Raw genomic sequence first — 57,671 nt, 5'->3', positions numbered from 1 at the left:
TCTTTATTTGGCAATAATTCCAAATATATTGAGCCTGCCGTATTAAATACCCAGCTTGCGCCTGTGCTTTTCCCTGGTTGGACATGTCGTTTTTATGTCGACGATTCTGTATCAGCTGAAGCTATTCAACGATTTAGAAATAACGGTGCAGAAGTGATTAAGGTTGGCACTCCATTGGACAACTGGCCGGGTACGATGTGGCGCTTTCTTGCCATCAATGATCCCGAGGTTGAATACGTTATTTTCCGTGATGCAGATTCTATTATTTGTTATCGTGATGCAGCGGCCGTATCCGAATGGATAAAAAGTGGCACACTATTCCACACTATTCGCGACTCGGGCTCGCATACTGCCCTAATTCTTGCGGGTATGTGGGGCGCTAAAGCGGGCGCAGTCCCAGATATGCAGGAAAGGATTCAAAATTTTGTCGACGAGGGCTATCCTTCCAGACATTTTGCCGACCAAGATTTTCTAGAAAAAGAATTGTGGGCCTATATCCGTCAGAATCTGTTTGCACATGACAGATTATTTGATTTCTGTAATGCACACGAAATTCCCGGCGAGTTCTACTCTAATTATCAAATCGCTTTCAGCGAAGGGGTTACCAGCTTTAACGCAACGACTGATTATGAAGACGGCAGTCTGGCAAGATGGACGCTGTACTCCAGTGCTTCGCCTTTGGTCAATCCGGACTACTCGCTCAATGTTGTTCCTGAATTTAAGGTCTGCAGTTATGTGACTGAAGTGAAAAACGGAGCGGTTTCAGCGTTCTTGCCGAAGAGATATGGCAATGCGATTAAAGCAAAACTAGCCAGAATCAACATCGAACAAATCTAATTTAATTTGATTCCTATATCTCTCATTTCATGAACCCATTATTTATGAGCAAACACATTCTCCTCGGTATTACCGGCGGTATTGCGGCGTATAAATCGTGTGAACTGGTCAGATTGCTGAAAAAGCAAGGACATTCTGTATCAGTGGTAATGACAGATTCTGCGACGGAATTTGTCTCCCCACTGACTTTCCAAGCTTTAACCGGCAATCCTGTTTTATCGGATACCTATTCAGGCGCTTCCAATAATGGCATGGCACACATCAACCTGACGCGTGAAGCCGACGCATTTCTTATTGCGCCCGCAACTGCCAATACGATTGCCAAAATTGCCAACGGATTGGCTGATAATCTACTGACCAACTTGGTAGCAGCCAGGAAATGCCCTTTGGCTGTTGCGCCTGCAATGAATGTTGAAATGTGGAGCAACCCTGCCAACCTGCGCAATATTGAGCAGCTGGTTTCAGACGGCATTACCGTGCTTTACCCAAACAGCGGCGAACAGGCTTGCGGCGAAACAGGTACAGGCAGAATGGTCGAAGCGGTCGATCTGGCAGATTTGTTAGAGGATTTATGGACACCCAAGCTATTGAGCGGCAAAAAAGTTCTGATTACAGCCGGCGCAACATTTGAAGCCATCGATCCTGTCCGCGGCATTACCAATATTTCCAGCGGACAAATGGGCATGGCTTTAGCGCGTGCGTGCCGTGCTGCCGGAGCGAAAGTCACGCTGATTTACGGTCAAATTCAGACGGCCCTGCCAGCAGGCTTGGCTCATTCCGAACAGGCTGTCAGTGCAGAAGCCATGTATCAGACAGTTCATTGCCATATCCATGCGCAAGATGTCTTTATTTCCGTCGCAGCCGTTGCAGACTATAAAGTCAAAAACAGCAGCAACGAGAAACTGAAGAAAAACGGCAATCAGCCCCCGGTTCTCGAACTGACGGAAAATCCGGATATTCTCGCATCCGTTGCCGCCTTGCCTTCTCCACCATTCTGCGTCGGCTTTGCTGCAGAAAGCCATCAGGTTTTGGAATTTGCACGAGCAAAACGTTTGCGCAAAAACGTACCGATGCTGGTGGCCAACCAAGTTTCCGTTTCCATGGGTAAGCCAACCAATCAAATCACCATTATTGATGACCTTGCCGAAACCTCATTTCCGGAAACATCCAAACGCCAAGCAGCGGATGAAATCGTCAAACGCCTGGCTGAATTATTGGCTTAATCAAACAAAACAAAAGGCCGTCTGAAAATTTTTCAGACGGCCTTTGTTCAAACACATTAAATCACAATCCCAATTCGCGCAAAAAACGAATATCGTCTGCCCAACCGGATTTCACTTTCACCCAAATCTTCAAAAAGACTTTGGTATCAAATAATTTTTCCATATCAAGGCGGGCTTCAGTAGAAATTTTCTTCAATTTCTCCCCACCCTTACCAATCAAAATCGCCTTTTGGCTGTCTTTATCGACCAACACCGCGATATAAATGCGGAACAGTCCGCTTTCCTCTTCCTCAAACTGCTCCACTTCAACATTCATCGCATACGGCAACTCTTCGCCCAAATAGCGGAACAATTTTTCGCGCACAATTTCCATCGCCAGGAATCGGCTGGATTTATCCGTCACCATATCTTCCGGATACATCGGGATACTTTCCGGCAGATACGGCTTGAGCAGTTCCAGCAGATTGGCAATACGCAGGCCATGTTTCGCGCTAACTGCCTCGCTGGCGGTAAACTCAAACTCTTGCCGCACTTCATTGATAAAAGCCTCAAGCGCAAATTTATCTTTGGCTTTATCTTTATCGATTTTATTGACCACCAATACCACAGGCGTATGCTTAGGCAACTGCTTCAACACCACGCGGTCGGCATCGGTAAAGCGCATGGCCTCCACCACAAAAACCACCACGTCCACGCCGCTCAACGCTTCGGTTACGTTTTGATTAAGACGGTCATTCAAGGCATTGCGATGATTGGTTTGAAAACCCGGCGTATCGACAAACACAAATTGCGCCGTGTCGTCGGTGTAAATACCGGTTACACGATTGCGCGTGGTTTGTGCTTTTTTACTGGTGATACTGATTTTCTGACCGATTAAATGGTTCATCAACGTGGATTTGCCGACATTCGGGCGACCCACGATGGCCACAAAGCCGCAACGATAATCCGTCGGGTGTTGCGACTCGTTTTGCAAAAAGGTTTCGATATCCATTTATATATGACTTTCTTGATTGTTTCAGACGGCCTTTGCATTTTCTCAAAGGCCGTCTGAAATATTATTTTTTAGCTTTTTTCAAAGGAAACTTCTGTTCCAACCATTCTAAGGCTTCACATGCCGCTTTTTGCTCGGCTACTTTTCGACTGTTGCCGCGTGCATTGCAGATGAAACCGAGTTCGCCCAAATCGCAGGAAATCACAAACATCGCATCAGCCGTCTGCTCCGCCTGCTCTTCGATTCGGTATTTCGGCAGGGCAAAGCGACGTGCCTGCAAGGCTTCCTGCAAAGCGGTTTTACTGTCTTTCTTGCCGATATTCAAATCCGCACGTTTCACGCGTTCCGCAAACAAATGGCGAACCACTTTTTCCGCCGCAGAAAAATCCGCGTCAAAACTGACCGCCGCAAACATCGCCTCCATCGCATCCGCCAAAATCGAAGGCCGTCTGAAACCGCCGCTCTTCAACTCGCCGGCACCCAAATACAAACCGTCGCCGACATTCATTTCCAACGCGATTTCAGCCAAGACACCTTCATTCACCAAAGCCGCGCGCATCCGCGACAACTCGCCTTCCGACAATTTCGGAAACGCGTCAAACAACATCCGCGCCACGGAATAGTTCAAAATCGAATCGCCGACAAATTCAAAACGTTCATTGTGTTTGGCATTGTAGCTGCGGTGGGTCAAAGCCTGCTGGAGCAGCTCCATATTGCGGAACTCATAGCCCAGACGCTTTTGAATCGCTCGATGCGCCTTCTGTTTGAGCAAATCAGATTTCATTCCATACTTTCAAAAAACAGCCGGAAAGCACGCCTCATCCGCAGTGAAACAAAATAAAAAGGCTACACCGGCAACTTTTTTATTTTGGCTCATTGTTTCTTGCGTCCCTCAAGCCGATAAACAATCAAAAACCGTCATGTTCAAACCTGACGGCACTTATCGACATTGTACCATCAAACCGCCCCTGCACACATCCGTGCGGAAAAGCGGCGAATCGTGTAAAATCATGCCAAATCATCTCTTTGTCAACTCCATGAACAAATTTGCCCAAGCATTGGCCGCAGCGCTCGACCGCTGCATCGTCACCAACACCGTCGCCGAACAAGGCGAGCCCGTCGGCTTCCTCTACCGCGAAGCCCCCGTATTTGAAAACGACAGCGGCTGGCGTATTTTCAGCGGCGACGAAACCGACGAATACACCGACAACCCCGACAATTTCAGCATTGTCAGCCTCTCCGCCATTACTGCAGACAATCCCGACATCGCGCCCATGCTGACTCAGGCAGAAGGCAGTGCGTGGGAATTGAACGAAGACGGCGAGTTCCAAGCCGTTGCCGATTGGCAGCCGCAAGAATAATCCATCCCCATTTCGTTTCAGACGGTCTTCCCTATAACAAGGCCGTCTGAAACCAAGCCGAATCCCTATTTCACAAATATTGAAGGAATCATCATGAATATTATCGAACCACGCCTCGATGGTACCAACCTGCGCATCGGCATCGTTCAAGCCCGCTTCACCAACGAAATTGGCAGCGAAATGGTCAAAGTATGCTGCCGCACCTTAAAAGAATTGGGCGTATCCGAAGACAACATCACGCTTGCCACCGTCCCTGGCGCGCTTGAAGTGCCTATCGCGCTGATGAACCTCGCTTCATCCGAACAATTCGATGCCCTGATTGCCATCGGCGTTGTCATTCGTGGCGAAACCTACCACTTTGAATTGGTATCCAATGAGTCCGGCGCAGGTGTCAGCCGCGTTGCCCTTGACTACAACATCCCTATCGCCAACGCCATCCTGACGACTGAAAACGACGAACAAGCCGTTGCGCGTATCGAAGAAAAAGCCTCCGATGCAGCCAAAGTTGCCGTAGAATGTGCCAACTTGGTCAACCATCTTTTGTCAGAACAATACGAAGACGACGAAGAATAAGCTTCTCCCCGTATTGAATACCGCATATTTTCAGACGGCCTCTCAATCATGACATTGAGGCCGTCTGAATCATTCAATATTCAGCCGACAACCATCGGCACTCTCTTCACAAGGAATACCCATGAAAAGCCCACGCCGCCGCGCACGCGAGCTTGCCGTACAAGCCATTTATCAAGCAGGCATCAACAAAACTGCCGCTCCCGAAATCGCCAAAAACATCCACGAACTGTCCCAAACATCCAATATGGATGAAGAGCTGTTCAACAAACTGTTTTTCGGCGCACAAACCCATGCCGAAGAATACATGGAAAAAATCAGCCCCCTGCTCGACCGCGACGAAAAAGACCTCAGTCCTATCGAACGCGCCGTTTTGCTGGTTGCCTGCCATGAGCTAAGCACCATGCCTGAGACCCCCTACCCCGTCATCATCAATGAAGCCATCGAAGTCACCAAAACTTTCGGCGGCACCGATGGCCATAAATTCGTCAACGGCATCCTCGACCAACTGGCTTCCCGTATCCGCCCTAACGAACCGCGCCGCAAAGGCTAAGATTGACTTCACATCAGGTCAAAATTACTGATCTTTGCCCTGTTTAAGCTAATGTGCTTATACAGCCAAACCATCAAAAAGGCCGTCTGAATTTCAGACGGCCTTTGTTTATTTCTCATCTAGGGGCGTTTCATAACCGGGGCAGTTTTGTTTATCGCTGTTTGCCCAAATGATACCGCTGTCGTTGTAATAAACAGTACAAGTTTCATAGGCATTGGTTTCTTTGTTGGGTACAGCCTTCAAAATATAACCTGAATCGGAAGGATCCGCACCTTCGGAAAAACTAATATCGAAATATTGATTCTGCTGCAAATTTTCAGGAGGAAACCCTACAAAAGTACTTCTTTGAGTATAGTAGCGTTCAAGTTGTTGGGCATTATGCAGCATCTGTGTGCGGACGGATGCGAGACGCGTTTGGCGGATGTAGTTTTGATAAGACGGATATGCGATGGTAGCAAGAATGGCTGCAATCACAACGACTATCAGCAGCTCGATAAGCGTGAAGCCTTGTTGGTGTTTCATTGTATTTATGTCGTGAATAATTAGAATAAGACATGAATATTATAGTCGTTTTCTTGCGGCTTAAATGTTCAGATACGGAGGGAGTTTGGGAATTTATGTAAATGAGGTGCAAGTTCTGAAAAATACTTACTGCCCTTTATTTTTTATTTCAATAAGTTAAACTTCAATTTAAGCCGACTGTCTCTTGGTCGGCCTTGGACTTTACAGTAAAATCCAGTTGTTTTTTTGTCTCCAACATACATTTATTGCTTGTCTGCAACGTTATTTTATTGAATTGGTTCCTTTTATATGTCTAAAGTTTTCAAGTGGGCGGCCGGTACGGCTGTTGTAGTAGCAGCGGCTTTCGGCGGCTGGTCTTTGATGAAGCCTGAGCCTCAGTCTTCTTTTATTACGGAAGTGGTCAAACGCGGCGATATCCGTCAAACCGTGTCGGCAACCGGCGAAATCTCACCTTCCAATTTAGTATCCGTAGGCGCGGAAGCTTCAGGTCAGATTAAAAAACTGTATGTGAAACTGGGCCAACAAGTGAAAAAAGGCGATCTGATTGCGGAAATCGACTCAACCAATCAGATCAATACCTTAAATACCGAAAAATCCAAACTGGAAACCTATCAGGCAAAATTGGTTTCTGCCGAAATCGCGCTTTCCAGTGCGGAGAAAAAATATAAACGCGAACTTGCCTTATGGAAAGAACAGGCCACTTCCAAAGAAAATTTGGAATCTGCACAAGACTCTTTAGCCGCAGCCAAAGCGAATGTCGCCGAACTGAAGGCCTCCATCAAACAATCAAAAATCTCGATTAATACGGCTGAATCCGAACTGGGCCACACGCGGATTACCGCTACCATGGACGGCACCGTGGTCGCCATTCCTGTTGAAGAAGGCCAATCCGTCAATGCGGCTCAATCTACGCCGACCATTATCCAACTGGCCAACTTGGAAACCATGTTAAACAAAATGCAGATTGCCGAAGGCGACATCACGAAAGTCAAAGCCGGTCAGGATATTTCGTTCACCATTTTGTCCGAGCCGGACACCCCGATTAAAGCGAAATTAGACAGTGTCGACCCCGGCTTGACCACCATGTCTTTGGGCAGCTACACCAGCAGCACGGACACGACTTCCAATGCGATTTACTACTATGCCCGCGCCCTGGTGCCGAATCCCGAAGGCAAACTTTCCATCGGTATGACCACTCAAAACACGATCGAAATCAACGGCGTGAAGAATGTTTTACTGGTACCGACGCTGACCGTGAAAAAACATAACGGCAAATCCTATGTCAGCATTTTGGGCGCAGACAATAAAGCGGTAGAACGCGAAGTGACCGTCGGCTTGAAAGACAACATGAATACTGAAATCAAAAGCGGCTTGAAAGAAGGCGAAAAAGTGATCGTTTCTGAAATGAGCGCAGATGAAAAGAATAAGAGCAGTGAACGCGCGATGATGGGCGGCGGCCCTCCTCGCTGATTGATTAAGGCCGTCTGAAAGGTTTGGCTGTGTTTCAGACGGCCTTAGTTCCTGTATTTCTATTTTTCGCCCGGAAAGATTATGAGTTTAATCGAATGTAAGAATATCAACCGTTTTTTCGGTAGCGGTGAAAACCGTGTGCACGTATTGAAAGATGTCAGCCTTTCTATTGAAAAAGGCGACTTTGTGGCGATTATCGGCCAGTCCGGTTCAGGCAAATCGACGCTGATGAATATCTTGGGCTGTCTGGATACCGCCACTTCCGGCTCTTATCAAATCGACGGCATCGAAACATCGCAAATGCAGCCAGATGAGCTGGCGGCTTTGCGCCGTGAGCGTTTCGGCTTTATTTTCCAGCGTTACAACCTGTTAAGCTCGCTGACCGCCCGAGATAACGTCGCCCTGCCTGCCGTATATATGGGCATGGACAGCAAAGAGCGCGCGGAACGTGCGGAAAAACTGTTGGGCGATTTGGGTTTGCAAAATAAAGAAGGCAACAAACCCAGCGAACTTTCCGGCGGTCAGCAACAACGCGTTTCGATTGCGCGCGCGTTGATGAACGGCGGCGAAATCATCTTTGCCGACGAGCCGACCGGCGCATTGGATACCGCCAGCGGTAAAAACGTGATGGAAATCATCCACAAGCTGCACGAAGACGGGCATACCGTGATTATGGTCACCCACGATCCGGGCATTGCGGCAAACGCAAACCGCGTCATCGAAATCCGCGACGGTCAGATTATTTCCGACACGTCTAAAAATCCGGATATTCCGCCAAGCAAAGTGGAGAGGATTAAAGAAAAAGCTTCTTGGTCGTTTTATTACGATCAATTTATGGAAGCATTCAAAATGTCGGTACAGGCGATTATGGCGCACAAAATGCGTTCGCTGCTGACCATGCTGGGTATTATCATCGGTATCGCTTCGGTGGTATCGGTAGTAGCCTTAGGTAATGGCTCGCAACAAAAAATCTTGGAAGACATCAACTCGATGGGCACAAACACCATCAGTATCTTCCCCGGCCGTGGTTTTGGCGACCGTAGAAGCGGACGGATCAAGACACTGACGATTAATGACGCAAAAGCCATCAGCCAACAAAGCTACGTCGCCTCTGCCACCCCTCAAACCAACTCCAGCGGCACATTGACCTACCGCAACACCGACCTGACTGCCTCGCTTTACGGCGTAGGCGAACAATATTTCGACGTGCGCGGTTTAAAATTGGAAGAAGGCCGTCTGTTTGATGATGACGATGTAAAAACCGATGCCCAAGTCGTCGTCATCGACCAAAACACCAAAACCAAACTCTTCGGCGAAGGTGTCAATCCTTTAGGCAAAACCATCCTTTTCAAAAAACGCCCGTTAACCGTCATCGGCATTATGAAAAAGGATGACAACTCGTTTGGTAATTCCGACTCACTGATGCTTTGGTCGCCTTATACAACGGTCATGCATCAAATTACCGGTGAGAGCCATACTAACTCCATCGTTGTCAAAATCAAAGACGATGCCAACACGCAAGTTGCCGAAAAAAGCCTGACCGAGCTGCTGAAAGCACGCCACGGTACAGAAGACTTCTTTATGAACAACAGCGACAGCATCAAAGAAATGGTTGAAAGCACGACCGGTACCATGACGCTGCTGATTTCTTCCATTGCGGTCATCTCTTTGGTGGTCGGCGGCATCGGCGTGATGAACATCATGCTGGTTTCCGTTACCGAGCGCACCAAAGAAATTGGCGTCCGCATGGCAATCGGCGCACGCCGCAACAATATTTTGCAGCAGTTTCTGATTGAAGCCGTTTTAATCTGTATCATCGGCGGCCTGTCAGGTGTATTGTTGTCCGCAAGCATCAGCCTGGTGTTCAACTACTTTGTCACCAACTTCCCGATGAGCATTTCCATGACTTCCGTCATCGGCGCAGTGGTCTGCTCCACCGCCATCGGTGTCGCATTCGGCTTTATGCCTGCCAACAAGGCTTCCAAGCTCAACCCGATTGATGCGCTGGCTCAGGATTGATTATGTTTCAGACGACCTATTATCTTAAGGCCGTCTGAAATGCTGTTACCCGAAAGATTTTTTATGAAGACGAAACCTTTTTCCCAAGCAGCCTTATCATTGGCTATTGCCCTTGCCCTAAGTGCGTGCGCCGCGTCTAAAGCCAACCCGAACCTTACGCTGGAAGCAACCGGCCAAGTCATGAGCGCGGCGGAAACTGCCGAACGCTACAATGTAAACGGCAACTGGTGGGAAATCTACCAAAGCCCGCAACTCAATGCTCTGATGGAGCAGGCGTTGGCCAACAATGTCGATTTGAAACAGGCGGCCATCAGCGTCAACAAGGCTTTGTACCAAGCCAATATTTTGGGCGCGGATTTGGTGCCTTCGTTCAGCGGATCGTTGGGCGCGAACGCTTCTAAAAACCTGAAAACCGGCAGCCACGGCAATACCTTCAGCAGCCAGCTTGGCTTGAGCTACGAATTGGATTTATGGCGTAAACTCAGTGCCACTGCCGATGCTCAGGTATGGGAATATCAAGCCACGCATGAAGACATGGCCAACACACGCCTGACTTTGATTAATAATGTCGCCGATGCGTATTTCAATATCGCCTACCTGAACGAAGCCATCGAGTTGGCAAAAAAATCGCTGAAGCAATATCAGGAAATCAACCGCATTGCGAATGCCAAATTCCGCTACGGCCGTGCCGACTCCAGTCAGCCGACCCAAGCCAAACAGTCATTGCTGAGCGCGGAAAACAACCTGTTGTCTTTGCAAAACAATTTGGATACGCAAAAACAGGTTTTGCGTAATTTGTTGAATTTAAGGCCGTCTGAAAACATGGCCGCCGATCCGGCACAATTCCGCCTGTTGCCGGTCAAAGGCGTGAACTTGGATGTACCGATTACCGTTTTGGCCAACCGCCCCGACCTGCGCGCCGCCGAATACCGCCTGCAAGCGTCGCAACAATTGGTCAACGCGCAAAAACGCAGTTGGTATCCGTCGATTACTTTGGGCGCAAGTTTGAGTACGTCTTCCGATAAAGCGAAAAGCACGTTCAATATCCCCATGTTAGGCGGATCGGCCACCATCAATCTGCCTTTCCTTAATTGGCAGACCATGAAATGGAAAGACAAAACCGTACAAGCGGAGATGGACAGTGCCAAGCTGAATTTTGAAAAAGCCCTGACCACCGCGCTCAACGAGGTCAACACCAACTACCTTGCCTACAAAAACGCGCAGGCCAGCCTTGCCAATCAAGAACAACGTTATCAGTTGGACAAGAAAAACAGCCATTACTATCAAGTACGCTACCAACACGGTAAAAACGAACTGAAAGACTGGCTGGAGGCTTTGAATTCGGAATATAGCTCGGCTCAAAACCTGCTGAACCAACGCTATGAAGCCTTAAAATACGAAAATATGGTGTATAAAGCCATGGCAGGACGTTATACGCCGAAATAGCATTTTCAGACGGCCTTTGGTTAATTTCCGTCAACGGCCGTCTGAAAAACATTCAAGCAACTGAATTTTCATATATAATCGCGCGTTTATTTGATTTTATCCGGACAACATTATGGCCTTCGCCTCTCTCTTTACGCTTTTGGACGACATTACCGCCGTTTTGGACGACGTAGCGATGATGACCAAAGTCGCCGCAAAAAAAACCGCCGGCGTGGTCGGTGACGATTTGGCGCTCAACGCCAATCAGGTAACCGGCGTATCCGCCGAGCGCGAATTGCCGATTATTTGGGCGGTGGCAAAAGGCTCTCTGGTCAATAAGCTGATTCTGGTGCCGCTTGCACTGTTGCTTTCCGCTTTCCTGCCAGCGCTGATTACGCCCTTGCTGATGATAGGCGGTGTGTATTTGTGTTTTGAAGGCGTGGAAAAACTGTTGCACAAATTTCTACACCGCAATGAACACGAAGACGGACACGATACCGAACCTGAAGTCACAGACGAAAAAACAAAAGTGAAAGGCGCGGTCCGTACAGATTTCATCCTCTCAGCTGAAATCATCATTATTGCGCTGGGCGTTGTTGAAAAATATGACCTGATGACGCGTTCTTTGGTTATGGCCGCCATCGGTGTCGGCATGACGGCATTGGTCTATGGTTTGGTCGGCATTATCGTCAAACTTGACGACCTCGGCATGATGTTGATGCGCCAAAAAAGCGTTGCTGTGCAAGGTATCGGACGCGGTTTAATTTCATTTATGCCTTGGTTTATGCGCGGCTTGAGCATTGTCGGCACGCTGGCGATGTTCTTGGTCGGCGGCGGACTGATCGCCCACAACCTTGGCTTTTTGCACGATTTCCTCCATGCGCAGCATTGGGACAGCGGCATGATGGAACATATCGCCAATCTGGTGGTCGGAGTAGCCGCCGGCGCATTGGCTTGCGCAATCGTCCTGCCTGCAATGAAATTGTTTCAAAAAGACTGATTTTGTTTCCCTACCGTCTGAAAACTTTTCAGACGGCCTCAATACCATTTAAAGCATGAATATTTTCCGTAAACTCGAACAATATTGGCAACATCCGCTGCTTTACTGGCCGCTGGTCATCTTGATTGCCGCCGCGACACCGTTCACTTTCGCCCCGTATTATCATTTTTGGCTGATGCCGCTGTTGTTTGGCGCACTGATACGCCTGATTGAGTTACGTCCGCGCTTTGCCGTCATGACAGCCTATCTGTTCGGATTAATCGGTTATACGGCGCAGTTTTATTGGATACACACTGCCTTGCATGATGTTTCGGGTTTGCCGGATTCATACGCCATCCCCCTCACCTTCCTGCTGCCGGCTTTTCTCGCGCTTTATCCGGCCATCTGTTTTTGGGTGTGGAGAAAATGCAACCTGTCACGCTGGGCTAAAACCGGCCTGCTGTTGCCGATTTTGTGGACGCTGGCAGAATTTGCCCGCGAACGTTTCCTGACCGGATTCGGTTGGGGCGCAATCGGCTATTCCCAAATCATCAAAGACAGTCCGTTGGCAGGTTTCGCACCTTTGGGCGGCATTCATATGGTCACCCTGGCAACCGCTTTCCTCAGCACATGGCTGGTGTTGCTGATTGACAACCATGGCCGTCTGAAACACCGCCTGCTGCCCTTATTCCTTATCGTTGCGCTCTGCTCCGTCGGCTACATTTCCCAACAAACCGAATACACCCGCCCCGACGGCAGCACCAGTACCGTCGCCCTGATTCAAGGAAATATCGAGCAAAATCTGAAATGGAAGGAAGAGCAAATCATTCCGACCATTCAGAAATACTACGAACAAATCAGCAAAACCAGTGCCGACATCGTCATCCTGCCTGAAACCGCCCTGCCGCTGATGCGCCAAGACCTGCCCGAAGGCATCTTGGAACAATTCGCCGAACAGGCGCAAAGCAACGGCAGCGCGTTGGCCATCGGCATCAGCCAATATACGCCCGACGGCAACGGCTACGAAAATGCAGTCATCAATTTGAGCGACTATCACAACAGCACTTCCGATGTCATCCCCTACTACGCCAAGAACCACCTCGTTCCATTTGGTGAATACAAACCCTTGCCCGCCATTACCGAGCGTCTCTATAAAATGATGGATATGCCTTTGGCTGACTTTCAAAAAGGCGGCGACAACCAAGCGCCGTTGGTAATGAAAGATCAAAAAGTCGCCTTCAATATCTGCTATGAAGACGGTTTCGGCGACGAACTCATCGCAACGGCGAAACGCTCCACCCTGCTCGCCAACATCAGCAATATGGCGTGGTACGGCAAATCCAATGCCATGTATCAGCAGCTTCAACAGTCCCAAGCGCGTGCAATGGAACTGGGCCGCTACATGGTTCGCTCCACCAATACCGGCGCGACCGCCATTATTTCCCCTAAAGGTACGATTGTTGCCGAAGCCCAACCGGATACAGAAACCGTCCTCGAAGGCCACGTCAAAGGCTACATCGGTGAAACGCCTTATATGAAAGCAGGCGGCTCAACATGGCTTATCAGCATTTTGGCCGTTATCGGCGTATTCCTTATCCTGATTGGCCGGAAGAAATCAGAATGAAAAAATTTTAATATCTTGTTATACAAGGTCTTTTTTATCACTAAAACTATTTACATACAGAAATGTTTGTAATATACTTAATCAAAACCAAGTAAATCACTCAAATTTTCTAAGACAATCAACCCTTGCGATTTAAACAGTAAAAACTATTGAATCTATCGTTAATTTACAGAAAAAATCCAACCCATAACAAAACAAACCACAGGCAGTGTTATACTGCTTGTCACACAAATAAACAAAAGCCGTTTTCAGACGGCCTAATTAAGGAGAGCATCCTTTATGAATAAAGCTTTTGCATTACCCGTTATCCACAGCGGCAACGGTAGCCTCGAGCAATACATTCATACTGTCAACAGCATTCCCATGCTGACCACCGAAGAAGAAACACAACTGGCCGAACGTCAACAAAAAGGCGACCTCAATGCCGCCAAACAACTTATTCTGTCCCATCTTCGCGTCGTCGTATCCATTGCACGCGGCTACGACGGCTACGGCCTCAACCAAGCCGACCTGATTCAAGAAGGTAATATCGGCCTGATGAAAGCCGTCAAACGCTACGAACCGAGCCGCGGCGCGCGCCTGTTTTCGTTTGCCGTGCATTGGATTAAAGCCGAAATCCATGAATTCATTTTGCGCAACTGGCGTTTGGTCCGCGTTGCCACAACCAAACCGCAACGCAAACTGTTCTTCAATCTGCGCAGCATGCGTAAAAACCTGAATGCCTTGTCTCCAAAAGAAGCGCAAGAAATCGCCGACGATTTGGGCGTCAAATTGTCCGAAGTCTTGGAAATGGAACAACGCATGACCGGTCACGATATCGGCATCATGGCAGAAAACAACGATGACGAAGACAACTTCGCCCCTATCGACTGGTTGGCCGATCACGATGCAGAGCCTAGCCGCCAGTTGTCCAAACAAGCCCACTACGCCCTGCAAACCGAAGGTCTGCAAAACGCCTTGGCACAACTGGACGACCGCAGCCGCCGTATCGTTGAAAGCCGCTGGTTGCAAGACGATGGCGGTTTGACCCTGCACGAATTGGCTGCCGAATACGGCGTATCTGCCGAACGCATCCGCCAAATCGAAGCCAAAGCTATGCAAAAACTGCGCGGTTTCTTGGAAGAAGAAGCGGAAGCCGTTTAAGCCTTTCTTGATAAAAAGGCCGTCTGAATCTTTTCAGACGGCCTTTTCGATGGCAAACCTCATTGTATCTTCTCCCCCAACACATTCATTTTAAAGCCCACTTAAGCTATAATACCCACCACACACACTACCCAGTCATACCATAACCATGCAACTTACCGTCGTCGGACTCAATCACCAAACTGCGCCCTTGAGCATACGCGAAAAACTGGCATTTGCAGCTGCAAATCTGCCGGATGCCGTGTCCAACCTCGCGCGCAGTGAGGCGGCGGAAGAAGCAGTTATTCTTTCTACCTGCAACCGCACCGAGCTTTACTGCGTCGGCGAAACCGAAAAAATCATCGACTGGTTGGCACAATATCACGACCTGCCTGCCGAAGAAATCCGCCCTTACCTCTATACCTTAGATAATAATGAAACCGTCCGCCACGCCTTCCGCGTCGCCTGCGGTTTAGATTCCATGGTCTTGGGCGAACCGCAAATTCTCGGTCAAATCAAAGATGCCGTCCGTGTTGCGCAAGAACAGGAAAGCATCAACACCCACTTAAACGCCCTGTTTCAAAAAACCTTTGCCGTTGCCAAAGAAGTGCGTACCGACACTGCCGTCGGTGAAAACTCCGTCTCCATGGCTTCTGCATCGGTCAAAATGGCAGAGCAAATCTTCCCTTCCATTTCCGATCTGAACGTCCTCTTTATCGGCGCAGGCGAAATGATTGAGCTGGTGGCCACTTATTTTGCCGCTAAAAATCCCAAGCTCATTACTGTTGCCAACCGCACACACCAGCGTGCGCAGGAATTGTGCGACAAACTCGGTGTCAACGCCGAAGCCTGCCTGCTGAACGAATTGCCCGATATTCTGCACGATTACGACGTGGTTGTTTCTTCCACCGCCAGCCAACTCCCCCTCGTCGGCAAAGGCATGGTCGAGCGCGCATTGAAAAAACGCCACAACATGCCTGTTTTCCTGCTGGATTTGGCCGTTCCGCGCGATATCGAAGCCGAAGTCGGCGAATTGGAAGACGCATATCTCTATACCGTAGACGACATGATGGATATTGTCCAAAGCGGTAAAGACGCGCGCAAAAAGGCAGCGGCGGCAGCTGAAAGCATGGTGGAAGAGAAGGTCAGCGAATTTATCCGCCTGCAGAAAAACCGCCAAAGCGTTCCGCTTATCCGCGCTTTGCGCGACGAAGGCGAACGAGCGCGCCGCCAAGTATTGGAAAATGCCATGAAGCAACTGGCAAAAGGCGTATCGGCCGAGGATGTCCTCGAACGCCTCTCCATTCAGTTGACCAACAAACTGCTCCACTCTCCGACACGCACGCTCAATAAAGCCGGCTCGGACAACAGCGAATTAATCGATGCCGTGGCGCAGATCTACCATTTGGATCAACACGACTGACCACAATTTAAAGGCCGTCTGAAAGAAGCGAACCGACCGACAGGTCATATTCCAAAGCTTTCAGACGGCCTTAAAACAATAAAATCCCAATCATCATTTTTTCATTTAAAATGAAATGCTTGAAAAAAAACCGTTAAAGTGTAAAAATCCTATCTTATACATTTAAACAGCATTCAAACAATAAAACTGCCTGCCGATTCAAACGCATGCCGACAATACGATAGGCACCGGCAAAAGGAACTTTCGTGAATATTAAAACAAACACATATCTGACCCTTGCTGTTCTCTCAGCTTCCCTTCTTTCAGGTTGCGACAAAGTCAGCACCTTTTTCGACAAAGACGAAAACAAAGAACTCGTCCAACGCATAGAAACCAATACCGATGACGGAAAAGTCGGTATGTTGTTGCCCGACTTCGCCCAATTGGTACAAAACGAAGGACAGGCAGTCGTCAATATTCAAGCGACACCGGCAAAACGCACTGCGACACCGGATGACGACCACAGCATGGACCTGAGCCAATTCCCCGACAATGATCCGTTTTACGAGTTCTTCAAGCGCCTTGTTCCCAATATGCCCGACATGCCGCAAGAAGATACTGAAAGCGACGCTTTGAATTTCGGTTCCGGCTTTATTATCAGCAAAGACGGTTATATCCTGACCAATACCCACGTGGTTGCCGGCATGGGCAATATCAAAGTCCTGCTCAACGACAAACGCGAATACACGGCCAAACTGGTCGGCTCAGACGCTCAATCCGACGTTGCCCTCTTAAAAATCGAGCCGCAAGAAGATTTGCCGGTTGTCAAAATCGGTAATCCGAAAGATTTGAAACCGGGTGAATGGGTAGCAGCCATCGGCGCTCCTTTCGGCTTTGACAACAGCGTAACTTCAGGCATCGTCTCCGCCAAAGGCCGCAGCCTGCCGAATGAAAACTATACGCCGTTCATCCAAACCGACGTTGCCATCAACCCAGGCAACTCAGGCGGCCCGCTATTCAACCTCCGCGGCCAAGTAGTCGGCATCAATTCGCAAATTTACAGCCGCAGCGGCGGTTTTATGGGTATTTCGTTTGCTATTCCGATTGATGTTGCCATGAATGTGGCCGATCAATTAAAAGCCAACGGCAAAGTCCAACGCGGTCAATTAGGCGTGGTTATTCAAGAAGTTTCTTACGATTTGGCCAAATCTTTCGGTTTGGACAAAGCAAGCGGCGCGCTGATTGCCAAAATCATGCCGAACAGCGCAGCGCAACAAGCCGGGTTGCAAGTCGGCGATATTGTCCGCAGCGTAAACGGAGAAGAAGTCCGCGCCTCCAGCGATTTGCCGGTCATGGTCGGCTCGATTATGCCGGGTAAAGAAGTGACTTTGAGCATCTGGCGCGGCGGCAAACAAACCGATGTCAAAGTCAAACTTGGCAGCGCAGCCGAACAAACGGAAACATCTGCAAAAGAAGCCGAACACCCGCAACACGATGGCGGCCATGACGGATTTACCGTTGAAAACGCAGGCCTAACTTTGCAGGTTGAAAACGCAGACGGCAAACAACGCTTAATCGTTCTGCGCGTTAGCGGTGCGGCCGAACGTGCCGGCCTCAAACGCGGCGACGAAATTATTGCCGTCAGCCAAATCAGCGTCAATGACGAATCCACTTTCCGTAGCGCATTGGAAAGCTCAGGCAAAAACGTACCGCTTTTGGTACAACGCGACGGCAATACTTTGTTCCTCGCGCTAAATCTGCAGTAGTCCGATTTTTCAGACGGCATGATGATGTGTTAAATGATAAAATACCCATCTGTCAGAGACGGTGGGTATTTTGTTATCCGTCTTCCAATTTAGGCCGTCTGAAAATATTTCACCGCTTATATACAATATAATTATGCAACTTATTAATTATTCGAATTCTATTTTATCTATCGTCCCGGCAGCCATTGCGCTCGCCTTAGCCATTGCCACGCGCCGTGTATTACTGTCCTTAGGTGTCGGCATTATCGTCGGCTCATTCCTGCTGGTAGGCGGCAATCCACTCGATGCCTTGGTTCACTTAAAAGACATGGCAGTCAGCCTGACTTGGGCGGACGGCGATTGGTCTTTGGGCAAACCCAAAATCCTGCTCTTTTTGGTGCTTTTGGGGATTTTCACTTCCCTGCTGACGCATTCCGGCAGTAACCAAGCATTTGCCGATTGGGCAAAACAGCACATCAAAGGCCGTCGCGGCGCGAAGCTGCTGACTGCCTGTCTGGTATTCGTTACCTTTATTGACGACTATTTCCACAGTCTTGCCGTCGGTGCGATTGCCCGCCCTGTAACCGACAAATTCAAAGTTTCCCGCGCCAAACTGGCTTATATCCTTGACTCCACTGCCGCGCCGATGTGCGTTTTGATGCCGGTATCCAGCTGGGGCGCATCGATTATCGCTACTTTGGCAGGCCTTTTGGTGACCTACAACATCACAGACTACACACCGATGGGCGCATTTGTGGCCATGAGCCTGATGAATTACTACGCCGTCTTCGCATTGATTATGGTGTTTGTCGTTGCCTGGTTCTCCTTCGACATCGGCTCCATGGCCCGTTTGGAACGCGCCGCTTTGAATGAAATTCATGATGAAACCGTTGAAACAGGCCATCCCAACGGCCGTGTATTCGCGCTAATTGTGCCGGTTTTGGTACTGATCGTCACCACTGTTTCCGCCATGATTTACACTGGCGCACAAGCTTCTGAAACTTTCTCTTTGCTCAGCGCGTTTGAAAATACCGATGTGAACACTTCCCTCGTGTTCGGCGGCACCTGCGGCGTATTGGCCGTCATCCTCTGCACCATCGGCACCATCAAAACCAGCGACTACCCTAAAGCCATTTGGCAGGGCATCATCTCTATGCGTGGTGCCATTACCATCTTGATTTTGGCATGGATCATCAGCACCGTTGTCAGCGAGATGCACACCGGCGAATACCTCTCCACTTTGGTGGCAGGCAATATCCATGCAGGCTTCCTGCCCGTGATTTTGTTTATGCTCGCAGGCGTGATGGCCTTCGCTACCGGCACAAGCTGGGGCACATTCGGCATCATGTTGCCGATTGCCGCCGCCATGGCCGTCAAAGTCGAACCTTCGCTGATTATCCCTTGCATGTCTGCCGTAATGGCCGGTGCCGTATTTGGCGACCACTGCTCGCCGATTTCCGACACCACCATCCTCTCTTCTACCGGCGCACACTGTAACCACATCGACCACGTTACCTCGCAATTCCCTTACGCGCTGACCGTAGCCGCGTCTGCCGCCACAGGCTACCTCGCACTGGGCATGACCGGCTCTGCGCCTTTAGGTTTTGTGGTAACCGGCATCGTGATGGTTGTGTTGATTTTCATCTTAAAAGACAAGAAAAAAGCAACTGCCTAATTCAAAACCAATATTCAGACGGCCTGAGATATTCCTACACGCTCAGGCCGTCTGAACATAACGATTATCCAATATATACATTATTCAGGACAAAACAATGAATACGCCTCATCTTCCACGCGGCCCAGTCATGGCTGACGTCGCCGCCTATCATCTGACCAAAGAAGAAAAACAACGCCTGCTCGACCCTGCCGTCGGTGGCGTTATTTTGTTCCGCCGCAACTTTGAAAATGTCTCCCAGCTCAAAGCCTTGGTTCAAGAAATCAAAGCCGTCCGCACACCTGAACTCATCATCGCCGTCGACCACGAAGGCGGACGGGTTCAACGTTTTATTGACGGCTTCACCCGCCTGCCGGCCATGAACGTATTGGGCGAAATTTGGGATAACGAAGGCCAAGAAGCCGCCTGCGCCCAAGCAGAACAAGTCGGCTGGGTTTTGGCTACCGAACTCTCCGCCTGCGGTATCGACCTATCCTTTACACCTGTATTGGATTTGGACTGGGGGCAATGCGCCGTCATCGGCAACCGCAGTTTTCACCGCGACGCCAACATCGTTACCCAGCTTGCCCTTGCCCTGCAAAAAGGCCTGAACAAAGGCGGCATGAAATCTTGCGGCAAACACTTCCCCGGCCACGGCTTTGTCGAAGGCGACAGCCATCACGTCCTGCCTTGCGACGAACGCAGCCGCGAAGCGCTCGAAGCCGCCGACCTTATCCCCTTCCGCGCATTGAGCCAAGCAGGTATGGCCGCAGTCATGCCTGCTCACGTCGTGTACCCGCAAATCGACAGCCAACCTGCCGGCTTCTCCGAAAAATGGCTGAAACAAATCCTGCGCCAAGAAATCGGATTTAACGGCGTTATCTTTTCAGACGACCTGACCATGGAAGGCGCGTGCGGTGTCGGCGGTATTAAAGAACGCGCCCGCCTTTCTTTTGAAGCAGGCTGCGATATTGTACTGGTGTGCAACCGCCCTGACTTGGTAGATGAATTGCGAGACGGTTTCCACGCACCGGCAAACGCCGACTTGGCAGCACGTTGGCAATACATGGCCAACACATTGACCGTACAAGAAGCTGCCGACATCGTGGCAACCGAAGCATTTCAAGCCGCCAAACTGGCAACCGCCAAACTGGCAACGCCTAAAGACATCGCAGGCGGTGTCAAAGTCGGCGAAGCATTCTGATTTAAGGCCGTCTGAAACATTGACGGCAAATAAAAAAAGGAAGACTTGAAAAAGTCTTCCTTTTTTTGATTCAAACCGATTAGCGGTGTTGCGGATTGTAACGGCTTTCCAATCGCAGGAATACCCACCCCAAAAAGCTTGTCAGCACCAAATAAATCAGCGCGATTGTATAAAGCGGCTCTTCATAGACAGAATAGCGGCCGGTAATCGTGCTTTGTACATAAGCCAACTCTGCCACGCCGATAACAGAAAGCAATGAGCTGTCTTTCAACAACGTAATAAACTCACTGGCCAATGGCGGCAACATACGGCGCAAAGCTTGCGGCAAAATCACATAACGCATCGCCTGAGTATAGGTCAGCCCCAAAGAACGCGCAGCTTCCATTTGGCCTTTATCAATCGATTGAATACCGGCACGGAAAATTTCACAAATATACGCACCCGAGTTCGCAACCAAAGCCAAAGAACCGGCAATCAGCGCACCATAAGAACGGCGCAGATCAACAGCTGCTTCGCCGCTAATCAATACCCCGTCGGCCGGATGAACAAAAAATGGGAACCAAACATAAGCCCAAATCACAATTTGTACAAACAATGGCGTACCACGAAACAGCGTCACATACCAAAAAGAAATCTTACGCAAAACCCAAGCCAAGGCACGCATCGGTGCACCGGCTTTTTCCGGATTAATCAAACGCGCCAATGCCAGCAGCAAACCCAAAATCGAGCCGCCTGCCGTTGCAACCACCGTCAGCCCCAGCGTCGTCAATACGCCGTATAAAAACATCCAGCGGTATTCATAAATAATGTCAAAACGAAAATCCATAAACCTTCCGTCGGTCAAAATCGGTAACTAATCCGAATATTTTTTAAAATGAAGCTTGATATTTTACAAGAAAATACATTGCTTGAACGGTTTTTTGTTAAATTATTCCGCTCAACCCTGTTTTTTTACATTTCCAATGAATTGATACCCTTTTTCACCTTTCATCATATAAGACATTTTCCGTATAAAAAACAAAGCGCAAACCCGACACAAAATTGACCGAAACACAAAAACAGCGGATAATCCGCCCATTCTTCAAACATCTTTCAGACGGCCTTCCCTCTTCCCTTAAAGGCCGTCTGAAAACATTTTAAAAAGCATAAAACATGAAAGCACCCGAACTCTTATTGCCAGCAGGTGGCCTTGAACGTATGCGCGCCGCCTACGATTACGGCGCAGATGCCGTTTACGCCGGCAGCCCGCGTTACTCCCTGCGCGCCCGCAACAACGAATTTGCCAAACTTGACGTTCTCGAGCAAGGCATTAAAGAAGCGCACGAGCGCAACAAAAAATTCTTCCTGACCGTCAATACGCTACCGCACAACTCCAAACTCAAAACCTTCGTTTCCGATATGGAGCCCTTGATTGCCATGAAACCTGACGCACTGATTATGGCGGATCCGGGTTTGATCATGACCGTGCGCGAAAAATGGCCGGAAATGCCGATCCACCTATCCGTTCAAGCAAACACCACCAACTACTGGGGCGTAAAATTCTGGCAGAACATCGGTGTCGAACGTATCATCCTGTCGCGCGAATTGAGCATGGAAGAAATTGCTGAAATCCGCCAAGAATGCCCCGACATCGAACTCGAAGTCTTCATCCACGGCGCATTGTGTATCGCCTACTCCGGCCGTTGTCTATTGTCGGGCTATTTCAACCACCGCGACCCTAACCAAGGTACCTGCACCAACTCCTGCCGTTGGGATTACAAGGTTCACAACGCTACTGAAAGCGATGCAGGCGATGCCCAACTTCTGCAAGGTTTCAACTTTGAAAAAGCCCAAGAAGAAGCCAACCAAAACTTTGAAGGCATTAACGGTCAAAAACGCCATCCATACGCTGACAAAGTTTTCCTGATTGAAGAGTCCAACCGCCCCGGCGAAATGATGCCGATTATGGAAGACGAACACGGCACCTACATCATGAACTCCAAAGACCTACGCGGTATTGAAGTGGTTGAGAAACTGGCCAAAATCGGCGTGGACAGCCTCAAAGTCGAAGGCCGTACCAAATCGCTCTATTATGTTGCACGCGTAGCCCAGTCCTACCGCAAAGCGATTGATGATGCCGTTGCAGGCCGTCCGTTTGATTACAGTCTGTTGAGCGAACTCGAAGGCCTTGCCAACCGTGGCTACACCAGCGGCTTCCTCGAGCGCCACCAAACTCAGGATTACCAAAACTACCTGACCGGCCACTCCATCGCTAAACAAAGCCAATATGTCGGCCACGTTACCGAAATCGATGAAAACGGCTGGGCGACCATCGAAGTCAAAAACCGCTTTGCCATCGGCGATTCACTCGAAATCATCCACCCGAGCGGCAACCAAACCATCAAATTGGAACAAATGACCCGCAAAGGCCAGCCTGTCGATGTTGCCCCAGGCAACGGCATTCAGGTCAAAATCCCGAATATGCAAGGCAAAGAAAAAGCTTTGGTTGCGCGGATTATGAATCCTTAAGCATCAACAAAATAAAGGCCGTCTGAAACTTTCAGACGGCCTTTTAAATGATCTATGCTGTTTTAAGCCTGTTCTTGCAATACGGCGGCAATCAATTCTTCCGCACCATCATCCGCCAGTTTTTTGGCGACTGCACGACCCAAGGCATCGGCGTATTCGGCAGGGGCTTGAGCGTCCGCTTGCAAAATGACCGAACCGTCAGGATGACCGACCAAGCCGCGCAAGGTCAACAAGCCGTTTTCTTCAGTGCAATATGCGGCCAGCGGCACTTGGCAACTTCCGCCCAAAGCGCGCGCCAACGCACGTTCGGCCGTAACGCAGGCGTGTGTGGTATCGTGGTTCAAAGGCTTTAAGATTTCGTATAAATCTTCGCGATGCGCTGCAATTTCAATACCTAATGCGCCTTGTCCGACGGCAGGCAGACTGTCGGATTCCGACAAAATCATGCGGATGCGTTCGTCCAATTCCAGACGCTGCAAACCGGCGGCAGCCAAAATAATCGCGTCGTATTCGCCGTTATCGAGTTTGGACAAACGGGTTTGCACATTACCGCGCAAAGGTTTGATAACCAAATGCGGATAGCGCGCGCGCAACTGGGCTTCGCGGCGCAGGCTGGATGTGCCTACGACGGCGCCTTTGGGCATTTCTTCCAAACGCGCGTATTGGTTGGACACAAATGCGTCAAACGGATTGGCGCGTTCGCCGATGGCCGCAAGCGCGAAACCTTCAGGCAAATCCATCGGTACATCTTTAATCGAATGCACGGCCAAGTCGGCCCGGCCGTCATACAAAGCCTGTTCCAACTCCTTGACAAACAAGCCTTTACCGCCGACTTTTGACAAAGTTCTGTCCAAAATCTGGTCGCCGCGCGTGGTCATGCCCAAAATCTCGACTTCGCAATCGGGATACAGGGCTTTCAGACGGCCTTGGATGTGTTTTGCCTGCCACATGGCAAGCAGGCTTTCGCGACTGGCGATAACGAGTTTTTTCGGGTTCATAATGGTTGCCTGAAAGATGGAAAACGGCATGAAGTCTATCATATTTTGGGCGTTTTTTCAGACGGCATGGGGGTGAATATGTTATATTTACACCTAAAAACCAAATTTTCCGGACAACATGAAACGCGCCAAGAAATATCCTTTTTTATCCTTACAGCGGCAACGTTTTCATCTGAGCTTTGAAAACGCTTCTTCCGCCGCCAACCTTCCGTCAGAGAACGACTTCTACCGCTGGGCGTGGTCGGCCTTGAAAAACGAATACCGCCGCGCAGACATCAGCCTGATTCTTCTGGACGAAGAAGAAGCCCGCGCCTACAACCGCGACTACCGCGGCAAGGATTACGCCACCAATGTATTGAGTTTCGCGCTCAACGAAGGCGAAATCCTGCCCGACCAGTTTTCAGACGGCTTGTATGGCGATTTGGTAATTTGTCCGCAAGTGGTTTTGAAAGAGGCCGCCGAACAAGGCAAAACACCTGAGCAGCATTTTGCCCACCTGACCATACACGGTACTTTACACCTGATGGGCTACGACCACATCGAAGACAATGAAGCCGAAATAATGGAAGCCGAAGAAATCCGCCTGATGCTGGCGGCAGGCTTCCCCAACCCCTACCAAGAGGACGAATATTAAAATGGACGGTACGCAGTCGAAACCCAAGTTTTTCGAACGCCTGATCTCCCGACTTGCCGGCGAGCCCGACTCCGCCGAAGACGTATTGACCCTGCTGCGCCAAGCGCACGAGCAGGAAGTTTTTGATGCCGACACACTGACCCGGCTGGAAAAAGTATTGGACTTTGCCGAGCTGGAAGTGCGTGATGCCATGATTACGCGCAGCCGCATGAACGTATTGAAAGAGAACGACAGCATCGAGCGCATCACAGCCTACATCATCGAAACCGCCCATTCGCGTTTCCCCGTCATCGGTGAAGACAAAGACGAGGTTTTAGGTATTTTGCACGCCAAAGACCTGCTCAAATATATGTTCAACCCCGAGCAGTTTCACCTGAAATCCGTCTTACGCCCTGCCGTTTTCGTTCCCGAAGGCAAATCACTGGCCTCCCTTTTAAAAGAGTTCCGCGAACAACGCAACCACATGGCGATTGTCATTGACGAATACGGCGGCACATCCGGCCTGGTAACCTTTGAAGACATCATCGAGCAAATCGTTGGCGACATCGAAGACGAGTTTGACGAAGACGACAGCGCCGACAATATCCACGCCGTTTCTTCCGAACGCTGGCGTATCCACGCCGCAACCGAAATCGAAGACATCAACGCCTTTTTCGGCACGGAATACAGCAGCGAAGAAGCCGACACCATCGGCGGCCTGGTCATTCAAGAATTGGGGCACCTGCCCGTACGCGGCGAAAAAGTCATCATCGGCAGCCTGCAATTTACCGTCGCACGCGCCGACAACCGCCGTCTGCACACCCTGATGGCCACACGAATTAAAGAAAACACGGATAAACCATGATTATTCTGGATCACGTCTCCAAACACTATCAAACACGCGACAACAAAGACTTTGTCGCCGTCGAGCCGACCAGCCTCGAAATCAAACAGGGAGAAATCTTCGGCCTGATGGGCTATTCCGGCGCAGGCAAATCCACCCTGCTGCGCCTGATTAACTTATTGGAACGTCCGGATACAGGTAGCGTCAGCGTATGCGGCCAAGAGCTGACCGCGCTCAACGCCACGCAACTGCGCCACGCCCGACAAAACATCGGCATGGTGTTCCAACAGTTCAACCTATTAAGCAACCGTACCGTTGCCGAAAACGTTGCTTTTCCTTTAGAAATTGCCAAATGGCCGTCTAAAAAAATCCAAGCGCGTGTTGAAGAATGTTTGGAAATCGTCGATTTGCAAGACCGCGCCAACCATTACCCATCCCAACTTTCCGGCGGTCAAAAACAACGTGTCGGCATTGCCCGTGCGTTAGCGCCGCAACCTCAAGTCATCCTCGCCGACGAACCCACTTCCGCCCTCGACCCCGCCACTACGCGCAGCGTTTTGAAATGTTTGGAAGACATCAACCGACGTTTCAACGTAACCATCGTCATCGTTACCCACGAAATGAGCGTTATCCGCCGCCTGTGCGACCGTGCCGCCCTCTTGGACAAAGGCCGTCTGCTGGAAATCGTTGAAGTACACGGCAACCAAATCCATGCCCAATCCGAAATCGGGCAAGAGCTGATTCGAGAGGACTAATATGGCAGATTTAACATTTGAAAGTGCTGTTGAGACCATCGTCAGCATGAAAGGCGAAATTATCCAAGCCTTAGGCGAAACCTTTATTATGGTCGGCCTATCGACTACTTTCGCCGTTATCTTCGGTACGATTTTGGGCGTATTGCTGTTTGTGACGTCAAGTCATCAGTTGCACTACAACAAACAGCTGAATTTATTTTTGGACAACATTGTCAACCTGATGCGCGCGTTTCCTTTCGTTATCCTGATGATTGCCATGATTCCTGTTACACGCGCCATCATCGGTACGACCATCGGCCCAGTTGCCGCCTCATTGGTATTGAGCGTATCCGGCCTGTTCTACTTCGCCCGTCTGGTCGAGCAAAACCTGCGCGAAGTACCCAGAGGCGTGATTGAAGCAGCCTCTGCAATGGGAGCCTCACCCATGAGCATCATCTGCAAAGTGCTTTTGAATGAAGCACGCGCAGGTATGGTTTCCAGCATTACCGTACTGGCTATCGGCCTTCTGTCGTACAGCGCGGCGGCAGGCATGATTGGCGGCGGCGGCTTGGGCGACCTTGCCATCCGTTACGGCTACTACCGCTATCAAATGGAAGTCATCATTTTCATCGTCGCCATCCTGGTTTTACTCGTTATCCTGATTCAAGGTATCGGCAACAGATTGGCGCGCAAACTGGACAAACGTTAAGCAAACAGGCCGTCTGAAATGGACTTACTATTTTTCAGACGGCCTGTTATCTGTTTAGAACATATTAGGATATATATTCCAAATAAATTTACAAAAAACATCCTCATATTTCCAAAATAGATTTACAATCCCTCTTTTTTTGACGGCGGCAGCTTGAGGCCGTCTTAAACCGTTTTATCATCCATCAGGAGCAAAATATGCAAACCAACACATTCTTCAAAACCCTTTCAGCCGCTGCGCTGGCCATCGTACTGGCTGCCTGCGGCGGTCAAAAAGACAGCGCGCCTGCTGCTTCTGCTGCTTCTTCTGCCGACAACGGCGCAGAGAAAAAAGAAATCGTCTTCGGTACAACCGTCGGCGACTTCGGCGATATGGTTAAAGACCAAATCCAACCGGCTTTGGAGAAAAAAGGCTATAAAGTCAAACTGATCGAGTTCACCGACTATGTGCGCCCCAACCTTGCTTTGGCTGAAGGCGAATTGGACATCAACATCTTCCAACACAAACCTTATCTGGACAACTTCAAAAAAGAACACAAACTCGACATCACTGAGGCCTTCCAAGTACCGACTGCACCTTTGGGCCTGTACCCTGGCAAACTGAAATCTTTGGACGAAGTGAAAGACGGCGTCAGCGTTTCTGCACCTAACGACCCATCTAACTTTGCCCGTGCATTGGTTATGTTGAACGAATTGGGCTGGATTAAACTGAAAGCCGACGTTGATCCGCTGACTGCTTCTAAAAACGATATTGCCGAGAATCCAAAAAATATCCAAATCGTAGAGCTTGAAGCCGCCCAACTGCCACGCAGCCGTGCCGACGTTGACTTTGCCATCGTTAACGGCAACTACGCCATGAGCAGCGGCATGAAACTGACCGAAGCCCTGTTCCAAGAGCCAAGCTTTGCCTACGTTAACTGGTCTGCCGTCCGCACTGCCGACAAAGACAGCCAATGGCTGAAAGATGTAACCGAAGCCTACAACTCTGACGAGTTCAAAGCCTACTCACAAAAACGCTTTGCCGGTTACAAATATCCTGCTGCATGGGGTGAAAACGCAGCTGCAGGTGCTCAAGCCGAAGCTGCTTCTACTGCTTCTGCAACCAAATAAGTGACTTTTTGAAAAAAGGCCGTCTGAACATTCAGACGGCCTTTTTCTATTGATTATCTATTTTCAAAGCTCAAAACAAGTTTTTTGATTAACACCAAATACTTACACAATTCCCTTTTTAAAACCAAATCAATATGTTGTAAAAAAGTTCAATAAGAAATTATGTTTTTATTCAATATAATCAATCACTAAATGAATTATTCTATTTTTTTATAATATTCACTAGTAATGTTCCGCTTATCCTGATATTATACCGTTCATCTAAAGACATCCGGTTATCTGCATTACAGACCGTTCATCTGAATTGCTTCAAACCACTTTGTCGGATTTTCCCATATATGTTGTGTTTCTCCGTATCGAAGGGGTTTGAGCGGTCGAAATACCGTTTTGCTTAGATATTAAAGCTTCGTGCTTTGAAATGAGTGAATTTTTGTTTTAAGTGTCGTAATCTCTTGCTAATTACTCCCAGCTGCAAGAGTTTCAGGGTTGCCCCCTTGGGCAGCCCTTCTTTTTTATCCTCCATTTTTTCAGCAACCAAGCCTTCCCTGTCCTATACACATAGTCAAAATCGCAGGCAAGGCCGCCCTTCCCTCAGTCTCCAATCTTCTTCAATTCATTATTCGGCATCACCAGCCAAACCTGTGCCTTTTTAACTTGGGCCGCTGCTCGGATGGCCGCTTCATCCATAATAGAAAATGCGGTAGAAAAAGCATCGGCAACTGCCGCACTTTCCGCCATAACGCTCATGCTTTTATAGCGCGGCTGGCTTCCTCCTGTGCGCGGGTCAAACAGATGGGTAAATTTGCCTGCCTCGTCCATCACCGTGCCATAGCCGCCCGATGTGGCAAACGCTTGATTTTTCATGGCAATGGTGGTCAGGATTTGGTCTTCTTGGTCGGGATTGCGAATGCTGACATTCCACTCGCGCTGGTTGGCATTATCAAAGCCGTAAATCTCCCCCATATCAATCAATGCCTGGGTAACGCCTTGCTGCTTCAACAATTCAGCTACTTTGTCGGTGATATAGCCCTGCGCAATGCCGTTGAGCGACAGGCCCATGCCTTTTTGGGCAAAACGGATTTCTTTGGTATCAAAATCGACTTTGTTGAAATCCACTAATTTGAGCGTGTCTTTGATACTGCGTTCAGATGGCGGCGTTTCGGTTTTAGGGTTTCGTCTGAAATGATCGGCATACAGATTCCACAATGGCTGAATGCTGGGATCAAATGCACCCTGCGTCAGCTGATGGATATCTCGGCTGATACTGAGCAGCTGTAAAAAATCGGATGGCGGATTTTTCAGACGGCCTTCTCGGTTTAAACGGCTTATTAGGCTGTCGTCCCGATACAGGCTGAAGATTTTTTCCAACCGTGAAACTTCCGCCAATACTTTGTTGACCAGTATCTCCGCCTGCCTGCGCCCAATACCGAACAAACGCAATTCTGCACCTGAGCCTAATGCAATCCCTTTCCAGATAACAGGCTGCCCTTCTTGATTCGGGCCGGCTAAATGAGTCGGCCGATTGGTTTTTCGGCTGATGGCAAAGGGAATGCCGACACCGGCAGCAAGTGTGGCGGCGATGGCAAGGAAACGGCGGCGCGTTAAAGGGGTGGACATGGAGTATTCCTTGGATTTTTTATCTTTACATTGAAAGCCGCATTCATTAAATCATCAATCGGCAGCTTCCAATACAAAGGCCGTCTGAAACTGTTTCAGACGGCCTTTTATTGATTGTTTTATTTGAAAATGTATTCGTCGGGCATCTCTGCAAAACCGACTACTCTGCCGCCTTTTTCTTTGGCGAATTTTTCAGCCTGAGCCTTGTCGGCAAACGGAAGCGCGTCTTCCGCACCCATGCCGCCGATAAAGCTGCTTTCGATGACGTAATAGGCTTTTTTCGCATCTATCCATTCGGCGTCAGCATTGGGTTTTTCCCAATCTTTGACTTTGCCCATATCGGTAACATAGATGACATGAATGCCTTTAGGCTCTTCGGGCAGCTTTGTATAACCGAACATCTGCTTGATGGTGGAAAACCAAACTGGTTTGTCAGGTTTGCCGTTCAAGAAGATTTGCGCTTTAGGGCCGTTGTGTTCAGTCAAATTCATGCTGCAGTAATGACCCACTGCGCTGTCGCTGATTTGTTGGGGTGCAGGCGGAGGGCTGTTGTCCTGCTTGCTGCAGGCTGCCAATGCGATGAGTGTGAAGGTTGTCAATAATATTTTTCTCATATTTGTCGCTTTCCGAAAAGCCAGGCGGCTAAATTCAAAGGAATGATAACCCATAATACCTGTGCCGTCAGCAAAACCGGCATAGTCAGGCTGATTTGTTCGCTCAAACCCGCCATGCCGGCATACATGGCTGTATTTTCGTAACCCGTCAGGTTCAGTAGGCGATAAATGTCTGCAGGGTTGAACAAAAGAACGGTTTCCACTACAGGCGCGGTAATGACTTGTTCGGTATCGGCAACCAAAACACCCAAAAGCGCCATATCGAAAATCACCACAAAAAACAACCATACGCCGATGGCGATACCGGCGGCGGTACCGCGTTCTTTAACTTTTGCGCTGATCAAATAGCCCATGGACAAAAAGGCTGCGCCAAGAATCACGCTGGCAGCAATCAAGAGGGCGAAAGGCTGCCATGCGGCAATATCAAAACCGCCGTTGGCAAGCTGAAGGGTAATACCTGCCAATCCGTAGCCTGCCGTGGTAGCAAGGGCAAGAATGATGAGGTGGCCGATAAATTTACCGGCAAGGATTTGGTTGCGCGAGATGGGGTAACTTAGCAGCAAAGCCATTGTACCGCGCTCGATTTCGCCAATCAGTGCATCATAAGAGAGCAACATCGCAATCAGCGGAATCAGGAAAATCGACAGGCTAGAGAGACTGACTACGGTTACCGTCAAGGGATCAACCTTGACCGAACCGGTAGGCGAGCTGCCGAGAAAGCCTAATGACAGTGCCAATGCGGCAAGCAAAAGTGCGGCGGCAAGAACCCAACGGTTGCGCAGGCTGTCGCGGACTTCTTTGCCGGTAATAATCCAAACGGGGTTCATACGTCTTCCCTCTTCAAGAATTGCGCGTACATATCGTCAAGTGTAGGCGTGTGGATATCGATGTAGGCAAGACTGCCCAAATCACCCAATTCGCTCAAAAGAGCCATACGCTCTTCTGCTTTACATTGTGCTTGATATGACAGGCCGTCTGAAAGCAGATGCCAACGCTCGCTCAACGGGCGCGCTTCTTTCAAGCAGACGTTGACGGTCAGCGGCAGGCCGCTTTGAACATGCAACTCATCCATGCTGCCGTCGGCAACTTTCACGCCGTTTTTCATAACGATGATGCGATCGGCGTGGCCGTCAAGCTCGGCCAGTGCATGGGTGCTGAGCAATACGGTTGCACCGCGCCCATTGAGTTCGCGCACAACTTCGTAAAACATTTGACGTGAAGCCGGATCAAGGCCGGTAGTCGGCTCGTCAAACAATAAAACTTTAGGCTCGCCCAACAAGGCTTGTGCCAAAGCGAGGCGTTGTCGCATACCTTTAGAGTAAGTGCCGACGCGGCGGCGTGCGGCCTGGGAAATGCCGACACGCTCGAGCAATTCGCGGTTTTTACTCAGGGGCTGTTTTTTAAGTTTGGCATAGAAATCCATGGTTTCGATACCGGTCAATGAAGGGTGCAATGCAACCGTTTCAGGCAGGTAACCGATTTGGCTGCGACGCTGCGCCCCTGCTTTACTGCCGGTCGGCTCTCCCAAAAGCATCACTTCGCCCTTGGTCGGCGTAATCAGGCCGAGTATCAGCTTCATAATGGTAGATTTGCCTGCACCGTTGTGTCCTGCCATGCCGACGCTCTCGCCAGCCTTGAGAACCAGATCGACTTGATTGACGGCCTTTTGGCTGCCAAACTGCTTGGTCACGTTTCTCAATTCAACGTGGTTGGTACTGCTCATGGATATTCCTCTAGTGAATGTTTCAGACGGCCTTTGATATTGGGCCGTCTGAAAGGTTACATATTGGCATTTCCGCCTGTCAGCGCACCGTTTTCGGCATTACCCCATTCGGATTGGTGCGTTTTTGCTTCATGCAGCAATTCGTCCTTCATGGCTTCGTATTTGGTTGTCGTTTTATTGCGGACAGGGTTCATCAAAGGCTTGCTGTCAATTACGCCGCCAGGCAGGATGGCGGGAAATTGCGATTGCGCCCATTTGACAATGCTGATGGCAGGGCTGTTCATCAATAACCGGGCGACGGGTGCGCGCCAGATGATTTGGTCGATAATCCCGTTGGGACGGTAGGCACTGTCGCCGAAGCCGTCGCCGTCAAGGTCAAAGGCGCTGTTATCGCTCCAATAGTTGCCGCGACCACCCTCGCCCCAATCAAGGAAACGGGTGCTGACGTATTTGACTTGGCTTTCGTTGTTGATAAACGAATTATTGAACAGGCTTGTGCCTTCAATGGCCGCGGTAAAGTGAATACCGATTTGACAGTTTTCAAAATGGTTGTCGAAAATTTTATTGTAGTTGGCATTGTAGGCAAACACGCATTTGCCTGCCTTGTTGATCACATTATCGTGAATTTCGGAATAATTGACGTAGTTGAGCATAATGCCTTGGTCGCGGCTGCCAACGGCAATGTTGCCATACACTTTCAGGCGTTCGGAAAACATCAGCACATAACCCATGTTGTTGCCGACGGAGATATTGTTGCTGACTTCGCTGTCATTGGTGTACATATAATGGACGGCAAAGCGCAAGTCGCTAAAGCGGTTGCCTTTGTAGGTATTATGAGTACTGGTATTTGAAAAAATACCGTCACGGCCTTTGGAAATATCGTTATCGACCACTTGCGCACCGGGCGCATTCCAGACGGTTACGCCGTTGCCGCGTTCGTTGACGCGCAGGGTTGCATCGCCGATGATTTTATTTTCCCGCACCATGGATTCTGCCGCACCGTGAATATACACGCCGACGGAATTGTCGATGATGTTGTTATGCTCCACCAGTGCGCGCGTTGCCGTCTCTTCTAAATAGATACCGGCATCCATTGCTGGCAAACTCATGCCGGAATGGGAAACAGTCAGATTGCGCAAAGTTACATCAGGCGCATGAACGGCAACCGTCCTCCCGCTCCGGTCGCCGACAATCTTGGCGGAACGGTCGGCAGGGCCTTCGATGGTAATGGGTTTGTCGATATAGAGTTTGGTTTTGTATGCACCGGAGGCAAGCTTGAGCGTATCGCCGGCTTGGGCGCGCGCCAAAGCATCATTGAGATTGTCTTGTGCGGATACGTTGATGACTGCGGCAAAGGCCGTCTGAACCATGCTGCCAAGCAGCAATACGAGTGCGGCACGTTGCCATTTGGAACGATGGATTTGTGTGTGCGTCATAATCATATCTCTGTTTCAGACGGCCTGCTTGCCGCATGATAAACCGATGCGGAAACAGGTATTTTGGTGTTATAGCAAAGCTGTCTGATGATGGCTTTCATTTTGTGGCCATATCGGCCGACAAACAACTTTGCTATAAAGGCCGTCTGAAAGAATGTTTTTTCAGACGGCCTGAAGAATTAAATCATCAAACCGAAATTATTTTGGTTTAACAATCATTTGGCCAGACATTTCCATGTGCAATGCGTGGCAGAACCATTGGCAGTAGTACCAGTGTACACCTGGACGGACAGCCTTGAAGGTTACAGAAGATGTAGCTTGCGGGCCAATCTCCATAGCAATGCCATAACCTTCCAAAGTAAAGCCGTGAGTCAAGTCTTCAATGGTCTCAACGTTGGTTACATATACGGTAACTTCGTCGCCTTGGTTCACTTCAAATTGAGGAACGCTGTAAGCAGGCGCAACGGCAGTCATGTACACGCGTACTTTGTTGCCTTCACGTACGACTTTGGCAGCTTTTTCCAGCTCAACACCGTCTTTTTGAGCTTGTTCCAAAGCTTCTTGCCAGAACCATGGGTCTTTGCGGTCCCAAGTTTTGCTTGGGTTCACTTTAGACGCGGCAACCAAGCACAAGTCGTGTGGTTCGGCAAAAGTCGGATTGTCATGCACCAGACGCATTTCGTCGCCGGAGATATCGATCAATTGGTCACACTCAGGTTTCAAAGGACCGGCATTCAAGAAGCGGTCTTTAGAGAACTTGTTCAAAGATACCAACCATTTACCGTCGGCTTCTTTGGTTTCGCCCATGGTAGTGTGGTTGTGGCCCGGTTGATAGTGAACGTCGAGTTTTTGTTTGATCGGATCGATTTTCTCGCCTTTATAGGCTTTAATCGCATCGTCAATGTTCCATTTCACCATTTGGCTGTCGATAAACAATGTAGTATAAGCATTGCCGCGACCGTCAAATGCAGTGTGTAATGGGCCAAGACCCAGTTGAGGCTCGGCTACAACAACATCGCGCTCTTTGATTTTACCTGCAAACAAGTCATCCAGTTTGCTGACATCCAATACGGTAACGGTTGGAGACAGTTTACCGTTGAGCATAATGTATTTGCCGTCAGGGCTTGCATTACAGCCGTGAGGAGAGTTAGGAACCGGGATGTAACGAGTGTATGGAGAGTTGGCTTCCGCACGACCGTCCAACATTTTCACGCCGTTAACTTCTTTGAAGTCGCCTTTTTTGATGCCTTCTTCGATGGCGGCCAGGTTAAATACCACACACCAGTCTTGTTCGTTAGAAGATGCACCTTGTACAGTCAGAGCGCGCTCAGAGTTATAGCAGGTAGAGAAAGAGTATTTACCTTGGTAGTCGGCATCGCCATTATCCAAGTTACCGTCTACCAATACTTGCCATGCGATGTCCATGGTTTCGCCGTCAACTGCAGTATAAACGGCATTCCAAGTTTTAGGATCATCCCATTTGCCTACGCCGTCAACAGGAACGATATGCTCGCCGTTGGCAAATACGTAGCCAGTTTTCGGATAGCGTTGAGGACGCAGACCGTGAACACCTGAAACGTTTGGGATTTCAACGATTTTATCGGTTTTCATCACATCCAAGCGGATACGGCAAACGCGGTTGTTTGCTTTATCGTTGGCATATGCATAGCGGCCGTCGTAAGTTTGATCGGTAAAAGACAAGTGCGGGTGGTGCAAGTCGCCGTTAGGGTAGCAGCGCAGACCGCTGTCTTGCAGGAATTTACGGGTTTCCGGCGTAATTTTTTCATTCAAAATACGCAGGCTCTCGTTGGTACGACCCCAACCGGTAGCGCTGTCCATATTGAACACAGGGATACGCATCAACTCACGCATAGAAGGTACGCCGATCAAGCGCATTTCGCCTGATTGACCGCCTGACAAGAAACCGTAGTATTGGTCAAGCTCGCCTGGACCGACTTCGGAAGTTTGTTTGCCCGGCTCGGCAGAATGAGCAGCGGCTTTTTCGGCAGGTGCAGCACCGGAAGCAGCAGCTTTATCACCCTCGCCGTTAGAGCAACCGGCCAAGCCCAACAAACCGGCACCGGCAATACCTGCACCGGAAGCAGCGGCAGTACCTAAGAATGAACGACGGCTTAAGCCGTTTTGTTCTAATTTTTCGTCTGACATACGACACTCCTTGGATAAAATCCGGCGGCCGATTTTTCAGACGGCCTGCCGATGAAAAATTTTCTAAGTCGGGCTGCCGATACAGCCCTCTTTTTTTATTGATAAATTACTACTTGTCGACACTGATTGCCGATTCTTTTTTAACAAACTGGACGACTTGTTCTTGGGCATTTTGCGTCGCTGCCGCATCATGCTGTTCAGCTTTTGCCGCTGCTTGTTTTTGTTTTTTCTTATTCGTTGCCACTACTTGAGGACAACGCGTATCGTGATGATACATTACCTGACAATGCAGACATTGGATACATTCGTTCGGATGAATGTCGCCTTCAGGTGCGATTGCCTGTACTGGGCATTCGTGTGTACAAATCTGGCATGGGTTACCGCACATTTTATAACGGCGCAGCCAATCAAACACACGGAAGCGGCCCGGCAATGCAATACCTGCACCCAAAGGACACAGATAACGGCAGAAGAAACGTTCGATGAACAAGCCTGCAATCAGCAAAGCGGCGGCGAACAGAACAAACCACCATTCACGCATGAATTTCAAAATAATTGCAGTTTTGAAAGGCTCAATTTCAGCAAATTTTTCAGCCGTACCCAAATCGTACAGGGAAATTGCCAGCAAAGCGAAGAAAATTACATATTTAATCGCACTCAGACGGGTATGCAACAAGTGTGGCACTGTAATCTGTTTCAGACCCAATTTTTTAGCGATACGGTTGGTTAACTCTTGCAATGCACCGAAAGGGCACAGCCATCCACAGAATGTACCGCGGTTCCACAACAGCATGGTCGCCGCTGTAAAGAGCCACAGAATGAATACTAGCGGATCCATCAGGAAAAATTCCCAGTGGAACTCAGTCAAAACAGCTGAGAACAACGTCAAAGTATTCACTACCGATAATTGTGCCTGAGCATACCAGCCGATATAAAACAGCGTAAAGGTCAGGAAACAAAGACGGAATCGGTCATACCATTTTTCGTAACGGACAATCCAATCTTGGAACAGGAATACCAACAGAAGAATTGTCAAAGCAATACCGACAACCACGATTTGACCTTGTTTGGCTTTCCAAACCTGTTTCCAAAGTTGGTTGGATACGCCTTCCTCAGCCGTTGCATCTTCTGCAATACCTGTACTTTCCTCCGGAGCAGAGGCTGCCGCAGCCACCGGCTCAACCGGTGCACTAATTTCAACCGGCGGTGCTTTAGGATCGTCAACGTAGTAGCCTTTTGGCAATTCATAATCCAAATCGGCAGTTACAAATGCCTTATCATTTACGCTCAATACGCGTTGAATCATCAATTGCAAACGCCATGGTTCAGCACCATCAAATTCCACACCTTCGGGGATAGTGAACCAAGAAACTTCTTTAAATGCAGGCGCACCTTCGGCAGATAAAGCAACTACACGTTCATGTTGCGCATCGGTAAAGCGGAAGCTGGTATCGCCTTGAATCATTTCAATACGGTCAAAGATACCGCCGCGGACATAACCTGAACCTTTCCAAGAATAGCGACCCTCGCCGGCCACCATCACGGCTTCTTGGCCAGGTTTCAAACGTTTTTGCAGGTTGTTCCAACCGGCTTCACCTAAAAGGCTTTTACCGATGGAAGGTTGGCTGACCAAGGCAACATACAGATCAATAAATGTATCATTACCATCGCCCTGCTCCGCATGATCTGCCACACCTGCTTTACCGCTTTTCTCAAACAGTTTATTGATTTCGTCGATAGGAATATGCAGATGACCGACGGCTTTTTGTTCCAAAAGCGCATTCCATGACAGGATATCTTGTTTGTCTTGATTGGCAACACGACGCGGACGAGTTTGAACGGCAGGTTCGGCAGACTGCTCGCCGGAAGCAGCTGCCGTACCGGCTTGAACTGCTTTATCTGTACCCAAATGATATTGATTGATTACTGCTTTAACAGAGCGCTGAATACTGTCATTGATGACCATTAGGGTTACAGTCGCACCACTAATAATATCTCCTGGTGCAACACCTGGTTGAGGCGGGTTTTTAATAAAATTTAAGCCGATATATTTGTCAATGAATTTATCGACACGGGATTGCGGGATACCGATCAGCATAATCGGCTCATGGTGCTCAACCAATTTTGCGCCGGCAATAGTGCCATCATTGGCCAATGCAACCATCGTATCGATCGGTTTGCTCGAATAACCGCGCGTATTGACTACGTCAGTTGTGATATAAACCAAGCCAAGCTGCTCTTCGCCCTTGTACACGCGAGCAACCAAGGGCTTACCTTCAGGCTTACCGTAGCGGTCAGCACCTGGGAAAATTTCAGACGGCTGAACTTTTGCCAAGAAATCAGGCAAGCGTTCCGCGTAAGCAGGCAGGCTTACCATCATCATGAAAAATACAGCGAACAGCATAAGGATTCGTTTCCAAATGCCACTTAAACACTTTACTTCAAGGCAGGACATGGCTATTCCCGATATATCGATACTCTAAACACTGATATTATATGAATCATCTATCAGCAATAATTTGATTAAAATCAAGTTTACAAATCTTAAAATCAGATTCTACATACTAATAATACTTTAGAACTACATTAGATGAACCTTTTATTATTAGGCATGAAACATAGGAAAATCAACTCAATCCAAGAATCATCCCTATATTATTAACTTATTTATAATAATACTCAAAACAATTTCTGAAATTTCATTTAGCATATATTAAATAGAATAGAACCTGACTTAAATTTCCATAGACCGTCTGAAAACGAATATCGAAAATACTTTAACCTACCCCTGCAATGACAAAATACATTTCTTACAAAAACAAAAAGAGCCTGTATAAAACAGGCTCTTTTTTCAGACTAATCTTAAGCCAGATTAGAATTTGTGACGCAGGCCAACAGTACCAGCAGTTTTCTCGTATTTGTAGTCGCCTTTGCCTTCTTTCAACCAGCCGGCAGACAACAGGGCAGAAGTGCGTTTAGAGAAGTCGTAGTCAGCACCAACGATAACTTGGTTGTAAGCGCTGTTTTTTTGTTTTACGCCATCTTCTTTAGCTTTGAAGCCGTGAGCGTAAGAAACACGAGGAGTTACGTTGCCGAAGCGGTAAGCAGCAGTCGCACCAACTTCAGTACGTTCGTTTTTCTTAGCACCAGCTACATCAGCTTTGAAGCCTTCGTATTGACCTACAACAGCAACCATCAGGTTGTTAGCATCGTAACCAGCAGTCAGACGGTGTGCTTGGTGATCTTTGTAAGCACCAGCAGCCAAAGTAGTGTTGCTGTTGAATGCATCCAAGTAGCCAGCATCCAAGTCAGCACGTTTAGCGTAAGAACCAGCATAACGACCGAAGAAGCCAGAGTTTTCGTAGTTCAGGCCCAAATCGTAAGATTCACGGCTTTTCACAGTGTGAGTGTATTTGTCGCCAGGGTTAGCATTGTCGCGAGGTTGGTATTGTACGCTTGCACTGAAACCACCAAATACAGGAGTGTCGTAACGTACAGATACTTTACGAGTATCTACACGTTTAATTTTACCCAGTTGCAGAGCATCTGCGTTAGCGGCACCAGATTCCCAAGGGTCGAAGCTGTCACTGCTGTCTTTCAGAGCAGTGTTCAGGTTACCGGCACGAACTTTACCGAAACCACCTTCCAAACCGATGAAAGATTCACGGTTAGCAAAACCAGAGTCACCACCGGCGATAGAAGTGTTTTGTTCAACTTGCCAAATAGCATTCAAGTTGCTACCCAAATGTTCGTGGCCTTTGAAGCCGATGCGAGAACCGTAGTCAGCAATCTCAGTAGCAGTTTTAGAAGTAGCTTTACCCACTTTTACTTTAGAAATTTCAACGCCGGCTTTAACTTGACCGTACAGAGTCACATCAGCCATAGCTGCAACAGGCAGAGCTGCCAAAGTCAGAGCAATCAGAGATTTTTTCATTGCTGTATTCCTTTTCTATTGTGAAGAAATAACTTAAGCAGACCGGACAATCCGCTTAGGCTTACATTATCGCTGGAATCAGCGATTCCATGACTGTTACTATAATTGCTCCTCTCTAAAAAAACAAACTTTATTCAATCCACCCCCACCACCCTTGAAACCCAGCAAAGGCAAACACAGCCTAAAAAAATGAAATTTATTATTTAAAATCAATGATAAATTTCTTTTAAAACCAATTGTGCATTTTTACAACACTTTATTAATTTACACATCAATCCAGCTATTTTGTTGCTTTTATACCAACAATCCGCAGTTAGCCCGTCTGAAAATCATTACCTAGAACGCTCATCCACTCGGGTAACGATAGTTTCTTCACGCCAAACTCATCAGGATAGTCAACACCTGTTAAATACAGGCCATCTGACATAAAAGTTGGCGGAGCCTTCAATCTACTTTTTGCATGAAAGACTGACTCAAACTCATCCACACTGATTCTGCCACTACCCACATACACCAATGCTCCCATAATATTGCGTACCATATGATGTAAGAATGCATTTCCATGCAAATCAAGGCACAGATAGCGAGCAGTTCCACTAATACTTGTACTATATAGTGTCTTTACAGGAGATTTCGCCTGACATTCAGCTGCTCGAAAGCTAGAAAAGTCATGCTCCCCCTCCAATAAGGCAGCAGCCTGCCTCATCAGATTTAAATCTAATTTCAAATGCGTCCACCCTACTCTACCAACCAATAATGGAGAACGAACCGGTGAGGATTCCAATAAATAACGATAATGACGGCCATAAGCATCAAATCGGGCATGGAAATGAGGTGCAACTTTTTGCGCAACCAACACAGCAACACCATCAGGCAAATGTGCATTGACCCCCCGCACCCATGCTTGCTCCGGACGATTTACTGATGTATCAAAATGCACTACCTGGGCAGTTGCATGCACACCCGTATCCGTCCTTCCCGCAACAATAGTATTAATTTGCTCCTCTGCTATTGAAGACAACGCCTGCTCTAAGGCCGTCTGAACAGTCGGCAAATCTCCAGCCTGTTTTTGCCAACCATAAAAACGACTACCGTCATAAGAGAGGGTCAAAGCCCAGCGCTGCACCAGATGCCCTGTTGTATTTACTTGTTCAGTCATTTCTTATACTTCTTGTAAATTGATATTGTTGCCTACGCTCAAGTAACAAATATTAAAAAGGCGTGATTAACACACGCCTCCATTTTGTATTTCAGACGGCCTTCATCTTCAACCATCATATAAAGCTGAAATCTTACCCAACCAATAATAGACTCAGCCAAAATCTTGCTTTTTAATTTACCATAAAAAAGATGCCGTCTGAAACGGCATCTACATTTGACTGGCACTTACGCGCCAAGTTCTTTCATCAGTTTTTGGGCTTTATGCAGAATATCGCCTTCAGCCTCCTCAATCAGCCCTTGCAATGTTTCTCGAGCCGCTTCAGGATCACCGATTTCGATATACATCTTAGCCAAATCATATTTGGCTTCAAACGGTGCAGTCATGCCGACTGATTCTGAAACAAAGCCTCTTTCACTATTGCTTTGATCAGCGGCTACTGAAACATCTTCAGCTTCCCATTCCAATGCACCTTCTTCAATCACAAACTCGGAAGCAGCTGCTTCTTTCTCTGCTTCTTCTTTGGTTTCTTGAATTTGCAAGTCTTGATCTTGCTTGACATCAAATGGCAACGCATGGCCGCCTGAAGCTTCAGGGGTTTCTACCGTAAACTCAAGTGGCTCTTCATTTCTTAACTCGGAGACCTTTTTCTCTGCCGCCAAATCAAACTCAGCAAATGTATTTGCCTGCTCTTCTTTACGTTCAGGCATAACAACAGATACTGGCTGATACGGATTTTCTGGTTCAGGCTCGTACACGCTTTCCGTTGATTCGATATTGTCCCAATCAGCATGACGACGTTGCTCTGTCTCAACATCATGCGTTACTGCACCTGAAAGAATACCTGCCTGACTATTGTCAATCTTACCCAAATCAAGTTTGACATCATCAATATTGGAAGATTCTTCTACCTCATTGATAACCACATCATCTTCAAAATCGTCTTCGATAAACAGACCGTCTTGAGTTTTTTCAGACGGCGTTACTTTAGTTGCAGCAACCGCAGCAGTTGAAGCGGCAACATTTTTCTGTACAGCCTTCTCTTCATCCTTACGGCTTACAGGTGCCGCTTCCGGCTCGTCTTTACGTTTACCGGCAGCTTTCAACAACAACCAAGCAGCAATAAGGGCTGCACCGCCTGCCAATAACCATTTCCATAAATTGCCGTCTGATTCGCTTTCTGTTTGCTCTGCGACAGAACCAGTGGTTGCAACAGGCTCAGAAGCCACTACGTTCTCTTGAGCATCAGAAGCCATAGCTTCTTGAATATCGGACGTAGGAACAGTCGATGCGGCATTTTCATTAACCGCCGCAGATGCTGCTTGTTCTGTTTGTTCAGCTGAAGCTTGTTTCACTTCTTCCTGTTGCTGTGTATTTACGCCAGCATCTTTGACCTGAGCTTCAGTTTGAGCCTCAGGCTGAACAACAGGTTTTTCTATTTTAGCTTCTGTTGCATTGGCGGTTTCATTGGCTTTTTCTGTCGCAGTATTGGTTTTAACAGGAGCAGAAGCAACCAAGCGTTGCAATTCGCTACGGTTTGGAATATTCAGTACCTTACCTGCCAACATACGGTTGGCATTATTATCGATAAACACATCCGGGTTGGCATTTACCAAAGCCTGGATGGTTTGATCCAAGGTCATACCTTGCGGACGGATACTGGACGCAATGGCAATCAGGGTTTCACCCGTACGTACCAAATGCTGCCTGCCTGAACGTGCAGCCGTGTCGTTTTTAGCAGGGGCCGTCTGAACTTGTTTTTTCTCAGCCTTACGCTGCACATCCTTACGCGCTTGAGTTGCCTGATTACCTGCTGCTTTATTGTTTTTAGTGGCCGGCTGTTGGGCATTGCGTGTCAGCTCGGAGGATTGAGATTCAGTGGCCGGACGGGTACGAACAGATGCAGCATCTTTAGAATCATATCCGGCCGGATCGATAATAGCGGTGTATTCACGCGATTGCGCGCCAACACCTACTTGGAAAACCAAAACAGGATCTTTGATGGCTTTATAGGAACGAATGGTAACGACTGCTTTATCGCCTGATTTGCGTACCGCCGCGCGCAAATTGCCATTTGAAATAGTGGCCTTGCCGCCATTAAGCAGAGCCTGAGCTTCCTCGCCAGTCACAGTGATACTGCCTGTAAAAGGCTCACCCAAATGAGATTGAACATTCAAGCCGCCCAAACCTGCAGAGGCACTGAGCGATGTCATTAAAGCGATAGAAGCTGTAATTAATTTAATATTGTGATGTTTTTTCAAAACTGATCCCCTGTTCGGAAATTATGGTACTGACCAATGTGCGCGCATTTAACCATATATTTACTAGATATTACGTCATGATATATTTTTAACCCATTCCTGCCAAGCAATAGAGGCTATTCAGCCTAAAATTCCTTAGCAAATCTATTACTTTTGCATGCTTGTGTTTCTTTTTTACAAATTTCGCCAACCCAAAACAAATATTTCATATGAATATATGTGGTATTAAAGTCATAGGGAAAGGTGCAAAAAAACACATCTCCCTGTATGATTAGCATTTACTCAATTAGTTTCATCATTAACATATGAAGGTTTTGAGCGACTTATTCGCCGTATTCTTATTTTTCATTACATACATCATCACCAAAGACATGATTGCCGCAACCACTGTTGCGGTTATCGTCGGCATTGCCCAAGCTGCGCTGACCTTTTGGAAACACCGCAAACTGGACACCATGCAATGGGTCAGCCTGATTTTGATTGTCTTTTTTGGCGGTGCAACGATTTTACTGAAAGACAACCGCTTCATCATGTGGAAACCGACCGTTCTGTTTTGGATCGGCGCGATCGTCATGCTGTTCAGCCATCTTGCCGGTAAAAACGGGCTTAAAGCCGTCATGGGCAAAGAAATGCAGCTCCCTGATTTTGTATGGACACGCCTGACTTACGCATGGATTGGCTTCCTAATTTTTATGGGTGCGGCCAACCTCTTTGTCTTTACGTATTTTCCAGACCAATGGGTCAATTACAAACTGTTCGGCACATTGGGTTTTACAATCATTTTTTCTATCGCACAGGGTATGTATCTGATGCGTTTCCAGCCTAAGGAGGATCAATAATGGAATATTTCATGCTTTTGGCCACTGATGCCGAAGATGTCCACGAAGCACGCATGGGAGCCCGCCCTGCTCATTTGGCACGCTTAGAAGAATTGAAAGCGCAAGGCCGTCTGCTGACTGCCGGCCCCAATCCCCTGCCGGATAATCCGGAACGCGTCTCCGGCAGCCTGATTGTGGCTCAATTTGAGTCTTTAGACGCCGCACAAGAATGGGCCGAACAAGACCCTTACGTCGATGCCGGCGTATACGCCGAAGTCTTGATCAAACCCTTTAAAGCCGTGTTCAAATGAGCAATATGCGTCAAATGATTGAAGAACGCCTGCAGGCGCTTGAGCCTGAGTTCTTCGATTTTGAAGATGAAAGCCATCTGCACGCCGGCCATGTCGGCAATAAAGGCGGTGGGCATTACGCTATAGTGGTGGTCAGCAACGTATTTGAAAACATTGGCCGCCTCCAGCGGCAACGTATGATTAAGCAGCTTTTGCAAGACTTGTTTTCAGACGGCCTGATTCATGCACTCAGTATCAAAGCGGCCACGCCGGACGAATACTTCCATTAAGATTACCGCCCAAACTTTGATTTCCAATCATTAATTTAAAAGAGAAATACGATGAAAAAAACCTACTTTGCTTCAGCCTTGATGCTTGCCCTGACTTCCGGCACCCTGTTTGCCCAAGCTTTGGTTACCGTCAACGGTCAAGCCATCGACAGCAGTGTTATCGATGACCAAGTTGCTTCCATACGCGCCAGCAACCCGAACGTTCAAGACACTCCCGAATTGCGTCAAATGCTGACTGAACGCCAAGTTATCAGCACTGTGGTTACCCAAGAAGCTAAAAAATTAAAACTGGATCAAAGCGCTGAATTCAAAGCTGCATTGGAGCAAGCGCGTGCCGATGCCGCCAAGCAAGGTGCAGATAAAAAAGCCACATTCAAAACCGAATGGGCAGTTTTCGAAAATGATTTGTTAGGCCAAGCGTTCGCGGCACATATCGTCCGTCAATATCCTGTCCAAGAAAAAGACGTCAAAGCCGCTTACAACGACTTCAGCAACTTCTATAAAGGTACTCAGGAAGTCCAACTGGGCGAAATCTTAACCGACAGCAGCAGCAATGCCCAAAAAGCCATTGCCGATTTGGACGCGAAAAAAAGCTTTGTTTCGGTATTGAACCAATACTCAATTGATGAAGCAGCCAAAAAAGCCGGCGGTATCCCTAAAGCTTATGTTCCGCTCAAAGATTTGCAAGAATCAGCACCTCCGCTTTATGCAGCCGTCAAAGACCTGAAAAAAGGCGCGTACACTAAAACGCCGCTACAAAACGGTAATCTGTACGCCGTTTTCTACGTCAATGACCGTCGCAACGTTACCGTACCTTCTTACGAAGCCGCTAAAAACGAGATTGGCAGCGACTTACAGGCAGCCCGTGTTGATGCGGCCATTCAATCATTGCTGAAAAAAGCCAGCATCAAAGTCAACAAATAATATAACGTGCCCGCCGTGATAGCGGCGGGCAATAAGGAACTCACATGAACATCAAGCCCAAAACTGCCGTTTTGGCTATCCTCGCCCTGTCGACGATCGGTTTGGCAACCGCCAAAGCACCTGATACCGATCCCGCCCGCATCGACAGCATGGTTGCCGAAGTATTGAGACAGGCCGACCAGCATCCCAACCAAACTGCCAAACCCGATGGTCAGGCAATCCGCAAAGATGTGGTTACACGCTTGCAGACTTTGGAAATCTTGAAAAATGAAGCCTTCAAAGCTGGTTTGGACAAAGATGCGGAAGTACAGAATCAATTCAAAAACGTTGAAGCTGAGTTCTATGCTAACCAATACGCTGCTTATCTAGAACGTCAAACTGTGGTTGACGATGCCGAGTTGCGCCGTTTCTACGACCAGCAAACACGCATTATCAAGCTGCAACAAGTCAGCTTTGCTTCAGCCGACGAAGTACGCGCAGCGCAAGAACTGCTGCTCAAAGGCTTATCATTTGAAGAACTGATGAAACGCTATCCCAACCCCGAACAAGAGTTCGATGGCTTCATCTCTCCACAGCAGCTTCCTCCTCAACTGGCCGTTGCTTTTGCCGACATGAACCGAGGCGATGTAACGCATGAACCGGTTGTAATAGGAAACCGTTTTTACCTGTTTAAACTCAGTGCAGTAGAACGCGATCCTAAAGCCAAACCTTTCGAACTGGTACGCAATCAGCTTGCCCAAGCCGTTAAACGACAAAAAGTCGAGAATCAGATCGAACGTATCTTAAAAGAAAACGGCATTAATCCATAAATTGATTCAATGGTTTCAGGCCGTCTGAAACCATACTCCAACCCAAAGGGCGTGTCTTTTACGCCCTTTTTTACAAACTTCTTTTATTCAAAAACATCATGCGCGCCGTTATCCAAAAAGTTACCCAAGCCAAAGTTGACGTTTTGTCCGAAGATTCCCGAGAAACCTGCGGCGAAATCAACAACGGATTTATGATATTGCTCGGCGTTACACATACCGATACAGAAGCGGACGCCAAATACATTGCGGATAAAACCGCCAACCTGCGTATCTTTGAAGATGAAAACGGCAAATTAAATTTATCGCTCAAAGATGTCGGCGGCTCGATATTGCTGGTTTCCCAGTTTACCCTTTACGCCGATGCGCGCAGCGGCCGCCGCCCATCTTTCTCCAATGCCGCGCCCGCAGAACAAGCCGATAAGCTTTATCAATACACCGCACAACTTCTACGCGAACATGGATTGACTGTCGAAACCGGCAGATTCCAAACCCATATGCAGGTTTCTCTTTGCAATGACGGGCCGGTTACCTTATTGCTTGACTCGCAAAAAACATTCTAAATCCCATCGAAAAAGGCCGTCTGAAATCTTTCAGACGGCCTTTCCATTTCTGATCATTACTAAATCAAGCCTTGCGCTTTCACCCAGTTCACAATATCTGCCTCAACGGCTTCAGGCGAACCCGGATTGTCGATTTTGACACCGTACTCATCAGTACCCAGCTCTTCCAAAATCTCTAGCTGCGAATCCAGCATACCGGCTTTCATATAATGCCCTTGACGCGACAGCATACGTTCAAGATTGATTGTTTGAGGCGGAGTCAGATGAATAAAAGCCACCTTCCCTTCCGCACCACGCAGAATATCGCGATAGTGATGCTTGAGTGCGGAACAAGTAACGATAGAATATTTTTCCCCGTTTTTTGCCTGCTCCGTCATCCAGTCACGCAAATTGCCCAGCCATGGATAGCGGTCTTCATCCGTCAACGGAATACCGGCACCCATCTTGTCGCGATTGGCTTGTGTATGGAAATCATCGCCTTCGGCATACGGACATTGGTTGAGATGTTTTTGCAAAGACAGCGCGGCAGTAGTTTTACCGCAACCGCACACGCCCATCATGACAAAATGTGTCGTCATTTTTCTACTCCTTGTTTATCTAGATTTTAACGGTATTTAAAAACGGGCGGATTGTGTTATCTCAAAAACACTATCCACCCATTCTTCCGATTAAACCAAAACAAACAACACTGACGATAAAGCAAAACCGATGAGTGCGATAAGTGTTTGGTTGACCGTCCATGTCTTCAAGGTCGTCGGCACATCCATATTCAACAGACGGCCGACAAGCCAGAAGCCGGAGTCGTTAAAGTGGCTGCAACCAACGGAACCTGCCGCCGTAGCCAAGACTACGCAAGTAATCTGCCAATCGCTGAAACCTGCCGCCGCAACGGCCGGTGCCATTAACGCGGCAGCGGTAGTCAATGCAACGGTCGCAGAACCTTGCGCAATACGCAAAGCCAAAGCCACCAAGAAACAACCCAGTAAAACAGGAATACCTAAGTCTGCCATACTGTCTGCCAAAGCCTTACCGATACCGGAGGCACGCAACACGCCGCCGAACATACCGCCTGCACCGGTAATCAAAATGACCGAACAAACCGGGCCCAATGCGCCATCGATGGTTTTCTCCAATGCACTGGCTTTTTCGCCACGTTTGCTACCCAATACATACAGGGCTACCAAAACAGAAATCAGCAAAGCAATCGGGGTCGAACCGAGCATTCGGGCAAACTGCACCCAGCCCTCATCCGCACTGACCATTTTCTCGCTGATCAAAGTAGATAAACCGGTATTCAAGAAAATCAACAGCATAGGAATCAGCATAATACCGACGACGGTAGATGCCTTTGCAGACGCTTTCGGTTGGTCGTTATCTTGCGTACCGCCGCTGAGCAGATCAGGAACGGGCACATGGATGCTGCGGCCCAAAATCTTACCCAATAAATAGCCGCTGAAATACCAAGTAATCAAGGTAACAGGCAAACCCAAAATCAGCAGTTGACCAATATTTGCGCCATAAAATTCAGAAGCGGCAATCGGGCCGGGATGAGGCGGCAGGAAAACGTGCATGACGGAAAATGCGCCAATAGATGCCAACGCATAGGGCAAAACAGTTTGCTTCATGCGGCGTGCCGTTGCAAACACAATCGGCAACATCACCACCAAACCGGCATCAAAGAAAATCGGAAAACCGAAAATCAAAGAAGCTACGCCTAAAGCAAATGGCGCACGATTCTCACCGAAAATCCGAATCAGCGCATCCGCCAAAGACTGGGCACCGCCGGAAGTTTCCACCAAACGGCCGAGCATTGCGCCCAAACCGACCAACAACGCCACGCTGCCGAGCGTACCGCCGAAGTTTTTGACCAATACATCATTAACAATGCTGCCCATAGGCAGACCTGTTACGATGGCAGTCAGCAGGCTGACCAATACCAACGTCAGCAAGGCATGAACGCGCAGTTTTACAATCAAAATCAAGATCAGCAAAATCGCTGCTGCGGCAATACCGAGCAAAGTACCGGCACTCAGCGTTTGAGTCCATCCATCCATTTTGAAGCCTTTCTCTGTAAGAAAAATACAAACTTATTAATGTTTCTTAACACACGTAGATAAGATAACACATTTCACTATGGATTCATACGGCTGGATTTAGTCAAAATATAAACTTCTCTTTTTCAAAACCCTTTTTGTAAGATGCTTGATAAATAAGGATTACAACGAAAAACAAGGGTGACAAAAAGGCCGTCTGAAACGTAGTTAATTTTTAGACGGCCTGACATCATTCTTCTCGATAAAATAGAAACGAATATTTTTTCAATTACCTAAAATCAAGTATTTTCGGCTTATGCCTTGGTAAAAATCACCCCATTTCCCAAACGTAATTCCGGCAGTTTGGTATTAAAATCCAGCCCATTGAGGCATGAGGGACTGTTACGCATTACTGCTTCGATTTCGGCAAAATCCTCGGTCAAAAATTTTAGCCGAATCAAAAGAATCTGGACAGTAATGTTTTACGATTCCCCGAACATTCATCATGCTTTTTCTTAAAAACTGAAAGTGCCATGATACAAAGGCCGTCTGAAAAATTCTTCAGACGGCCTTGATTCTTAAACTTCTGCCGGTGGTTGCGGTGTATCCTCATCTTCCTGCTGCGTTTTCGCTTTGGCAAAACGGCTGAACCAAATACCAGCTTCGTAGAGCAGAATCAGCGGAACGGCAAGCAGGGTTTGGGAAATTACGTCAGGCGGCGTGATGATTGCGGCCACGATAAACGCACCCACTATAACATACGGACGGGCGTTCTTAAGCTGAGCGGTCGAAACAATGCCCATTTTTGCAAGCAACACCACAACAACGGGCACTTCAAACGTCGTACCAAATGCGACAAACATGCCCAAAATAAAGGACAGGTATTTGTCGATATCGGTCGCCATATTGACGCCGACAGGGGTTACACCGGCCAAGAATTTGAAAATAACGGGAAACACCAGAAAATAGGCAAACGCCATACCAACGAAGAAAAGCGTTACGCTGGACAACACCAGCGGCGTAATCAAACGCTTTTCGTTTTGGTATAAGGCAGGAGCGACAAATGCCCAGACTTGATACAGCGTGTGCGGCAACGACAGCAGAAATGCCGCCATCAGGGTAACCTTGACCGGCACAAAAAACGGCGCAATCACATCAGTTGCAATCATGCTGGTATCTTTAGGCAGATTGGCCATTAATGGCTCGGCAACAAAGGTATAGAGCTGCTGGGCAAACGGCATCATGCCCAAAAAGCAGACGACGATACCGATGACGATCCACATCATGCGGCGACGCAGCTCGAGAAGATGCTCGATAAGCGGTTGGACGGGTTGTTCGTGTTGAGGTTCGGACACCGGTTGACTCACTTTTTACTTACGGACGCGCAGTTTGGGCTTGGCGTAGAATTTCGGGCGCATATCGCGTTTGCGGCTCATCGCCTGCTTACGCAAAGAAGTCGTATGCAGCGGAGGAACATCGGCAACAGGAGATTCGATATAGCTGACTTCAACCGCAGGAGCAGGAGCAGGTGAAACTGAAGCCGTCAAATACTCACGCCAAGCGCGGTCTTGCTCGGACTCGGCATTTTCAGCCCCGACAGGCTCTTGAGTTTGCGCTGCTCCACCCTCTTCAGGAACTTGGGCCGCACTTTCATTTTCAGTGCTGCTTGAAGCCAAATCAGGCAGAGGATTACCGAACTCGTCCACGCCAAAATCAGCTGGCGTTTTTTGTTCGGGCAGGCGCTCCCAAGGCTTGAGGCCATCTGAAATATCATTCAGATTTTTTTGTGCATCATCGCCTAAGTCTTTGATACCGTCGCGAAACTCCGAAGCGGCGGCTTCAAATTCCTGCTTCACCTTGCGCAATTCGTCCAACTCAGCCTGAGTATTGAGCTCCTGCTTGACGTTGTTGACGAAGCCTTGCAATTTGCCGACCAAACGCCCGGCCGTGCGCGCGGCTTGCGGCAGACGTTCTGGACCCAGCACTATTAGGGCGACAACGCCGACCAGCAGCAATTCGCCCAAACCGAAATCAAACATGGATTATGCTTTGTCTTCGTCTTTTTTGTGTTCGATGACTTCGTCTTTTTTGGCATCTTTACCGTCTGTACCTTCGTTCAGGCCTTGTTTGAAGTCATGCACTGCACCGCCGAGGTCTTTGCCGACGTTGCGCAATTTTTTGGTACCGAATACCAAAACGACGATAATCAGTACGATAATCCAGTGCCAAAGAGAGAAGCTACCCATGATAAATCCTTGAATTTGTTTAATTTAAAAAGAGATAATAATTATGCGGGCGTACCCATGATATGGATATGCAGGTGGAAGACTTCTTGTCCGCCGCCTTTGCCTGTGTTGATCAGGGTTTTGAAACCGTCGGTCAAACCTGCCTCATGGGCGATTTGAGGAACTTTCAACATCATTTTGCCCAACAGGGTTTGATGTTCGGCAGTTGCGTGTGCCAGTGAATCGAAGTGCACTTTCGGAATCAGCAGCAGATGCACCGGCGCGGCAGGACGGATATCTTTGAAACAAAGCATCTCATCGTCTTCGTAAACGGTTTGTGCCGGAATATCTTTGGTTGCGATTTTGCAGAAAATACAATTATCCATAATGGCTCCAATGGCCGTCTGAAAACGGGCGTAACGGGTTTCAACCCAAAAAGTGAAATCGTTTTTGCCCCAAGAGACGGATTCTGAAACAGGTCAAATACGGGATTGTAATATAAATTCAAGATTCTTTGCGAGAAGCTTTTTCCACTAATCCCGACAAACCTTGACGGCGCGCAAGCTCGTTTACTACATCTTCGGCGCGCAATCCGTGATGCGCCAATAAAACCATGGTATGAAACCATAAATCCGCCACTTCGTAAACCAAATGTTCGCCACCGCCATCTTTAGAGGCCATCAAGGTTTCACCCGCTTCCTCGATGACTTTTTTCAAAATCTTGTCTTCGCCTTTGTGTAGCAGTTGGGCGACATAAGAAGCATCGGGATCGCCGCCTTTGCGCGAATCGATGACGTTTTGAATTTGGGTAAGGATAGTATCGGTCATGGTCGGTTTCTCTTATTTTCTTTCAGACGGCCTTAAGGATGTTTATGTCCGTAAATCGCCTCTTCGTCTTTCAACACGGCATCGACTGCCTGCCATGCGCCCTCTTGCCAAACTTTGTAAAAACAGCTTTCGCGCCCAGTATGACAGGCAATGCCACCGTTTTGTTCAATCAGCATGACCACTGCGTCGCCATCGCAATCCAGGCGCAATTCGTGTACTTTTTGCGTATGTCCGGACTCTTCGCCCTTCATCCATTGTTTTTGGCGGGAACGGCTGTAATAGTGGGCAAAACCGGTTTCTACGGTTTTTTGCAGGGCTTCGGCGTTCATCCAGGCAACCATCAGCACACGGCGTGTCTGCCAATCTTGGGCAATCGCGCAAACCAAACCTTTCTCATCAAATTTTACGGCATTCAGCAACGTTTCGTTTATATTCGACATGTGCGTCTTTCTCCCATATTTTTCAGACGGCCTTTGGGTAGCAATCACAAACGCACTTCAATTCCTGCTTCACGCATGGCCAGTTTCGCTTCGCGGATACTCGCTTCGCCAAAGTGGAAAATACTGGCGGCCAATACCGCATCTGCTTTTCCTTCTTTAATGCCGTCCACCAAATGCTGGACCGAACCGACACCGCCGGAAGCAATGACCGGAATATCGACCGCTTCGCTGACCGCGCGAGTCAGAGGCAGGTTGAAACCTTGCTTGGTACCGTCCCGGTCCATACTGGTCAGCAAAATCTCGCCCGCACCGCGCCGCTGCATTTCGACAGCCCATTCCACCGCGTCCAAACCGGTCGGATTACGTCCGCCGTGGGTAAAGATTTCCCAACGGGTGTTTTCAGGGTTGACCGCTTTGGCATCCACGGCAACGACAATTGCTTGCGAACCAAAAAAACCGGCCGCTTCATTTACCAAATCAGGATTGGTTACAGCGGCCGTATTGATGCTGGCCTTATCGGCACCGGCATTAAGCAGACGACGGATATCGGCAACCGTGCGCACGCCACCGCCGACGGTTAATGGAATAAAAACTTGTGATGCGACTGCCTCAATAACGTGCAAAATAGTGTCGCGATTATCGCTGGAAGCAGTGATGTCCAAAAAGGTCAACTCATCCGCGCCTTCATCGTTGTAGCGTTTGGCAACATCAACCGGATTGCCCGCATCGCGCAGACCCAAAAAGTTGACACCTTTTACCACGCGACCGTCTTTTACATCCAGACAAGGAATAATTCGTTTTGCCAATGCCATACCCAATACCTCTTATCCGTTATCAGGCCGTCTGAAACCGTCAGGCCAAAAATTTGCTCAACCAATCCGGCAAATGTTGCAACAGCTGAAAATAACCAATGCCGGCTATCATCGCCAAAACACAGGAAATAATGAAATTGCTGTCGATACGGCCGACGATGGAAAAAATCAAACCGGCAAATGCCCACACTATCCCATTGAAAATCATCCAATAGGTATCGATAATCGGCAAATCAAACGCCGTCAGCTGCCGCAATATCACAGCAATCAGTGTAAACCACAAACTTTCGCTTAGCGGATACACTTCGCGGTCGGATGACCAGATAATCCAAAAACCCAAAACAAACGCTTCAAGCATATTAATCCCTTAATAAAATATCGATTAGGTTATTTTTATGATTATTTCAAATAGATATAAACCCATAACCTATACAGGCAATCCCTTTGAGTGCATTTTTGTGTGCTGCGTCAGCCGCTGCGTTTTAATGGCCTGAAAGGTCTTATCCGCATAATCCGACACACTTAAGCCAAAGAATCGGCCAGTTTTTGTGCCTGTGCGAAATCAATACTTCCCTCATAAATTGCGCGGCCGGTAATCGCACCGCTCACACCCTCTTTTTCAACGGCACACAATGCGCGGATATCATCCAAATTCGTCAAGCCGCCGGAAGCGATAATCGGAATATTCACTGATTGAGCCAATTTAACGGTAGCCTCGATATTCACGCCGCTCATCATGCCGTCGCGGCCGATATCGGTATAAATAATGCTGTTGACACCATCGTCTTCAAAACGCTTGGCCAAATCGACGACATGATGCTCCGTTACCGTTGCCCAACCGTCTATCGCCACCATACCGTCTTTGGCATCCAAGCCGACGATAATCTGACCCGGAAATGCCTTACATGCTTCGCGCACAAATTCAGGATTTTTTACCGCGGCCGTACCGATAATCACATCGGTCAGCCCCAAATCCAAATATTTTTCAATGGTTCCCAAATCACGGATACCGCCGCCAAGCTGTACCGGAATATCTTTAGCCACGGCGGCCAAAATCTCTTTAATCGCCGGAAAATTTTGAGGAACGCCTGCAAATGCGCCGTTTAAATCAACCAAATGCAAACGGCGTGCGCCTTGATTGCGCCAATGCGAAGCCATCTCTGCCGGCGAATCGGAAAATACCGTCGCCTGCTCCATCAAGCCTTGTTTTAAACGAACACAGCGTCCTTCTTTCAAATCAATGGCAGGTATCAACAGCATTTTTTTCTCCTCTATTCAATTTCAGTATATTTTACACAAATTAGCGATTTTTAGCAGATTTATGTTAAAAACCTCAAATCTGCCAATTTAAAAAATTACGCAGCAGCAGCAATCCTGCCTGATGGCTTTTCTCCGTGTGGAACTGTGTGGCAAACACATTGTCCTTACCGACAATGCAGGCAAATTCATTCGGATATTCGCTGACGCCTAAAACAATCTCTTCATTTTTCGGTGCAAAATAATAGCTGTGAACAAAATAAAAATACTCGTTCTGCCCAATGTCTTGAAATAAAGGGTGCGGACGGATTTGGCGCACTGTATTCCACCCCATATGCGGCACTTTCAGACGGCCTCCTTGCTCATCGGTTTGATTGAGCAAAAACCGTTTGACTTGCCCTTCAAACCAGCCCAAACCATCTGTATCGCCTTCTTCGCTGTGTTCAAACAATAATTGCGCACCTACGCAAATTCCAAAAAACGGCTTATTTTTCAGGCCGTCTGAAACAGCCTCGCCCAAACCGCTGGCCTTCAGCGCCGACATACAATCCGGCATGGCGCCCTGCCCCGGAAAGATAACCTTATCCGCCGCCATCACTTCTTCGGGCCGCGAAGTCAGATAAATTTCGGCATTTTGATTGGACAAAACCTGCGCCGCCTGAACAGATTTCAATACTGAGTGTAGGTTTCCCATTCCATAATCGACAATCGCTACTTTCATTGCTTCTCCTCAGGCCGTCTGAAAACATTTAATGATTAATATAATAATAAGAATGATTGTAGCAAAAGATGGTTTAAAACAAAATATTGCCACCATACAAGATGAATAATAAAGGCCGTCTGAAATCCCGATCGGTTTCAGACGGCCTTTATTCATTCACACGATGCCTTATTCTTCAGATGTGTCTTTTGCTTCTTCTTGAACAGATTCTTCGCTCAGCGTGCCTTTGGTAGAAGGCGTTTGACCAATCATGCGCGGATCGTATTCGACCGCCATGCGCAATGCGCGGCCGAAGGCTTTGAAAACGGTCTCGGCTTGATGATGTGCATTACGGCCGCTCAAGTTATCGATATGCAAGGTCATCATGCTGTGGTTCACAAGGCCGTGGAAAAATTCTTCAAACAAATCGACATCAAAACGGCCGATCAGGGCGCGGGTAAAGTCGATGTTGTACACCAAACCAGGACGACCGGAAAGGTCGATAACCACACGGCTCAACGCTTCATCCAGCGGAACATAGGCATGACCGTAACGGGTAATGCCGGCTTTATTGCCAAGCGCTTGTTTCAGAGCCTGACCCACCACGATACCGATGTCTTCAACCGTGTGATGGTCGTCAATGTGCAAATCGCCTTTGCAGGTAATATCCAAGTCAATCAAACCATGGCGCGCTACTTGGGCAAGCATATGCTCAAGGAAAGGAACGCCGGTATCCAAGCGATATTTGCCGGTACCGTCAAGATTGAGGCTGACGGTAATTTGGGTTTCGCAGGTATTGCGGGTCACGGTAACAAAACGGCCTTCGGTTGAAACACCAGCTTCGGCTGCTTCGACAGTTTGTTTTTCCAAACGCGCCGCTTCAATCGCTGCTGCTTTTTCTTGGTCTTTGCTGTGATCCCGGTTCAGCCAGCCTTTGCGTTTGTGCATACCGGATTCCAACTTCGCAGCCAGGCTCGGACGGATGCCGCGCGCAGACTCATCGCCTGCTTGTTGTTCCAAACGGCGTTTGAGCTGAGACAAAGAGGCGGAGTTTTCATAACCACACGCGCGTGCGAGTTTGGTCAATGAGCCGGCTTCTTCAACCAGTAACAGAAAATTGGTCAAATGCAGTTGAGCTTTGTTCATAATGGTAGTTTCCTTGGAATCAAAGATTGGGGTAAAGGTTTCTAATAACGGCCAAGACAGCATCATTTTGCGCTGCCGAGCCTATGGTTATGCGGACACACTGATCCAAAAGCGGATGGCTGCCATGCAGTTTTTTAATCAGTATGCGGTTTTGCTTCAATGTTTCAAACAGCTCGTTCGCATCAGGAACGCGAACGGTAATAAAGTTGGCTTCGCTCGGAAAAACTTCCAAACGGTTTAATTTCAACAATTCATCCATCACGCGCGAACGCTCGTTTTTTAATGTATCAATGTTTTGCCGAATGATTTGATGATGTTTCAATGAGAATTTTGCCGCCGCCAAGCTTAATTGATTCATATTGTAAGGCGGAAGGATTTTGGCCAGCTCTCCAATAATACTCGGACTTGCCGCTGCATATCCCATCCGCAAGCCTGCAAAGCCGATTTTACTGATGGTGCGCATTACAACCAGGTTTTCGACTTCACCCGCCCACGGAAGGAAGCTGTCATGATGGAATGCGCCATATGCCTCATCGACAACCACAATGCCGGTAGCGGCACGAATGACCGCCTCTACTTCTTCTCGCTTAAAGCACACGCCGGTAGGATTATTGGGATAAGCAATAAAAATTAATGACGGCCGATGTTGCTCGATGGCGGACAAAACGGCAGGAAGATTTAAAGAGAAATCCGGATTTAAGGGAATACCGACATATTCCATGCCATAAAGCGCGGCATTATGACGATACATAACGAAACTTGGCTCAATACCCAATACACGCGCATTTGGTTTGGCAACCAGCATGGTCAAAAACTGGATAAGCTCGTCGGAGCCGTTGCCCAATGCGATTTCCGCTTTATCGGGAATACCGAAAACTTCCCTCAATTCCTCATAAATACCGCTCTTGGCAGTATGGGGATACAAATGAATCGGTGCCTGCCTTGCCAAGTCCGCCCATTCTGACAATAAAGATTCATACCTGACGAAAGGATGATGCGGACACTCCATGGCGTCCAACTTAATAAAACCTTCCGGCAAATCGGCAACCTGATAGGCTGTCATTACTTTAATATCATCACGGATAACATCAGCAACGCGATTCATGGTTTTCTATCCTCCTCAGATAAAGTATTTATAATAGTAGCACAATCTTTATTAGATATATATATTAATAAGACTATAAAACAAGATAAAGTTTCATTCGTTTGAAGAAAAAACAATAAATCCTTTCTTCAGCATCTTTAAGCAATATTCTTGGCTTCCACCGCCTTTTTAGCGGTATAATTTTAAGTTTTCCAGTACGGCTTTACGTCCTCAATATTGTGAACAATACACGCTCCCCATTACCTTATCTTGCAACGTCCATAAGCCTTATCCTGCTGATTCTGCTTTCCTTGTCATGGGAATTATGG

57 protein-coding genes (2 of these 57 only partly in view) are annotated in these 57,671 nt (G+C 48.2%); 28 read left to right on the top strand and 29 right to left on the bottom strand.

The features are described 5' to 3' along the window. Window positions 1-837 carry the 3' portion of a tetratricopeptide repeat protein gene (locus DBY95_RS09635; RefSeq protein WP_107724164.1) on the top strand. It extends 393 nt beyond the left edge of the window, so only the last 837 of its 1,230 coding nucleotides appear in the window; its start codon lies off the left edge, out of view; the stop codon is at window positions 835-837. A gap of 44 nt (window positions 838-881) precedes the next feature. Further along, window positions 882-2,060 (top strand): bifunctional phosphopantothenoylcysteine decarboxylase/phosphopantothenate--cysteine ligase CoaBC, encoded by a 1,179-nt coding sequence (coaBC, locus tag DBY95_RS09630; RefSeq protein ID WP_107724163.1) that lies wholly within the window; start codon window positions 882-884, stop codon window positions 2,058-2,060. Window positions 2,061-2,121: 61 nt separating this feature from the next. Here coaBC and era read toward each other — a convergent pair whose 3' ends face one another. Both era and rnc read right to left on the bottom strand, forming a co-directional pair. Next, on the bottom strand, window positions 2,122-3,051 hold the full coding sequence (era, locus tag DBY95_RS09625; protein WP_003679342.1) for a GTPase Era: 930 nt from the start codon (window positions 3,049-3,051) through the stop codon (window positions 2,122-2,124). Between the two features lie 64 nt (window positions 3,052-3,115). Beyond that, window positions 3,116-3,835: a ribonuclease III gene (gene rnc, locus DBY95_RS09620; RefSeq protein ID WP_107724162.1), complete on the bottom strand. Its 720-nt coding sequence runs from the start codon at window positions 3,833-3,835 to the stop codon at window positions 3,116-3,118. A gap of 253 nt (window positions 3,836-4,088) precedes the next feature. Here rnc and DBY95_RS09615 point away from each other — a divergent pair, with 253 nt between their 5' ends. From DBY95_RS09615 to nusB, 3 genes are all read left to right on the top strand, one after another. Next, complete coding sequence (locus tag DBY95_RS09615; protein WP_107724175.1) at window positions 4,089-4,412, top strand: DUF2185 domain-containing protein; 324 nt, start codon at window positions 4,089-4,091, stop codon at window positions 4,410-4,412. A gap of 93 nt (window positions 4,413-4,505) precedes the next feature. Beyond that, window positions 4,506-4,985, top strand: a complete 480-nt coding sequence (gene ribH, locus DBY95_RS09610; RefSeq protein ID WP_036493252.1) for a 6,7-dimethyl-8-ribityllumazine synthase — start codon at window positions 4,506-4,508, stop codon at window positions 4,983-4,985. A 121-nt stretch (window positions 4,986-5,106) separates the two neighbouring features. After that, window positions 5,107-5,535 (top strand): transcription antitermination factor NusB, encoded by a 429-nt coding sequence (nusB, locus tag DBY95_RS09605; RefSeq protein WP_107724161.1) that lies wholly within the window; start codon window positions 5,107-5,109, stop codon window positions 5,533-5,535. 108 nt (window positions 5,536-5,643) lie between these two features. On the opposite strand, the gene DBY95_RS09600 is transcribed toward nusB, so the two are convergent. Beyond that, a complete protein-coding gene (locus DBY95_RS09600) occupies window positions 5,644-6,057 on the bottom strand; it encodes a type IV pilin protein (protein WP_107724160.1) in 414 nt (137 codons plus the stop codon). A 288-nt stretch (window positions 6,058-6,345) separates the two neighbouring features. Between DBY95_RS09600 and DBY95_RS09595 the strand changes: the two genes are divergently transcribed. The 10 genes from DBY95_RS09595 (at window position 6,346) to nagZ (ending at window position 20,701) form a co-directional block, all read left to right on the top strand. Beyond that, window positions 6,346-7,527 (top strand): efflux RND transporter periplasmic adaptor subunit, encoded by a 1,182-nt coding sequence (locus DBY95_RS09595; RefSeq protein ID WP_107724159.1) that lies wholly within the window; start codon window positions 6,346-6,348, stop codon window positions 7,525-7,527. A gap of 81 nt (window positions 7,528-7,608) precedes the next feature. Beyond that, window positions 7,609-9,546: a MacB family efflux pump subunit gene (locus tag DBY95_RS09590; RefSeq protein WP_107724158.1), complete on the top strand. Its 1,938-nt coding sequence runs from the start codon at window positions 7,609-7,611 to the stop codon at window positions 9,544-9,546. A gap of 63 nt (window positions 9,547-9,609) precedes the next feature. Further along, window positions 9,610-10,992, top strand: a complete 1,383-nt coding sequence (locus DBY95_RS09585) for a TolC family protein (protein WP_107724174.1) — start codon at window positions 9,610-9,612, stop codon at window positions 10,990-10,992. A gap of 112 nt (window positions 10,993-11,104) precedes the next feature. Further along, window positions 11,105-11,971, top strand: coding sequence for a DUF808 domain-containing protein (locus tag DBY95_RS09580; RefSeq protein ID WP_107724157.1), 867 nt, complete (start codon window positions 11,105-11,107; stop codon window positions 11,969-11,971). 55 nt (window positions 11,972-12,026) lie between these two features. After that, window positions 12,027-13,574: an apolipoprotein N-acyltransferase gene (gene lnt, locus DBY95_RS09575; protein WP_107724156.1), complete on the top strand. Its 1,548-nt coding sequence runs from the start codon at window positions 12,027-12,029 to the stop codon at window positions 13,572-13,574. Window positions 13,575-13,853: 279 nt separating this feature from the next. Further along, window positions 13,854-14,717 carry an RNA polymerase sigma factor RpoH gene (rpoH, locus tag DBY95_RS09570; protein ID WP_107724155.1) on the top strand — a complete coding sequence of 288 codons (864 nt, stop codon included), beginning with the start codon at window positions 13,854-13,856 and terminating at the stop codon, window positions 14,715-14,717. Window positions 14,718-14,865: 148 nt separating this feature from the next. Continuing rightward, entirely contained in the window at window positions 14,866-16,119 is a 1,254-nt protein-coding gene (gene hemA / locus DBY95_RS09565; RefSeq protein WP_003684306.1) for a glutamyl-tRNA reductase, read from the top strand. Between the two features lie 245 nt (window positions 16,120-16,364). Then, a complete protein-coding gene (locus DBY95_RS09560; protein WP_107724154.1) occupies window positions 16,365-17,864 on the top strand; it encodes a DegQ family serine endoprotease in 1,500 nt (499 codons plus the stop codon). A 133-nt stretch (window positions 17,865-17,997) separates the two neighbouring features. Then, window positions 17,998-19,518 carry a Na+/H+ antiporter NhaC family protein gene (locus DBY95_RS09555; protein WP_107724153.1) on the top strand — a complete coding sequence of 507 codons (1,521 nt, stop codon included), beginning with the start codon at window positions 17,998-18,000 and terminating at the stop codon, window positions 19,516-19,518. A gap of 97 nt (window positions 19,519-19,615) precedes the next feature. Further along, entirely contained in the window at window positions 19,616-20,701 is a 1,086-nt protein-coding gene (gene nagZ / locus DBY95_RS09550) for a beta-N-acetylhexosaminidase (RefSeq protein WP_107724152.1), read from the top strand. Between the two features lie 79 nt (window positions 20,702-20,780). Here nagZ and DBY95_RS09545 read toward each other — a convergent pair whose 3' ends face one another. Then, entirely contained in the window at window positions 20,781-21,527 is a 747-nt protein-coding gene (locus DBY95_RS09545; protein ID WP_107724151.1) for an amino acid ABC transporter permease, read from the bottom strand. Between the two features lie 326 nt (window positions 21,528-21,853). Between DBY95_RS09545 and yegQ the strand changes: the two genes are divergently transcribed. Further along, a complete protein-coding gene (yegQ, locus tag DBY95_RS09540) occupies window positions 21,854-23,209 on the top strand; it encodes a tRNA 5-hydroxyuridine modification protein YegQ (RefSeq protein WP_003679384.1) in 1,356 nt (451 codons plus the stop codon). A 62-nt stretch (window positions 23,210-23,271) separates the two neighbouring features. On the opposite strand, the gene hemC is transcribed toward yegQ, so the two are convergent. Then, the gene (gene hemC / locus DBY95_RS09535; protein ID WP_107724173.1) at window positions 23,272-24,207 is read right to left on the bottom strand and encodes a hydroxymethylbilane synthase; all 936 of its coding nucleotides are present in this window, start codon (window positions 24,205-24,207) and stop codon (window positions 23,272-23,274) included. 118 nt (window positions 24,208-24,325) lie between these two features. On the opposite strand from hemC, the gene ybeY reads away from it, so the two are divergent. From ybeY to DBY95_RS09510, 5 genes are all read left to right on the top strand, one after another. Further along, the gene (gene ybeY / locus DBY95_RS09530; RefSeq protein ID WP_049344870.1) at window positions 24,326-24,841 is read left to right on the top strand and encodes an rRNA maturation RNase YbeY; all 516 of its coding nucleotides are present in this window, start codon (window positions 24,326-24,328) and stop codon (window positions 24,839-24,841) included. A 1-nt stretch (window position 24,842) separates the two neighbouring features. After that, window positions 24,843-25,685, top strand: coding sequence for an HlyC/CorC family transporter (locus tag DBY95_RS09525; protein WP_070843481.1), 843 nt, complete (start codon window positions 24,843-24,845; stop codon window positions 25,683-25,685). Next, a complete protein-coding gene (locus DBY95_RS09520; RefSeq protein ID WP_107724150.1) occupies window positions 25,682-26,419 on the top strand; it encodes a methionine ABC transporter ATP-binding protein in 738 nt (245 codons plus the stop codon). Before DBY95_RS09525 ends, DBY95_RS09520 begins: the two co-directional genes overlap by 4 nt. 1 nt (window position 26,420) lies before the next feature. Beyond that, window positions 26,421-27,107, top strand: a complete 687-nt coding sequence (locus DBY95_RS09515; protein ID WP_107724149.1) for a methionine ABC transporter permease — start codon at window positions 26,421-26,423, stop codon at window positions 27,105-27,107. Window positions 27,108-27,304: 197 nt separating this feature from the next. Continuing rightward, window positions 27,305-28,216: a MetQ/NlpA family ABC transporter substrate-binding protein gene (locus DBY95_RS09510; RefSeq protein WP_063069214.1), complete on the top strand. Its 912-nt coding sequence runs from the start codon at window positions 27,305-27,307 to the stop codon at window positions 28,214-28,216. Between the two features lie 591 nt (window positions 28,217-28,807). On the opposite strand, the gene DBY95_RS09505 is transcribed toward DBY95_RS09510, so the two are convergent. The 10 genes from DBY95_RS09505 to DBY95_RS09460 all read right to left on the bottom strand — a co-directional run bounded on the left by DBY95_RS09505 (window position 28,808) and on the right by DBY95_RS09460 (window position 43,078). Continuing rightward, window positions 28,808-29,833 (bottom strand): FAD:protein FMN transferase, encoded by a 1,026-nt coding sequence (locus tag DBY95_RS09505; protein ID WP_107724148.1) that lies wholly within the window; start codon window positions 29,831-29,833, stop codon window positions 28,808-28,810. A gap of 119 nt (window positions 29,834-29,952) precedes the next feature. Then, window positions 29,953-30,447, bottom strand: coding sequence for a nitrous oxide reductase accessory protein NosL (locus DBY95_RS09500; protein ID WP_070695420.1), 495 nt, complete (start codon window positions 30,445-30,447; stop codon window positions 29,953-29,955). Beyond that, window positions 30,444-31,274: an ABC transporter permease gene (locus tag DBY95_RS09495; protein WP_107724147.1), complete on the bottom strand. Its 831-nt coding sequence runs from the start codon at window positions 31,272-31,274 to the stop codon at window positions 30,444-30,446. The genes DBY95_RS09500 and DBY95_RS09495 overlap by 4 nt, the downstream gene beginning before the upstream one ends. Continuing rightward, on the bottom strand, window positions 31,271-32,170 hold the full coding sequence (locus DBY95_RS09490) for an ABC transporter ATP-binding protein (protein ID WP_107724146.1): 900 nt from the start codon (window positions 32,168-32,170) through the stop codon (window positions 31,271-31,273). Before DBY95_RS09490 ends, DBY95_RS09495 begins: the two co-directional genes overlap by 4 nt. 56 nt (window positions 32,171-32,226) lie before the next feature. Next, window positions 32,227-33,606, bottom strand: coding sequence for a nitrous oxide reductase family maturation protein NosD (locus tag DBY95_RS09485; RefSeq protein WP_371459861.1), 1,380 nt, complete (start codon window positions 33,604-33,606; stop codon window positions 32,227-32,229). 198 nt (window positions 33,607-33,804) lie between these two features. After that, window positions 33,805-35,772 (bottom strand): TAT-dependent nitrous-oxide reductase, encoded by a 1,968-nt coding sequence (gene nosZ / locus DBY95_RS09480; protein ID WP_036493194.1) that lies wholly within the window; start codon window positions 35,770-35,772, stop codon window positions 33,805-33,807. A gap of 109 nt (window positions 35,773-35,881) precedes the next feature. Continuing rightward, complete coding sequence (locus DBY95_RS09475) at window positions 35,882-38,176, bottom strand: NosR/NirI family protein (RefSeq protein ID WP_199903878.1); 2,295 nt, start codon at window positions 38,174-38,176, stop codon at window positions 35,882-35,884. A 468-nt stretch (window positions 38,177-38,644) separates the two neighbouring features. Continuing rightward, the gene (gene porB, locus DBY95_RS09470) at window positions 38,645-39,706 is read right to left on the bottom strand and encodes a trimeric porin PorB (RefSeq protein ID WP_107724144.1); all 1,062 of its coding nucleotides are present in this window, start codon (window positions 39,704-39,706) and stop codon (window positions 38,645-38,647) included. 313 nt (window positions 39,707-40,019) lie between these two features. Continuing rightward, window positions 40,020-40,865 carry a tRNA pseudouridine(38-40) synthase TruA gene (gene truA, locus DBY95_RS09465; protein ID WP_107724143.1) on the bottom strand — a complete coding sequence of 282 codons (846 nt, stop codon included), beginning with the start codon at window positions 40,863-40,865 and terminating at the stop codon, window positions 40,020-40,022. A 227-nt stretch (window positions 40,866-41,092) separates the two neighbouring features. Beyond that, a complete protein-coding gene (locus tag DBY95_RS09460) occupies window positions 41,093-43,078 on the bottom strand; it encodes a FimV/HubP family polar landmark protein (protein ID WP_107724142.1) in 1,986 nt (661 codons plus the stop codon). A gap of 353 nt (window positions 43,079-43,431) precedes the next feature. Here DBY95_RS09460 and DBY95_RS09455 point away from each other — a divergent pair, with 353 nt between their 5' ends. The 6 genes from DBY95_RS09455 (at window position 43,432) to dtd (ending at window position 46,817) form a co-directional block, all read left to right on the top strand. Beyond that, window positions 43,432-43,965 carry a septation protein A gene (locus tag DBY95_RS09455; protein WP_107724141.1) on the top strand — a complete coding sequence of 178 codons (534 nt, stop codon included), beginning with the start codon at window positions 43,432-43,434 and terminating at the stop codon, window positions 43,963-43,965. Continuing rightward, window positions 43,965-44,255, top strand: a complete 291-nt coding sequence (locus tag DBY95_RS09450) for a YciI family protein (protein WP_063069206.1) — start codon at window positions 43,965-43,967, stop codon at window positions 44,253-44,255. Before DBY95_RS09455 ends, DBY95_RS09450 begins: the two co-directional genes overlap by 1 nt. Beyond that, a complete protein-coding gene (locus tag DBY95_RS09445; RefSeq protein WP_063069205.1) occupies window positions 44,252-44,524 on the top strand; it encodes a BolA family protein in 273 nt (90 codons plus the stop codon). The genes DBY95_RS09450 and DBY95_RS09445 overlap by 4 nt, the downstream gene beginning before the upstream one ends. 51 nt (window positions 44,525-44,575) lie before the next feature. Beyond that, on the top strand, window positions 44,576-45,448 hold the full coding sequence (locus DBY95_RS09440; RefSeq protein ID WP_107724140.1) for a peptidylprolyl isomerase: 873 nt from the start codon (window positions 44,576-44,578) through the stop codon (window positions 45,446-45,448). Window positions 45,449-45,492: 44 nt separating this feature from the next. Continuing rightward, a complete protein-coding gene (locus DBY95_RS09435) occupies window positions 45,493-46,257 on the top strand; it encodes a peptidyl-prolyl cis-trans isomerase (RefSeq protein WP_107724139.1) in 765 nt (254 codons plus the stop codon). 98 nt (window positions 46,258-46,355) lie between these two features. Further along, window positions 46,356-46,817 (top strand): D-aminoacyl-tRNA deacylase, encoded by a 462-nt coding sequence (gene dtd, locus DBY95_RS09430; protein WP_049331178.1) that lies wholly within the window; start codon window positions 46,356-46,358, stop codon window positions 46,815-46,817. A gap of 59 nt (window positions 46,818-46,876) precedes the next feature. Here the strand turns inward: dtd and DBY95_RS09425 are convergent, their stop codons facing one another. From DBY95_RS09425 to hisC, 14 genes are all read right to left on the bottom strand, one after another. Continuing rightward, window positions 46,877-47,395, bottom strand: coding sequence for a gluconokinase, GntK/IdnK-type (locus DBY95_RS09425; protein ID WP_107724138.1), 519 nt, complete (start codon window positions 47,393-47,395; stop codon window positions 46,877-46,879). Between the two features lie 90 nt (window positions 47,396-47,485). After that, complete coding sequence (locus DBY95_RS09420; RefSeq protein WP_107724137.1) at window positions 47,486-48,871, bottom strand: GntP family permease; 1,386 nt, start codon at window positions 48,869-48,871, stop codon at window positions 47,486-47,488. Window positions 48,872-49,428: 557 nt separating this feature from the next. Further along, on the bottom strand, window positions 49,429-50,205 hold the full coding sequence (gene tatC, locus DBY95_RS09415) for a twin-arginine translocase subunit TatC (RefSeq protein WP_039862097.1): 777 nt from the start codon (window positions 50,203-50,205) through the stop codon (window positions 49,429-49,431). A 15-nt stretch (window positions 50,206-50,220) separates the two neighbouring features. After that, window positions 50,221-50,889 (bottom strand): Sec-independent protein translocase protein TatB, encoded by a 669-nt coding sequence (tatB, locus tag DBY95_RS09410; RefSeq protein WP_107724136.1) that lies wholly within the window; start codon window positions 50,887-50,889, stop codon window positions 50,221-50,223. A 3-nt stretch (window positions 50,890-50,892) separates the two neighbouring features. Beyond that, on the bottom strand, window positions 50,893-51,096 hold the full coding sequence (gene tatA / locus DBY95_RS09405) for a Sec-independent protein translocase subunit TatA (RefSeq protein ID WP_003679438.1): 204 nt from the start codon (window positions 51,094-51,096) through the stop codon (window positions 50,893-50,895). Window positions 51,097-51,137: 41 nt separating this feature from the next. Further along, window positions 51,138-51,461 (bottom strand): histidine triad nucleotide-binding protein, encoded by a 324-nt coding sequence (locus DBY95_RS09400; RefSeq protein WP_049329536.1) that lies wholly within the window; start codon window positions 51,459-51,461, stop codon window positions 51,138-51,140. Between the two features lie 118 nt (window positions 51,462-51,579). Next, window positions 51,580-51,903 (bottom strand): phosphoribosyl-ATP diphosphatase, encoded by a 324-nt coding sequence (locus DBY95_RS09395; RefSeq protein WP_003679440.1) that lies wholly within the window; start codon window positions 51,901-51,903, stop codon window positions 51,580-51,582. Window positions 51,904-51,935: 32 nt separating this feature from the next. Beyond that, entirely contained in the window at window positions 51,936-52,343 is a 408-nt protein-coding gene (hisI, locus tag DBY95_RS09390) for a phosphoribosyl-AMP cyclohydrolase (protein WP_070646206.1), read from the bottom strand. Window positions 52,344-52,387: 44 nt separating this feature from the next. Further along, window positions 52,388-53,155: an imidazole glycerol phosphate synthase subunit HisF gene (gene hisF / locus DBY95_RS09385; protein ID WP_003748652.1), complete on the bottom strand. Its 768-nt coding sequence runs from the start codon at window positions 53,153-53,155 to the stop codon at window positions 52,388-52,390. Between the two features lie 40 nt (window positions 53,156-53,195). Next, on the bottom strand, window positions 53,196-53,513 hold the full coding sequence (locus tag DBY95_RS09380) for a hypothetical protein (protein ID WP_049331168.1): 318 nt from the start codon (window positions 53,511-53,513) through the stop codon (window positions 53,196-53,198). A gap of 164 nt (window positions 53,514-53,677) precedes the next feature. Next, window positions 53,678-54,415, bottom strand: a complete 738-nt coding sequence (hisA, locus tag DBY95_RS09375; RefSeq protein WP_107724135.1) for a 1-(5-phosphoribosyl)-5-[(5-phosphoribosylamino)methylideneamino]imidazole-4-carboxamide isomerase — start codon at window positions 54,413-54,415, stop codon at window positions 53,678-53,680. Window positions 54,416-54,488: 73 nt separating this feature from the next. Further along, on the bottom strand, window positions 54,489-55,133 hold the full coding sequence (hisH, locus tag DBY95_RS09370) for an imidazole glycerol phosphate synthase subunit HisH (protein WP_107724134.1): 645 nt from the start codon (window positions 55,131-55,133) through the stop codon (window positions 54,489-54,491). 168 nt (window positions 55,134-55,301) lie between these two features. Beyond that, the gene (gene hisB, locus DBY95_RS09365) at window positions 55,302-56,258 is read right to left on the bottom strand and encodes an imidazoleglycerol-phosphate dehydratase HisB (protein WP_107724133.1); all 957 of its coding nucleotides are present in this window, start codon (window positions 56,256-56,258) and stop codon (window positions 55,302-55,304) included. Window positions 56,259-56,277: 19 nt separating this feature from the next. Continuing rightward, window positions 56,278-57,363 (bottom strand): histidinol-phosphate transaminase, encoded by a 1,086-nt coding sequence (gene hisC, locus DBY95_RS09360; protein WP_107724132.1) that lies wholly within the window; start codon window positions 57,361-57,363, stop codon window positions 56,278-56,280. Window positions 57,364-57,581: 218 nt separating this feature from the next. On the opposite strand from hisC, the gene DBY95_RS09355 reads away from it, so the two are divergent. Beyond that, on the top strand, window positions 57,582-57,671 hold the 5' end (the start) of the coding sequence (locus DBY95_RS09355) for a DUF2069 domain-containing protein (RefSeq protein ID WP_070632531.1). It continues 267 nt past the right edge of the window; only the first 90 of its 357 coding nucleotides appear in the window; the start codon lies at window positions 57,582-57,584; its stop codon lies beyond the right edge, outside the window.

Origin of the sequence: Neisseria subflava, assembly GCF_003044935.1 — a bacterium.
In the GTDB taxonomy this organism is placed as follows: domain Bacteria; phylum Pseudomonadota; class Gammaproteobacteria; order Burkholderiales; family Neisseriaceae; genus Neisseria; species Neisseria subflava_E.
The sequence above is the reverse complement of the archived record's forward strand: the minus strand, read 5'-3'. Positions and strand labels throughout refer to the sequence as shown.

Coding starts and splice junctions, on each gene's coding strand:
- coaBC (WP_107724163.1), top strand. CDS start 882: ATGAGCAAACACATTCTCCTCGGTATTACCGGCGGTATTGCGGCGTAT.
- era (WP_003679342.1), bottom strand. CDS start 3,051: ATGGATATCGAAACCTTTTTGCAAAACGAGTCGCAACACCCGACGGAT.
- rnc (WP_107724162.1), bottom strand. CDS start 3,835: ATGAAATCTGATTTGCTCAAACAGAAGGCGCATCGAGCGATTCAAAAG.
- DBY95_RS09615 (WP_107724175.1), top strand. CDS start 4,089: ATGAACAAATTTGCCCAAGCATTGGCCGCAGCGCTCGACCGCTGCATC.
- ribH (WP_036493252.1), top strand. CDS start 4,506: ATGAATATTATCGAACCACGCCTCGATGGTACCAACCTGCGCATCGGC.
- nusB (WP_107724161.1), top strand. CDS start 5,107: ATGAAAAGCCCACGCCGCCGCGCACGCGAGCTTGCCGTACAAGCCATT.
- DBY95_RS09600 (WP_107724160.1), bottom strand. CDS start 6,057: ATGAAACACCAACAAGGCTTCACGCTTATCGAGCTGCTGATAGTCGTT.
- DBY95_RS09595 (WP_107724159.1), top strand. CDS start 6,346: ATGTCTAAAGTTTTCAAGTGGGCGGCCGGTACGGCTGTTGTAGTAGCA.
- DBY95_RS09590 (WP_107724158.1), top strand. CDS start 7,609: ATGAGTTTAATCGAATGTAAGAATATCAACCGTTTTTTCGGTAGCGGT.
- DBY95_RS09585 (WP_107724174.1), top strand. CDS start 9,610: ATGAAGACGAAACCTTTTTCCCAAGCAGCCTTATCATTGGCTATTGCC.
- DBY95_RS09580 (WP_107724157.1), top strand. CDS start 11,105: ATGGCCTTCGCCTCTCTCTTTACGCTTTTGGACGACATTACCGCCGTT.
- lnt (WP_107724156.1), top strand. CDS start 12,027: ATGAATATTTTCCGTAAACTCGAACAATATTGGCAACATCCGCTGCTT.
- rpoH (WP_107724155.1), top strand. CDS start 13,854: ATGAATAAAGCTTTTGCATTACCCGTTATCCACAGCGGCAACGGTAGC.
- hemA (WP_003684306.1), top strand. CDS start 14,866: ATGCAACTTACCGTCGTCGGACTCAATCACCAAACTGCGCCCTTGAGC.
- DBY95_RS09555 (WP_107724153.1), top strand. CDS start 17,998: ATGCAACTTATTAATTATTCGAATTCTATTTTATCTATCGTCCCGGCA.
- nagZ (WP_107724152.1), top strand. CDS start 19,616: ATGAATACGCCTCATCTTCCACGCGGCCCAGTCATGGCTGACGTCGCC.
- DBY95_RS09545 (WP_107724151.1), bottom strand. CDS start 21,527: ATGGATTTTCGTTTTGACATTATTTATGAATACCGCTGGATGTTTTTA.
- yegQ (WP_003679384.1), top strand. CDS start 21,854: ATGAAAGCACCCGAACTCTTATTGCCAGCAGGTGGCCTTGAACGTATG.
- hemC (WP_107724173.1), bottom strand. CDS start 24,207: ATGAACCCGAAAAAACTCGTTATCGCCAGTCGCGAAAGCCTGCTTGCC.
- ybeY (WP_049344870.1), top strand. CDS start 24,326: ATGAAACGCGCCAAGAAATATCCTTTTTTATCCTTACAGCGGCAACGT.
- DBY95_RS09525 (WP_070843481.1), top strand. CDS start 24,843: ATGGACGGTACGCAGTCGAAACCCAAGTTTTTCGAACGCCTGATCTCC.
- DBY95_RS09520 (WP_107724150.1), top strand. CDS start 25,682: ATGATTATTCTGGATCACGTCTCCAAACACTATCAAACACGCGACAAC.
- DBY95_RS09515 (WP_107724149.1), top strand. CDS start 26,421: ATGGCAGATTTAACATTTGAAAGTGCTGTTGAGACCATCGTCAGCATG.
- DBY95_RS09510 (WP_063069214.1), top strand. CDS start 27,305: ATGCAAACCAACACATTCTTCAAAACCCTTTCAGCCGCTGCGCTGGCC.
- DBY95_RS09505 (WP_107724148.1), bottom strand. CDS start 29,833: ATGTCCACCCCTTTAACGCGCCGCCGTTTCCTTGCCATCGCCGCCACA.
- DBY95_RS09500 (WP_070695420.1), bottom strand. CDS start 30,447: ATGAGAAAAATATTATTGACAACCTTCACACTCATCGCATTGGCAGCC.
- DBY95_RS09495 (WP_107724147.1), bottom strand. CDS start 31,274: ATGAACCCCGTTTGGATTATTACCGGCAAAGAAGTCCGCGACAGCCTG.
- DBY95_RS09490 (WP_107724146.1), bottom strand. CDS start 32,170: ATGAGCAGTACCAACCACGTTGAATTGAGAAACGTGACCAAGCAGTTT.
- DBY95_RS09485 (WP_371459861.1), bottom strand. CDS start 33,606: ATGACGCACACACAAATCCATCGTTCCAAATGGCAACGTGCCGCACTC.
- nosZ (WP_036493194.1), bottom strand. CDS start 35,772: ATGTCAGACGAAAAATTAGAACAAAACGGCTTAAGCCGTCGTTCATTC.
- DBY95_RS09475 (WP_199903878.1), bottom strand. CDS start 38,176: ATGCTGTTCGCTGTATTTTTCATGATGATGGTAAGCCTGCCTGCTTAC.
- porB (WP_107724144.1), bottom strand. CDS start 39,706: ATGAAAAAATCTCTGATTGCTCTGACTTTGGCAGCTCTGCCTGTTGCA.
- truA (WP_107724143.1), bottom strand. CDS start 40,865: ATGACTGAACAAGTAAATACAACAGGGCATCTGGTGCAGCGCTGGGCT.
- DBY95_RS09460 (WP_107724142.1), bottom strand. CDS start 43,078: ATGACATCGCTCAGTGCCTCTGCAGGTTTGGGCGGCTTGAATGTTCAA.
- DBY95_RS09455 (WP_107724141.1), top strand. CDS start 43,432: ATGAAGGTTTTGAGCGACTTATTCGCCGTATTCTTATTTTTCATTACA.
- DBY95_RS09450 (WP_063069206.1), top strand. CDS start 43,965: ATGGAATATTTCATGCTTTTGGCCACTGATGCCGAAGATGTCCACGAA.
- DBY95_RS09445 (WP_063069205.1), top strand. CDS start 44,252: ATGAGCAATATGCGTCAAATGATTGAAGAACGCCTGCAGGCGCTTGAG.
- DBY95_RS09440 (WP_107724140.1), top strand. CDS start 44,576: ATGAAAAAAACCTACTTTGCTTCAGCCTTGATGCTTGCCCTGACTTCC.
- DBY95_RS09435 (WP_107724139.1), top strand. CDS start 45,493: ATGAACATCAAGCCCAAAACTGCCGTTTTGGCTATCCTCGCCCTGTCG.
- dtd (WP_049331178.1), top strand. CDS start 46,356: ATGCGCGCCGTTATCCAAAAAGTTACCCAAGCCAAAGTTGACGTTTTG.
- DBY95_RS09425 (WP_107724138.1), bottom strand. CDS start 47,395: ATGACGACACATTTTGTCATGATGGGCGTGTGCGGTTGCGGTAAAACT.
- DBY95_RS09420 (WP_107724137.1), bottom strand. CDS start 48,871: ATGGATGGATGGACTCAAACGCTGAGTGCCGGTACTTTGCTCGGTATT.
- tatB (WP_107724136.1), bottom strand. CDS start 50,889: ATGTTTGATTTCGGTTTGGGCGAATTGCTGCTGGTCGGCGTTGTCGCC.
- tatA (WP_003679438.1), bottom strand. CDS start 51,096: ATGGGTAGCTTCTCTCTTTGGCACTGGATTATCGTACTGATTATCGTC.
- DBY95_RS09400 (WP_049329536.1), bottom strand. CDS start 51,461: ATGGATAATTGTATTTTCTGCAAAATCGCAACCAAAGATATTCCGGCA.
- DBY95_RS09395 (WP_003679440.1), bottom strand. CDS start 51,903: ATGACCGATACTATCCTTACCCAAATTCAAAACGTCATCGATTCGCGC.
- hisI (WP_070646206.1), bottom strand. CDS start 52,343: ATGTCGAATATAAACGAAACGTTGCTGAATGCCGTAAAATTTGATGAG.
- hisF (WP_003748652.1), bottom strand. CDS start 53,155: ATGGCATTGGCAAAACGAATTATTCCTTGTCTGGATGTAAAAGACGGT.
- DBY95_RS09380 (WP_049331168.1), bottom strand. CDS start 53,513: ATGCTTGAAGCGTTTGTTTTGGGTTTTTGGATTATCTGGTCATCCGAC.
- hisA (WP_107724135.1), bottom strand. CDS start 54,415: ATGCTGTTGATACCTGCCATTGATTTGAAAGAAGGACGCTGTGTTCGT.
- hisH (WP_107724134.1), bottom strand. CDS start 55,133: ATGAAAGTAGCGATTGTCGATTATGGAATGGGAAACCTACACTCAGTA.
- hisB (WP_107724133.1), bottom strand. CDS start 56,258: ATGAACAAAGCTCAACTGCATTTGACCAATTTTCTGTTACTGGTTGAA.
- hisC (WP_107724132.1), bottom strand. CDS start 57,363: ATGAATCGCGTTGCTGATGTTATCCGTGATGATATTAAAGTAATGACA.